This is a genomic window from Desulfovibrio sp. ZJ369, assembly GCF_011039085.1.
Classification (GTDB): Bacteria; Desulfobacterota; Desulfovibrionia; order Desulfovibrionales; family Desulfovibrionaceae; genus Desulfovibrio.
Genome location: NZ_JAAKEI010000003.1, coordinates 1 through 54,762 on the forward strand (window position 1 = coordinate 1; position 54,762 = coordinate 54,762).

General features: G+C 59.9%; 62 protein-coding genes, 1 tRNA gene and 1 other RNA gene (1 of these 64 only partly in view). 15 read left to right on the forward strand and 49 right to left on the reverse strand.

All coding sequences use genetic code 11. The annotated features are described in order from the left end of the window. Positions 1-197: hypothetical protein (locus tag G7Y51_RS01270; RefSeq protein ID WP_206214224.1), on the forward strand; the 197-nt coding region annotated here is incomplete at its 5' end. 40 nt (positions 198-237) lie between these two features. Here G7Y51_RS01270 and G7Y51_RS01275 read toward each other — a convergent pair. Then, positions 238-1,137 (reverse strand): phage antirepressor N-terminal domain-containing protein, encoded by a 900-nt coding sequence (locus G7Y51_RS01275; RefSeq protein ID WP_165174608.1) that lies wholly within the window; start codon positions 1,135-1,137, stop codon positions 238-240. Positions 1,138-1,453: 316 nt separating this feature from the next. Here G7Y51_RS01275 and G7Y51_RS01280 point away from each other — a divergent pair, with 316 nt between their 5' ends. From G7Y51_RS01280 to G7Y51_RS01310, 7 genes are all read left to right on the forward strand, one after another. Then, positions 1,454-1,735 (forward strand): BrnT family toxin, encoded by a 282-nt coding sequence (locus G7Y51_RS01280; protein WP_165069519.1) that lies wholly within the window; start codon positions 1,454-1,456, stop codon positions 1,733-1,735. Positions 1,736-1,737: 2 nt separating this feature from the next. Further along, complete coding sequence (locus G7Y51_RS01285) at positions 1,738-1,950, forward strand: BrnA antitoxin family protein (RefSeq protein ID WP_165069524.1); 213 nt, start codon at positions 1,738-1,740, stop codon at positions 1,948-1,950. 821 nt (positions 1,951-2,771) lie between these two features. After that, positions 2,772-4,241 carry a 30S ribosomal protein S1 gene (locus tag G7Y51_RS01290; RefSeq protein ID WP_165174609.1) on the forward strand — a complete coding sequence of 490 codons (1,470 nt, stop codon included), beginning with the start codon at positions 2,772-2,774 and terminating at the stop codon, positions 4,239-4,241. A 14-nt stretch (positions 4,242-4,255) separates the two neighbouring features. Further along, positions 4,256-5,695: a DegQ family serine endoprotease gene (locus G7Y51_RS01295; protein ID WP_165174610.1), complete on the forward strand. Its 1,440-nt coding sequence runs from the start codon at positions 4,256-4,258 to the stop codon at positions 5,693-5,695. A gap of 76 nt (positions 5,696-5,771) precedes the next feature. Then, positions 5,772-6,140 carry a helix-turn-helix domain-containing protein gene (locus G7Y51_RS01300; RefSeq protein ID WP_241160087.1) on the forward strand — a complete coding sequence of 123 codons (369 nt, stop codon included), beginning with the start codon at positions 5,772-5,774 and terminating at the stop codon, positions 6,138-6,140. A 76-nt stretch (positions 6,141-6,216) separates the two neighbouring features. Beyond that, a complete protein-coding gene (locus G7Y51_RS01305) occupies positions 6,217-7,347 on the forward strand; it encodes a permease (RefSeq protein WP_165174611.1) in 1,131 nt (376 codons plus the stop codon). Between the two features lie 17 nt (positions 7,348-7,364). After that, positions 7,365-7,682 carry a thioredoxin family protein gene (locus tag G7Y51_RS01310; RefSeq protein WP_165174612.1) on the forward strand — a complete coding sequence of 106 codons (318 nt, stop codon included), beginning with the start codon at positions 7,365-7,367 and terminating at the stop codon, positions 7,680-7,682. Positions 7,683-7,728: 46 nt separating this feature from the next. Here the strand turns inward: G7Y51_RS01310 and ssrA are convergent. The 7 genes from ssrA to rdgC all read right to left on the reverse strand — a co-directional run bounded on the left by ssrA (position 7,729) and on the right by rdgC (position 13,914). Further along, positions 7,729-8,108: a transfer-messenger RNA gene (ssrA, locus tag G7Y51_RS01315) on the reverse strand. 49 nt (positions 8,109-8,157) lie between these two features. Then, on the reverse strand, positions 8,158-8,694 hold the full coding sequence (locus G7Y51_RS01320) for a hypothetical protein (RefSeq protein ID WP_165174613.1): 537 nt from the start codon (positions 8,692-8,694) through the stop codon (positions 8,158-8,160). 327 nt (positions 8,695-9,021) lie between these two features. Further along, positions 9,022-10,617, reverse strand: coding sequence for an AAA family ATPase (locus G7Y51_RS01325; protein WP_165174614.1), 1,596 nt, complete (start codon positions 10,615-10,617; stop codon positions 9,022-9,024). Between the two features lie 136 nt (positions 10,618-10,753). Further along, on the reverse strand, positions 10,754-11,590 hold the full coding sequence (locus tag G7Y51_RS01330; protein ID WP_165069630.1) for an ABC transporter permease: 837 nt from the start codon (positions 11,588-11,590) through the stop codon (positions 10,754-10,756). Further along, the gene (locus G7Y51_RS01335) at positions 11,590-12,543 is read right to left on the reverse strand and encodes an ABC transporter permease (protein WP_165174735.1); all 954 of its coding nucleotides are present in this window, start codon (positions 12,541-12,543) and stop codon (positions 11,590-11,592) included. Before G7Y51_RS01335 ends, G7Y51_RS01330 begins: the two co-directional genes overlap by 1 nt. A gap of 95 nt (positions 12,544-12,638) precedes the next feature. Continuing rightward, positions 12,639-13,166 carry a hypothetical protein gene (locus tag G7Y51_RS01340; RefSeq protein WP_165174615.1) on the reverse strand — a complete coding sequence of 176 codons (528 nt, stop codon included), beginning with the start codon at positions 13,164-13,166 and terminating at the stop codon, positions 12,639-12,641. 124 nt (positions 13,167-13,290) lie between these two features. Further along, positions 13,291-13,914, reverse strand: a complete 624-nt coding sequence (gene rdgC / locus G7Y51_RS01345; RefSeq protein WP_165174616.1) for a recombination-associated protein RdgC — start codon at positions 13,912-13,914, stop codon at positions 13,291-13,293. 279 nt (positions 13,915-14,193) lie between these two features. Between rdgC and G7Y51_RS01350 the strand changes: the two genes are divergently transcribed. Continuing rightward, positions 14,194-15,063 carry a pseudouridine synthase gene (locus G7Y51_RS01350; RefSeq protein ID WP_346773688.1) on the forward strand — a complete coding sequence of 290 codons (870 nt, stop codon included), beginning with the start codon at positions 14,194-14,196 and terminating at the stop codon, positions 15,061-15,063. Positions 15,064-15,330: 267 nt separating this feature from the next. Here G7Y51_RS01350 and G7Y51_RS01355 read toward each other — a convergent pair whose 3' ends face one another. Continuing rightward, the gene (locus G7Y51_RS01355) at positions 15,331-16,977 is read right to left on the reverse strand and encodes a phosphoglucomutase (RefSeq protein WP_165174617.1); all 1,647 of its coding nucleotides are present in this window, start codon (positions 16,975-16,977) and stop codon (positions 15,331-15,333) included. 242 nt (positions 16,978-17,219) lie between these two features. Between G7Y51_RS01355 and rpmB the strand changes: the two genes are divergently transcribed. Both rpmB and G7Y51_RS01365 read left to right on the forward strand, forming a co-directional pair. Next, positions 17,220-17,429, forward strand: a complete 210-nt coding sequence (gene rpmB / locus G7Y51_RS01360) for a 50S ribosomal protein L28 (RefSeq protein WP_165069589.1) — start codon at positions 17,220-17,222, stop codon at positions 17,427-17,429. 168 nt (positions 17,430-17,597) lie between these two features. Then, on the forward strand, positions 17,598-18,569 hold the full coding sequence (locus G7Y51_RS01365) for a rhomboid family intramembrane serine protease (protein WP_165174618.1): 972 nt from the start codon (positions 17,598-17,600) through the stop codon (positions 18,567-18,569). A 187-nt stretch (positions 18,570-18,756) separates the two neighbouring features. Here the strand turns inward: G7Y51_RS01365 and G7Y51_RS01370 are convergent, their stop codons facing one another. Continuing rightward, complete coding sequence (locus tag G7Y51_RS01370; protein WP_165174619.1) at positions 18,757-20,091, reverse strand: UDP-glucose/GDP-mannose dehydrogenase family protein; 1,335 nt, start codon at positions 20,089-20,091, stop codon at positions 18,757-18,759. Positions 20,092-20,253: 162 nt separating this feature from the next. Here G7Y51_RS01370 and G7Y51_RS01375 point away from each other — a divergent pair, with 162 nt between their 5' ends. The 4 genes from G7Y51_RS01375 to G7Y51_RS01390 all read left to right on the forward strand — a co-directional run bounded on the left by G7Y51_RS01375 (position 20,254) and on the right by G7Y51_RS01390 (position 24,148). Continuing rightward, positions 20,254-20,625 (forward strand): holo-[acyl-carrier-protein] synthase, encoded by a 372-nt coding sequence (locus G7Y51_RS01375; protein WP_165174620.1) that lies wholly within the window; start codon positions 20,254-20,256, stop codon positions 20,623-20,625. Further along, positions 20,622-22,247, forward strand: coding sequence for an NAD(P)H-hydrate dehydratase (locus tag G7Y51_RS01380; RefSeq protein ID WP_346773689.1), 1,626 nt, complete (start codon positions 20,622-20,624; stop codon positions 22,245-22,247). The genes G7Y51_RS01375 and G7Y51_RS01380 overlap by 4 nt, the downstream gene beginning before the upstream one ends. Beyond that, the gene (tsaE, locus tag G7Y51_RS01385; RefSeq protein WP_165174621.1) at positions 22,235-22,720 is read left to right on the forward strand and encodes a tRNA (adenosine(37)-N6)-threonylcarbamoyltransferase complex ATPase subunit type 1 TsaE; all 486 of its coding nucleotides are present in this window, start codon (positions 22,235-22,237) and stop codon (positions 22,718-22,720) included. The genes G7Y51_RS01380 and tsaE overlap by 13 nt, the downstream gene beginning before the upstream one ends. Positions 22,721-22,924: 204 nt before the next feature. Beyond that, on the forward strand, positions 22,925-24,148 hold the full coding sequence (locus G7Y51_RS01390; protein WP_165174622.1) for an aspartate kinase: 1,224 nt from the start codon (positions 22,925-22,927) through the stop codon (positions 24,146-24,148). A gap of 446 nt (positions 24,149-24,594) precedes the next feature. Here G7Y51_RS01390 and G7Y51_RS01395 read toward each other — a convergent pair whose 3' ends face one another. From G7Y51_RS01395 to rpoN, 39 genes are all read right to left on the reverse strand, one after another. Next, positions 24,595-25,026: an ACT domain-containing protein gene (locus G7Y51_RS01395; RefSeq protein WP_165072984.1), complete on the reverse strand. Its 432-nt coding sequence runs from the start codon at positions 25,024-25,026 to the stop codon at positions 24,595-24,597. Between the two features lie 26 nt (positions 25,027-25,052). Further along, the gene (locus G7Y51_RS01400) at positions 25,053-25,262 is read right to left on the reverse strand and encodes a twin-arginine translocase TatA/TatE family subunit (protein WP_165174623.1); all 210 of its coding nucleotides are present in this window, start codon (positions 25,260-25,262) and stop codon (positions 25,053-25,055) included. Between the two features lie 373 nt (positions 25,263-25,635). Then, positions 25,636-26,019, reverse strand: a complete 384-nt coding sequence (locus G7Y51_RS01405; protein WP_165174624.1) for a type II toxin-antitoxin system HicB family antitoxin — start codon at positions 26,017-26,019, stop codon at positions 25,636-25,638. A 130-nt stretch (positions 26,020-26,149) separates the two neighbouring features. Further along, complete coding sequence (locus G7Y51_RS13525; protein ID WP_206214225.1) at positions 26,150-26,611, reverse strand: type II toxin-antitoxin system HicA family toxin; 462 nt, start codon at positions 26,609-26,611, stop codon at positions 26,150-26,152. 12 nt (positions 26,612-26,623) lie between these two features. Next, the gene (locus G7Y51_RS01415) at positions 26,624-28,960 is read right to left on the reverse strand and encodes a phage tail tape measure protein (RefSeq protein WP_165174625.1); all 2,337 of its coding nucleotides are present in this window, start codon (positions 28,958-28,960) and stop codon (positions 26,624-26,626) included. A 149-nt stretch (positions 28,961-29,109) separates the two neighbouring features. Continuing rightward, positions 29,110-29,409 carry a phage tail assembly protein gene (locus G7Y51_RS01420; RefSeq protein WP_165174626.1) on the reverse strand — a complete coding sequence of 100 codons (300 nt, stop codon included), beginning with the start codon at positions 29,407-29,409 and terminating at the stop codon, positions 29,110-29,112. A 1-nt stretch (position 29,410) separates the two neighbouring features. After that, on the reverse strand, positions 29,411-29,953 hold the full coding sequence (locus G7Y51_RS01425; RefSeq protein WP_165174627.1) for a phage major tail tube protein: 543 nt from the start codon (positions 29,951-29,953) through the stop codon (positions 29,411-29,413). Positions 29,954-29,955: 2 nt separating this feature from the next. Further along, positions 29,956-31,290: a phage tail sheath protein gene (locus G7Y51_RS01430; RefSeq protein ID WP_165174628.1), complete on the reverse strand. Its 1,335-nt coding sequence runs from the start codon at positions 31,288-31,290 to the stop codon at positions 29,956-29,958. A gap of 13 nt (positions 31,291-31,303) precedes the next feature. Further along, a complete protein-coding gene (locus G7Y51_RS01435; protein ID WP_165174629.1) occupies positions 31,304-31,828 on the reverse strand; it encodes a hypothetical protein in 525 nt (174 codons plus the stop codon). A 124-nt stretch (positions 31,829-31,952) separates the two neighbouring features. Continuing rightward, positions 31,953-32,582: a hypothetical protein gene (locus tag G7Y51_RS01440; RefSeq protein WP_165174630.1), complete on the reverse strand. Its 630-nt coding sequence runs from the start codon at positions 32,580-32,582 to the stop codon at positions 31,953-31,955. Further along, positions 32,579-32,905: a hypothetical protein gene (locus tag G7Y51_RS01445; RefSeq protein ID WP_165174631.1), complete on the reverse strand. Its 327-nt coding sequence runs from the start codon at positions 32,903-32,905 to the stop codon at positions 32,579-32,581. Before G7Y51_RS01445 ends, G7Y51_RS01440 begins: the two co-directional genes overlap by 4 nt. After that, the gene (locus tag G7Y51_RS01450) at positions 32,902-33,231 is read right to left on the reverse strand and encodes a hypothetical protein (protein WP_165174632.1); all 330 of its coding nucleotides are present in this window, start codon (positions 33,229-33,231) and stop codon (positions 32,902-32,904) included. Before G7Y51_RS01450 ends, G7Y51_RS01445 begins: the two co-directional genes overlap by 4 nt. Before the next feature lie 69 nt (positions 33,232-33,300). Continuing rightward, on the reverse strand, positions 33,301-33,498 hold the full coding sequence (locus tag G7Y51_RS01455) for a hypothetical protein (protein WP_165174633.1): 198 nt from the start codon (positions 33,496-33,498) through the stop codon (positions 33,301-33,303). A 4-nt stretch (positions 33,499-33,502) separates the two neighbouring features. Further along, the gene (locus G7Y51_RS01460) at positions 33,503-33,823 is read right to left on the reverse strand and encodes a hypothetical protein (RefSeq protein WP_165174634.1); all 321 of its coding nucleotides are present in this window, start codon (positions 33,821-33,823) and stop codon (positions 33,503-33,505) included. Between the two features lie 11 nt (positions 33,824-33,834). Beyond that, entirely contained in the window at positions 33,835-34,461 is a 627-nt protein-coding gene (locus G7Y51_RS01465) for a glycosyl hydrolase 108 family protein (RefSeq protein WP_165174635.1), read from the reverse strand. Between the two features lies 1 nt (position 34,462). Continuing rightward, entirely contained in the window at positions 34,463-35,491 is a 1,029-nt protein-coding gene (locus tag G7Y51_RS01470; RefSeq protein ID WP_241160088.1) for a major capsid protein, read from the reverse strand. A 3-nt stretch (positions 35,492-35,494) separates the two neighbouring features. Then, positions 35,495-35,902: a head decoration protein gene (locus tag G7Y51_RS01475; RefSeq protein ID WP_165174636.1), complete on the reverse strand. Its 408-nt coding sequence runs from the start codon at positions 35,900-35,902 to the stop codon at positions 35,495-35,497. 1 nt (position 35,903) lies between these two features. Next, entirely contained in the window at positions 35,904-37,190 is a 1,287-nt protein-coding gene (locus tag G7Y51_RS01480) for a S49 family peptidase (RefSeq protein ID WP_165174637.1), read from the reverse strand. Further along, positions 37,183-38,745 (reverse strand): phage portal protein, encoded by a 1,563-nt coding sequence (locus tag G7Y51_RS01485; RefSeq protein WP_165174638.1) that lies wholly within the window; start codon positions 38,743-38,745, stop codon positions 37,183-37,185. The genes G7Y51_RS01480 and G7Y51_RS01485 overlap by 8 nt, the downstream gene beginning before the upstream one ends. Further along, the gene (locus G7Y51_RS01490; RefSeq protein ID WP_165174639.1) at positions 38,742-38,972 is read right to left on the reverse strand and encodes a DUF6148 family protein; all 231 of its coding nucleotides are present in this window, start codon (positions 38,970-38,972) and stop codon (positions 38,742-38,744) included. Before G7Y51_RS01490 ends, G7Y51_RS01485 begins: the two co-directional genes overlap by 4 nt. Before the next feature lie 172 nt (positions 38,973-39,144). Continuing rightward, positions 39,145-39,465 carry a helix-turn-helix domain-containing protein gene (locus G7Y51_RS01495; RefSeq protein ID WP_165174640.1) on the reverse strand — a complete coding sequence of 107 codons (321 nt, stop codon included), beginning with the start codon at positions 39,463-39,465 and terminating at the stop codon, positions 39,145-39,147. Further along, the gene (locus tag G7Y51_RS01500; protein ID WP_165174641.1) at positions 39,446-39,721 is read right to left on the reverse strand and encodes a BrnT family toxin; all 276 of its coding nucleotides are present in this window, start codon (positions 39,719-39,721) and stop codon (positions 39,446-39,448) included. Before G7Y51_RS01500 ends, G7Y51_RS01495 begins: the two co-directional genes overlap by 20 nt. Before the next feature lie 2 nt (positions 39,722-39,723). Continuing rightward, on the reverse strand, positions 39,724-39,963 hold the full coding sequence (locus G7Y51_RS01505) for a helix-turn-helix domain-containing protein (protein WP_241160089.1): 240 nt from the start codon (positions 39,961-39,963) through the stop codon (positions 39,724-39,726). Between the two features lie 3 nt (positions 39,964-39,966). Next, entirely contained in the window at positions 39,967-42,015 is a 2,049-nt protein-coding gene (locus G7Y51_RS01510) for a terminase gpA endonuclease subunit (RefSeq protein WP_165174642.1), read from the reverse strand. Between the two features lie 13 nt (positions 42,016-42,028). Next, positions 42,029-42,763 carry a hypothetical protein gene (locus tag G7Y51_RS01515; protein WP_165174643.1) on the reverse strand — a complete coding sequence of 245 codons (735 nt, stop codon included), beginning with the start codon at positions 42,761-42,763 and terminating at the stop codon, positions 42,029-42,031. Between the two features lie 191 nt (positions 42,764-42,954). Next, positions 42,955-43,317 (reverse strand): DUF488 family protein, encoded by a 363-nt coding sequence (locus G7Y51_RS01520; protein ID WP_165174644.1) that lies wholly within the window; start codon positions 43,315-43,317, stop codon positions 42,955-42,957. A 13-nt stretch (positions 43,318-43,330) separates the two neighbouring features. Beyond that, positions 43,331-43,723, reverse strand: coding sequence for an iron receptor (locus G7Y51_RS01525; protein WP_241160090.1), 393 nt, complete (start codon positions 43,721-43,723; stop codon positions 43,331-43,333). Positions 43,724-43,832: 109 nt separating this feature from the next. After that, the gene (locus G7Y51_RS01530) at positions 43,833-44,090 is read right to left on the reverse strand and encodes an alanyl-tRNA synthetase (protein ID WP_165174646.1); all 258 of its coding nucleotides are present in this window, start codon (positions 44,088-44,090) and stop codon (positions 43,833-43,835) included. Between the two features lie 95 nt (positions 44,091-44,185). Further along, the gene (locus G7Y51_RS01535; protein WP_165174647.1) at positions 44,186-45,553 is read right to left on the reverse strand and encodes a hypothetical protein; all 1,368 of its coding nucleotides are present in this window, start codon (positions 45,551-45,553) and stop codon (positions 44,186-44,188) included. Beyond that, positions 45,550-46,338, reverse strand: coding sequence for a ParB N-terminal domain-containing protein (locus tag G7Y51_RS01540; RefSeq protein ID WP_165174648.1), 789 nt, complete (start codon positions 46,336-46,338; stop codon positions 45,550-45,552). The genes G7Y51_RS01535 and G7Y51_RS01540 overlap by 4 nt, the downstream gene beginning before the upstream one ends. A 2-nt stretch (positions 46,339-46,340) precedes the next feature. Continuing rightward, a complete protein-coding gene (locus G7Y51_RS01545) occupies positions 46,341-48,023 on the reverse strand; it encodes a primase-helicase zinc-binding domain-containing protein (RefSeq protein WP_241160091.1) in 1,683 nt (560 codons plus the stop codon). 215 nt (positions 48,024-48,238) lie between these two features. Beyond that, complete coding sequence (locus tag G7Y51_RS01550) at positions 48,239-49,861, reverse strand: phage/plasmid primase, P4 family (protein WP_165174649.1); 1,623 nt, start codon at positions 49,859-49,861, stop codon at positions 48,239-48,241. 370 nt (positions 49,862-50,231) lie between these two features. Further along, positions 50,232-50,308, reverse strand: a tRNA-Arg gene (locus G7Y51_RS01555). A 44-nt stretch (positions 50,309-50,352) separates the two neighbouring features. Then, a complete protein-coding gene (locus G7Y51_RS01560; RefSeq protein WP_346773690.1) occupies positions 50,353-51,036 on the reverse strand; it encodes a PTS sugar transporter subunit IIC in 684 nt (227 codons plus the stop codon). 6 nt (positions 51,037-51,042) lie between these two features. Continuing rightward, positions 51,043-51,501 carry a PTS sugar transporter subunit IIB gene (locus tag G7Y51_RS01565; protein ID WP_165174650.1) on the reverse strand — a complete coding sequence of 153 codons (459 nt, stop codon included), beginning with the start codon at positions 51,499-51,501 and terminating at the stop codon, positions 51,043-51,045. Positions 51,502-51,503: 2 nt separating this feature from the next. Further along, positions 51,504-51,947 (reverse strand): PTS sugar transporter subunit IIA, encoded by a 444-nt coding sequence (locus G7Y51_RS01570; protein WP_165174651.1) that lies wholly within the window; start codon positions 51,945-51,947, stop codon positions 51,504-51,506. Between the two features lie 34 nt (positions 51,948-51,981). Further along, positions 51,982-52,914, reverse strand: a complete 933-nt coding sequence (rapZ, locus tag G7Y51_RS01575; RefSeq protein WP_165174653.1) for an RNase adapter RapZ — start codon at positions 52,912-52,914, stop codon at positions 51,982-51,984. A 66-nt stretch (positions 52,915-52,980) separates the two neighbouring features. Then, on the reverse strand, positions 52,981-53,520 hold the full coding sequence (raiA, locus tag G7Y51_RS01580; RefSeq protein ID WP_165174654.1) for a ribosome-associated translation inhibitor RaiA: 540 nt from the start codon (positions 53,518-53,520) through the stop codon (positions 52,981-52,983). A gap of 35 nt (positions 53,521-53,555) precedes the next feature. Next, on the reverse strand, positions 53,556-54,762 hold the 3' portion of the coding sequence (gene rpoN, locus G7Y51_RS01585; protein ID WP_165174655.1) for an RNA polymerase factor sigma-54. It continues 221 nt past the right edge of the window; only the last 1,207 of its 1,428 coding nucleotides appear in the window; the start codon falls outside the window, past its right edge — the gene reads right to left on this strand; the stop codon is at positions 53,556-53,558.

Here is a 54,762-nt window from a genome sequence, read left to right on the forward strand (position 1 = left end):
GCGACCCGGCAGGGCGGCGGGAGGCCATACGCGAGATTGCCCGGTGGAATGAAAAGATGAAAGACGAAGGCAAACCGCACATGCTGATCTCGTTCAAGGATGTCATGCGGCGCGTGAAGGCCAGAAGACGGCAGAACCGGGTAAGCGGCAAGCAAAAGGAAAAGGGAGCCCGCCAGGCTGAAATCTGGGGCATTTGAGCGGGAAGGGCCGGAGCATGGAAGCTCCAGCCCTTTTCGTTTAGCCGTGAATCAGCTTTTCCGCTTCCATGAAGGCGCGGAACATGTGCTCAATGGCGATCATATTGTGATTGATGGACATGAAGAACGCATCGACGGATTGCCCGAGCGATTCTGAGAAGGCGCGCTGGACTTCACCAAGGTTCTGCCCGTTCCCGTGGGAAAGGCCCATTTGCATGACGGCCTTCAAGTCCACGCTTGCCTTGAAAAGACTGCCACGCAGGTTCAAGATTTCCGCCATGCAGGATGCGCCCGCTTCTGCGAGGGGTGGATAGCCGGCAGGGAGGGCCTTGGGCTTGGGGTTTTCCAACGTCTGCCGCACGATTTCCATCTTCGTGAGATATGCAATGGCCTCGCTCATGCGCGATTGTGGCAACTGGCAGTAGCGGGCAATGCGAAAATGGTTGTTGAAGCGGCTCCAGATCTGGGGGAACAGCCCTTTGGGCCGCGTATCGGCCGGGATGGATTCCACCCGCGCCTTGACCAGCGCCCGAAGGGTGCATTGCTGGTCGGGCGTGAGTGGGGCATCGGAATTTTGGGTGGAACGTTCCGCCCGGCCCTTCATCCAGTAATTCCAGAGTACGTCGTCGCTCTCGGCCTGATAGAGCTCAATCTTGGCCCGAAGCTCGGGGCGCACCTTCTTGGAGTTGATGCTGTTCAGCCAAGCAGGGAGTTTGCGCACGGGCATGGACAACATTTCGCGTTCGATGCCGTCTTGGGCAACCGTAGAGATCATCTCTACAGTCCAACGCTCCTTGTTGGCCTTGAGCTTTACCGCTTGGCCGCCCCAGTCAAGCCCCATGTTTTCGACAATGGGGCGCATGGGCGTGAAAGGTTGGTTTTGGTAGTCGATACAAAAGATGGTGTCACCGTGAAAGGTGACGGGGGAAAGCTGGCACATACGGCCTCCGTTTGGTTTTCTCATTCCCTTTGCGTTGCCCAAAGAGAAAGACCGGGAGCTGAGAACCGCCAAACGAACGGCAGGGGCATTACTGCTACCCTACTCCCGGCCAATATGTGCGTGAATATATCACGCCATAGGGCACGAAAAAAGCCATTGACAAACGGAATGGCGACCGTCGTTTGGGGAGTTTCTCAGGCTCCGTGCGGCCACCACGCCACAAAACGCGGGAAATGTCAACCACTTTTTTCGAGAGAAAATACTTGATAAAAATTTATATTGTAAATATATTTTATTTACGAAAGGAGAGAAAAGCATGAAATTTGTCTGGGACGCCCAAAAAGCTGCCATAAACAAACGTAAGCACGGGGTCTCCTTTGAGGAAGCACAGACTGTCTTTCAAGACTGTGACGCATTGAGAATTTTCGACCCTGATCATTCGGAGGATGAAGACAGATTTTTGCTCCTCGGTCTGAGTTCGGTTCTCCGTTTGCTGGTAGTCTGTCACTGTTATCGTGAAAACGATGAAAAAATCAGGATTATTTCGGCACGGAAGGCATCAAAATCCGAATTGACAACGTATGAACGGAGGAAATAGCCATGCGGGATGAATACGACTTTTCCAATGGTATCAAAAACCCTTATATTAAGCCGCAAAAAACAACGGTAACCATCCGACTTGACACGACAGTGGTTGAGTATTTCAAAGGTTTGTCGGAGCAGATAAACATACCTTATCAGACATTGATCAATGCTTACCTCGCCGATTGCGCGGCGAAGCAACGGAAGCCCGTGTTAAGTTGGGGGGAATAGCGATGCCGGGTGTTCACAACCGCCAAACAGGAACGGCTTTTGAGCGGGAAGGGCCGGAGCATGGAAAAGCTGCGTATCTCTTGGGGGGTAGTAAAAAGGGGGAACTGATGGGGTAACAAAGTTTTTTTATGTTTATTTTATATAATAAATTTACCATGATATAGAAAAAGTTTTCAAGCCTCCCTTGCTACCAGAATGTAATCCCATCCGGGTTTCTATAACCCCGAAAGCCTTGAGAACAGGGGTTTTCGGGGTTCTTTGCTTTCTCGTGGCACCCGGTCCCAGGAACAGGCCACAAAGGTCAGGGAGCTCTTTTACTTTGCAGCCCCTTGGAACGCGCAATGCCCGGCATGGCTTTTTCCGTCCCCTGAGACGCTCGCGTAAGGGCATGATCTTTCTGTCTTTTCTTGTGAAGAAGAAACCCATGAGCCTGTCAGAAAGCCATAGCCAGAGCGTTCAGCTCATTTCATGAGCAAAACCTCTACTGCCGCGGGCTGCGCGCCGGGCACGAAAAACAGCACAGTTGCGCCACTGTGCCCTGTACCGCATACTTTTCAGGGGACGCGCACGCTCACTGGCCCCGGTCTTTGCCGAGGGTCTTTTGTATGCGCCGTCTTTGCCGTCATCCGCGCTGCTCGAAAATTATTCACCTGTATAAAAGTTATACATCTTTCCATGCCCTGAGGCACGCGCACCTCGCTGAAAGTGCCGTTGCCTGATCCGGGCCGGGAAAAGGGGCCGCGCCTTCATTGTTTTTTACGGGCATCCGGTATATGATTGTCCGCTTGGAGCACAAAGCCCAAGTTTGAAGGAGCGGGAATATGACCGAGGAAAAAATAGAGACCCCAGCGCCGGAAGACGCTATAGAAGATTTTGCCGCCCTGCTGGCGGCCCACAGCGCATCGTCCGAGCGTTTGCAGCCGGGCCAGAAAGTCAGCGGCACGGTGATTGCCGTCACCGGCGAAAGCGTCTTTGTGGACGTGGGCATCAAGGTTGACGGGATCATGGAGCGCAAGGACATTCTGGATGCCCAAGGCCAGGAAAGCGTCGGCCCGGGCGACAGCGTGGAAGCCTGGGTCATTGGCGTTTCCCCGCAGGAGATCCGCCTTTCCCGCTCCATGAGCGGCAGTGGCGTGGCCGCTCTGGAAGAGGCCCGGGACGCCGGGCTGCCGGTGGACGGCCGGGTAACCGCCGTGTGCAAAGGCGGCTACAGCGTAGAGGTCCTCGGCAAAACGGCTTTTTGCCCGGGCAGTCAGATGGATGGCGCGGCCCTGGGCGATGCGGACTCCCTGGTGGGGCGCACCCTGCAGTTTTTGATCATCCGCGTGGAGAACAGGGGCCGCAATGTCGTGGTCTCACGCCGCGCCCTGCTGGAGCGTGAACGCCTTGAGCAGCTTGAGGTCCTTCTTGAACGTCTGAAAGTCAACGACACTGTGGAAGGCCGCATTTCCCGCCTGGCGTCCTTTGGCGCATTCATGGAACTGGCCCCGGCAGTGGAAGGCATGATCCATCTTTCCGAGCTTTCCTGGTCGCGCGTGGGCGCGGCGGATGAAGTCGTTTCGCCCGGGGATGTGGTCAGAGCCAAGGTTCTGGCGATCAGCAAGAACGACAAGGGGCAGGTGCGGATTTCCCTTTCGCGCAAGCAGGCCCAGGGCGATCCCTGGCTGGAGGCGCCGGAGCGGCTCAAGGCCGGAACCGTGGTGCAGGGCAAGGTTATGCGCCTGGCCCCGTTCGGCGCATTTGTGGAACTGCTGCCCGGCGTTGAAGGCCTGATTCATATTTCCGAAATGTCCTGGGGCAAGCGGATCAACAAACCCGAGGAAGTGCTCAACGTGGGCGAAACCGTTTCCGTGAAAATCAAGGACGTGAACGCGGACGCCCGCCGTATCAGCCTGAGCCTGCGCGACGCCGAAGGCGATCCCTGGCAGGACGCGGCCCAGCGCTTTGCCGTGGGCGCGACAGTCAGCGGCACTGTGGAAAGCCGTACCCAATATGGTTTGTTTGTATCCCTGGCGCCGGGCATCACCGGGCTTTTGCCCGCAGGCGTCATGAAAAACGCCAGGAATGCAGGGCAGTACGGCAAGCTTGACAAAGGCGACGCCGTCACCTTGGTTGTACAAAATATAGACAGCGCGGCGCGGCGCATCAGCCTTGCGCCCGAGGGCACGGAAGCCGCGGCCATGGCCGACGACAAAGCCTGGAAGCAGCATGCTTCATCCAAAGCGGCATCCGGCGACGCGGGTTTGGGCATTATGGCACAGGCCTTGCAAAATGCTATGAAAAAAAAGTAACGAGGAGCGTTTCCATGACAATACAGAAATACCTTGCCGCTGCTTTGGCCGTGATCTTTCTTGCGGCAGGGCAACTCGCCCAGGCGGCAGGGCTGCCCGATTTTACCGAGCTGGCGGCCAAAAGCGGCCCGGCGGTCGTCAATATCGGCACCGAGCGGAAAAGCTCAGGGGGCGGCCCCGAAGACTTCTTCGGGGAGATGTTCCGCAACATGCCTCCCGGCTTTGAAAAATTTTTTGAACAGTTCGGCGGCAGCAAGGGCCGTGGCGGCAAACGGCCGCAGATGAAGCAGAAATCCCTGGGTTCGGGTTTTCTTGTCTCCGCGGACGGCTATATCGTCACCAATAATCATGTGGTGGCCGACGCCGACGTCATTCATGTCACCCTGGATGAAAGCAACGGCAAAAGTGAAACCTTGAAGGCCACGCTGATTGGTTCGGATGAGGAAACCGATCTGGCCCTCTTGAAAGTGGAAACGAAAAAACCTCTGCCGTTTCTTGTGTTCGGCGATTCCGACGCGCTCAAGGTAGGCGAATGGCTGCTGGCCATCGGCAACCCATTCGGCCTGGATCATACCGTGACCGCGGGCATTCTGTCGGCCATGAACCGCGATATCCGTTCCGGCCCGTTTGACAATTTTCTGCAGACCGACGCCTCCATCAACCCGGGCAACAGCGGCGGACCGCTGCTGAACATGGCCGGGCAGGTCGTGGGCATCAATACGGCGATTATCGCCAGCGGCCAGGGCATCGGCTTCGCCATCCCCAGCAATATGGCCGCCAAAATCATTGATCAGATCAAAAGCGGCAAAAAGATCAGCCGCGGCTGGATCGGCGTCAGCATTCAGGATGTGGACGAAAATACCGCCAAAGCCCTGGGGCTTGCTGAACCCAAGGGCGCGCTGGTGGGCAACGTCATGGAAAACGAGCCTGCCGCCAAAGGCGGCGTGAAAGACGGCGATGTGATTATCGCCGTGGACAAGAAAGACATCGAAGACGCTTCGGCCCTGCTGCGCGCCATTGCGGACAAAGCCCCGGGCAGCCCCGCGGTGCTGACTGTCTGGCGCGACGGCAAGAACTATGATCTTACAGTGACGCTCGGCGAGCGCAAATCTTCCCAACTTGCGGACAGCCGCCCCGGAAAAGGGCAGAAGCAGCGCAATGAAGGGCTTCTCGGCCTGGCGGTGCGGCCTTTGAACAAGGACGAACGCCGCGAGCTGCGGCTCAACAAGGGCGAAGGTCTGCTGATCGTGGACGTGACCCCCGACAAGCCTGCCGCTGAAGCTGATCTGCGCCCCGGCGACGTGATTCTGAAAGCCAATCTGAAGCCCGTGAACAGCGTGGAAGAGCTTTCCAGAATCGTCAACGAGGAAGGCGTCAAACGCGGGGCAATCATGCTCCAGATCGAACGCCGCGGCGACGTGTATTTCCGTACCGTGCCTTTGCCGCAAAAATAAGCCTTTTACCGTTTTGCATACAAGGGGGCTTCGGCCCCCTTTTTTTGTTGCAGCATAGCTTGACATACATCAAATAATGTTGAATTATCAATCTATGCAAAGCAAGCAGGCGAGTAAAATTTTTGAGGCGCTCTCCTCCGATGTGCGATTGGACCTGTTCCGACTGTTGGTGAAGAATGCTCCTGAAGGTCTTGTGCAGGGGGATATTGCCCGGCAGCTCGCTATTCCCCCGACCAACCTTTCTTTTCATCTGAAGGCCATTGTGCAAAGCGGGTTGGTGGACGTGGAAAGAGAAGGCCGCTTTATGCGTTACAAGGCCAATATACCGCTGATGCTGCAAATCGTGGGCTATCTGACGGAAGAGTGCTGTTCGGGTAATCCGGAAGCCTGTCGCCGCTTCAGGCAAGCCAGCCCCGTAAAGGACGGCATACTGCCGAAACGCTAGGCCAGGGGCATGAGGATTTTTTTTACGAAAACATTTCAACTAATCAACATTTATTGCTCTATAGGATGAGGTCGCCATGTCTGCCACTCCCAAAACTCCGGGCTGCTGTTGTGCGTGCGCTTCACAGCCCACGGCCCCGATTGAAAACCCGAAAGGCTGGAACGGCAAATATTTTGCGACTGTCGCGGGTCTGGCCGCGCTCTGGTGGCTTGTCTATTCCTCTGTTTTGCCGGCTTCGCACTGGCTGGTATTCAAGGTACTCGGCCTTGACCCGGATTCGCATTGGGGCTTGTCTTTGGAGTTTTTCCTGTACGACACGGTGAAAATACTCCTGCTGCTGGTGGCCCTGATCTACGGCATTGCATGGATTCGCGCCTCGCTCAATGTCGAGCGGGTCAGGGATTTTCTGGCGGGCAAGCGGCGCGGCCTCGGCTATTTCCTGGGCGCGACTTTCGGCGCGGTCACGCCGTTCTGTTCCTGTTCCAGTATTCCGCTGTTTCTTGGATTCACTACGGCGCGTATTCCCATCGGCATTACCATGTCCTTTCTGATAACCTCGCCGCTGATCAATGAAATTGCGGTTGTATTGCTGTGGGGGCTGCTCGGCTGGAAATTCACGCTGATGTATGTGCTGGTCGGCATGGCGGCAGGCATCATCGGGGGTTTTGTCATGGACGGCCTTAACGCAGGCCGTTGGTTGCAGCCGTTTATCCTTGAAACGCTGGAGAAAGCTCCGGCGTACCATTTTATCAATGAAGCAGGAGGGGGACAGAAACTGACCATACGCCAACGGCATTCCTTCGCTTACAGCGAGACTGCTTCCATTTGTAAGCGGGTCTGGAAGTGGGTGATCATGGGCGTGGGTATCGGCGCGGCACTGCACGGTTTCGTGCCGGATAACTGGTTTGCGGATAATCTTGGATCCGGGGAATGGTGGTCGGTTCCGGCGGCGGTACTGGTGGCTATCCCGTTGTATTCCAACGTCACCGGCATTATTCCGATTATGGAAAGCCTTTTGACGAAGGGGCTGCCCATTGGCACGACTCTGGCTTTTTGCATGAGCGCAGTTGCGGCGAGCATACCGGAAGTTATGATGCTCCGGCAGATTATGACCATCAAGCTGCAAGCGACGTTCATAGGCTATTTGTGGGTGATCTTCACAGTACTGGGCTGGCTGTTCAACATCCTTGGCCCGTATATGGTTTAATCAACTGGAGAAAGACAATGGAAATCAAAATATTCGGCCCTGGCTGCGCCCGTTGCACGGAAACGGAAAATCTGGTGAAAGAAATAGCTGCGACCAAAGGCGGAAATATCACAGTGCAAAAAGTATCTGACCTTAAAGAAATGATGGCGGCGGGCATCATGTCTACCCCGGCCATAGCTGTTGACGGCGTGGTGAAATCCAGCGGCAGGGTTCCCGGCAAAGAAGAAATTGCGGCCTGGATTGACAGCGCTTCCGGCGCGGCTGCTGCAGGCACAACCGGTGCTTGCTGCTGCGGCAAGACAACGCCGGAGAAAGAAATCCCGAAAGTCCGCTGAATAGCTTGACTTTCGGGATTCAAATGGCTGTTGCCGGATGAACTGATGGTGGAGGCGGGGGGAATTGAACCCCCGTCCGCGAACATTCCACGCGAAGCATCTACAGGCTTAGGTCAGAATTATATCTCGTTGTATCGGTAGCCCCGGACCAGGCGCGCTACAACAAGCCCGCCGGTAACATCTCACGAAAAACCCCGGCGAGCGCCGGTTTTCGCCAGCCTGATGCATGTCGCCGACCGGGATTATCAGGCGTGGTCCCGATCAGCGCGACCGGCTTTGCGGTCAGTGCTTATCTGTTTTTAGGCAGCGTAAGCGTAGTCGTAATCGTTGTTGGCAATTACTGCTGTTGCCGCTTTTTTACGAGGCCAGCGGCGCCTCGGCCTGCCACTCCGGTTTCTACGTCCCCGTCGAAACCAGTGCGCCCCCTTATTGGGAATACTGCATATAGTAAACAGTTTATGCGGGATTGGCAAGCTCAACGCACATAGAAATGCGAGAGGGAACCCTTGAGGCACATATGGTAACGCCCGAAAAGCGGGTTTTCCGGCGAGCTTTCCGGGCTCTTCAGAGCTTCATGAGCCTGCCGCGCCACTTCCACGCCGCGAGAGAGCAAAGCCAGACGGGCCAGCTCCTGAAAGCGGCGTTGCAATACAGGGGCGCCGGCAATGAGCTCGCATAATTTTTCGGCATCGCCGTCTTCGCCTTCCACCACCAGCCGGCCTTCCGGCGAAAGGTACAGATGCAGCCGGGTTTCACCTTTCAGTGTGTCCGCGGCCATCTGATTGTTAAGAATTTCCATGAAGGATTCCTGCAAACAGTCCAGGCGGGCTTCCAGGGCATCTGAAAGCTCCTGCCCATTGCGCGACAGCATGCGCAGCATGAGGGCCGCGTCGTCCGCAAGCTCCGACAGCGCGGCCGTTTCCGGATCGGGAACGGCAATGCCGTGAATCGCCTGAACGCCGGTTTGCATGTGGACCATACTGGCGAGCTGATTGTGGCTGTCGGTATTCACAGGATCCTCCACTCACGTTTGCGTCGTTTCAATCCCAAGCGCGTACAAAACCACGGTCATTTTTTCCGTGAGGCGCGTTGCCCTGACGTAAGCAAAATGGATGCCAGAAGCAGCGCCGGCAGGCTCTTGTTTGAAAAAGTCTAGAAAATATTCAGATATTTTGCAAAGTTGGAAAGGCAGGGGGGCACTGAGCCGGAAAAAACGGAAATTGTAACGCGACCGTCAAGAGACGGACTCGGCGGCGCAAAAAGCCTGCTCCCCCTTCGCATGGGCAAAAATTGCCTTGAAAACACGGGGAAGAGCGGCGGTGCGGGAGAAAAGGAAAAATCAATCAGCCAAAGAGCGCGCCAGGGCTTCGCCCTGAGCCCCGCCCCCGGCCATGCGGGCAAGTTCGGCGTAGCGCGCGGGCCCGTCAAGCGGCGTGCACAGCGTAAAGGTCGCGGCCTCTTTGACGACCTTGCTGATCTGAAAATGCTTCTGCGCCCGCGCGGCCAGTTGCGGCCAATGGGTGATCAGGAGCATCTGGCGCTTTTTGGCCAGAGCATAGAGTTTTTCGGCCAGCTTGTTCAGCGTGAGCCCGCCCACGCCGGCATCCACTTCGTCAAAAATATATGTGGCGCTCTCCGCGCTGGGCTGCACACTGGTAAGCGCCAGCAGAAAACGCGAAAGCTCGCCGCCCGATGCAATCCGATCCAGCGGCTGCGGAGGCTGCCCCGGATTGGGAGCCCAGAGAATGCGCACCTTCTCGTCGTTGATGCCCGGCCAGAGCTCATGCGCGACAAAGTCCGGAATAACCCGGACCTGTTCGGAAAACCCCAAGCCGCGCAATTCATTCTCAAGGTTCTGGGCAAAGGCGGCCGCGGATTCACGGCGCAAAGGCCTGATCCGTGCCGTGACTGCCGCGAGTTTTTCCGCCAGGGCGGATTCTTCTTTGGCGAGGCGCGAAAGATCCAGGCCGCAGACATCCAGAAAGGAAAGATTCTCGGTGATTTCCTCGCGCAAGGAGAGTATTTCCGACAGGCTGCGGCGCAGTTTTCGTTTGAGCTGAGCCAGGGCAAAAAGGCGCGCCTCGATCTTGTCCATGTCCAGTTCTTCATCCGGCAGGGGCGGGCGGCGCAGATGGTTGCTCAGATGCGAAAGCTGCTCCCGCAGGGCGGACACGGCTTCGGCGTCAGGGGTGAGCGCCGGGTCGTCGCGGCTCATGGCATGGATGAGCTTTTCAAAACTGCCCAGAAGATCCAGAAGGCCCACATTGTCGCCGCCGTGCAGCAATTCCAGCGCGTTTTCATAATTTTCGCGCAGATGCTCCACTGAGCGGGACTTGGCGCGCAATTCTTCAAGTTGTTCTTCCTCTCCTTCTTCAGGTGATACTTTATCTATTTCCTGCTGCTGCATTTCAAGCAGATCCCGCCGCTCCGCGAGACCGGCCTGTTTTTCCTGCAACGCCTCGCGCCTGGCTGCAAGTTCATGCAAGCGATCGAGCAGGTCGTCGCGCTCCCGCAAAAGTTCCGGGCAGGGCAGGGCGCTTTCCATCAAGCGGGCCTGAAAAGCGGGCTGCAAAAGCTGTTGCTGCCCGTGCTGGCTGGTATGCGTGATCAGGCGCGCGCGCAATTCCCTGAGGCTTTCCTGCGAGCGCAATTCGTCGTTGATGTAGAGTCTGCTGCGCCCGGTCTCCGCCAAAAGCTCGCGGCGCAGCACCAGATCCTGTTCCTTGAGGGTGAAAAGCGCTTCCACCTGGGCGCGTTGCGCGCCGGGGCGCACCATATCCGCCGTCAGCCTCTCGCCCAGCAGAAAACCCAAAGCTTTCAGGACGAAACTTTTCCCGGCCCCGGTTTCCCCGGTCAGCACATTCATGCCCGGCGAAAAATCCAGTTCCATGTCTTCAATGAGGGCCAGATTGCGGATGCGTAGATATTCCAGCATATTTTCAACAACTTATCGTAATAAAATCGACGCTGCCAACAATACGCAACACGCGCCGCGGGCCCGGCTTGCGTCCGCCGCGCCCCCCGCGCACCGGAAAAAATAGCAAAATCGACGCGTCAAGGCAAAGCCGGGTTTATTGCCTGAGCCTCGGGTCCAGCATGTCGCGCAGGCTTTCGCCCAGAAGATTATAGCCGAGCACGGTCACCAAAATGGCCAGACCCGGATAAAAGGAAAGCCAGGGCGCGGTTTCAATGGCCGCCTTGCCTTCCATGAGCATATTGCCCCAACTGGCCGTGGGCGGCTGCACGCCAAGCCCCAGAAAGCTCAGGCTCGATTCGACCAGAATGGCTCCGGCCACGCCCAGCGTGGCCGTGATCAGCACCGGCGCAAGGGCATTGGGCAGAATATGCCGCAATAAAATACGCCGGGTGGGGCTGCCGGCCAGGCGCGCCGCGGCCACGAATTCCCGCTCGCGCAGGCTCAGCGTGTCGGCGCGCACCAGCCGCGTCACGCCCATCCAGGAGGTCAGGCCGATGACTATCATGATGTTGGTCAGATCCGGCTCCAAAAAGGCAATCACCGCAAGAATCAGAAAAAAGGAAGGGAAGCAGAGCATGATGTCCACCACGCGCATGGTGGCCTCATCTACCCAGCGCCTGAAATAACCGCTGATCAATCCCAAACAGGTGCCGATGCTGATGGAGATGCCCACAGCCACAAAGCCCACCCAGAGCGAAACCCGCCCGCCGTAGAGCAGGCGCGAAAGAACATCCCGGCCCAGGCGATCCGTGCCCAGCCAGAAGCGGGAGGAGGGCGGCGCGAAGATTTCGTTCAGATGCTGTTGCGCAGGATCGTACGGCGCCAGCACCGGAGCAAACAGCGCCAGCAACGACACGCCCAGCACGATGAACAGGCCCAGCGCAAGCATAAGGTGGCGGGTCAGCAGTTTTTTCACGACGCGGGGGAGCATCAGTTTTTCTCCCTGGCGGAGCGGATGCGCGGATCCGCCAGCCCGTAGCAGACATCGGCCAGCACATTGCCCGCCAGCGTCAGCACAGCGCCCAAAACCAGATTGCCCATGATCATGGTATAATCGCGGGCCATGACTGCGGTGTAAAACAATTGCCCAAGGCCGGGCAGGGCGAAAATGGACTCAATAATCACGCTGCCGCCGATAAGACCTGGCACGGAAAGGCCGAGCAGGGTGATGACCGGCAAAAGCGCGTTGGGCAAGGCATGTCGCCAGATAATCGCGCCGGGGGAAAGCCCTTTGGCCCGCGCTGTCAGGATATAGTCCTGGCGCAGCACTTCCAGCATGCAGGCCCGCATATAGCGCGACATGCCCGCCAGACCGCCCACGGTATACACCAGAATGGGCAAAGCCAGATGCCGGGCCAGATCGCAGAATTTGCCCCAGGGGCTCAAGGAGGCATAATCCATGGAGGTCAGGCCCGAAATGGGCAGCCATTGAAGATCAATGCCGAAAAACATCATCAGGAGCAGCGCGAGCCAGAAAGAGGGCATGGCAAAGCCCAGAAAAACCAGCACCGTGACCGTGCGGTCCAGCAGGGAGTTCTGCCTGCTGGCCGAGAGGATACCCACCGGGATGGCGATCAGCAGGGTCAGAACCAGGGCCGTCACGTTCATGCCCACCGTAAGAGGCAGGCGCTCCAGAATTTTCGTCAATACCGGCCGGGCGTCGGCGGACATGGAGTTGCCGAAGTCAAAATGCAGCAAGCGCGTGAGCCAGTCCCAATACTGCACATACAAAGGCCGATCCAGGCCATAGAGAGCCTCAAGTCGCTGGCGCGCGGCTTCGCCCGCCAAAGGATTAAGGGTTGTTTCCAGATCTGTGGGCGATCCCGGGGCCAGATGGATGACCCAGAAAGAGATCAGGGTAATGCCCCAAAGCACCAGAAGCATCCAGAGCGTTTTTCCGGCGACGTTCAGGGCAATGCCCGCAAGGCGCGAGCGGCGGCGGGGGGTCAGGAAGGGCAGGGGGCTCATACGGACACATGTCACTCGGTACGGGTCATCCATTGACGCATATCAGCCACTTCCTTTGGCCAGTCCGCGGAAAGGCGCAAGTGCAGAAAGCGGGCGTACAACGCGTCCAGCAGACCGGTACACACTTCCATCAGATAAAATTTTTCCAGCAGCAGGGCATCGGGATCCTCGTCGCTGTCGCTCTTGTCAAGCTTGGGAGTTTTGAGGCTGTTCAGGCTGAAATCCTCGGCCTTGAGGGAGAGCTGAAAGGCAAGTTCATCTTTTTCCAGGCGAATCAGAGCCCGGCTGACCTTTTTGCCTGTGCCGAGCCCGAAGCGCGCTTCGCGCAAGGGCGAAAGCGAGCCGGAAACCGAAGCCGTCTCCCTGGCTTCGCCTTCCCCGCCCTGAACCACAATGCGTTGCTCCATGGAAACGGAAAAAGGCGCGCCCTGGCTGTCTGTAAACGCGCCCGGAGCCGTATCGCTCTGATACCAGAGCCAGGTCAGAAATTCCTGACCCAAAATAGCATCTGTGGACTCGCCGGGATAGGGCATATTCATGAAATGAAGCACTCCTTGCGGTCTGGCGCGCGCTTTTTCAGGGCAATCCGGATCCCCCCGCGCACCACGGGCAATCCGGTCCGGCCGCAGTAGAGCGTTTTGCTACTGAAATTAGCTGAACGCTCTAACTCAGTGGCGCGAACTGTGTGGCTTCCAGTTGATCCAGACGGATCAGGCTTTCTTCATCCAGCAGGGACGCCGCCAGATTATAGGGAGTCAACAGCTCCAGATGCAGCCCGAAGGTTTTCAAAAATTCTTCCAGGAACATGTCAATCATCTTCCCCTGGGTGGAAGCGAACCAGACTTCATTTTTATCCGTGGCCCACAGCACATTGAATTCGCCCGGCACCGGCAGAAAACGCTGGCGCAGACGCAGAAGAACCTGTTCCTTGAGTTCTTTTTTTCGCTCGCGGGAAATAAATGTCTTGTTTTGCTCGCGCATGCGTTCTTTTTCCTGCCGCAGCGCCAGGGCCAGATGTTTTTTCACCACGCCGGCGGGAATGCGCCGCATATCCAGACGCAGGGAAAAGACAAGATACGCGCCTTTCTGGGGCGGAGCCGAGGCCCAATCCGTATCCAGCATGTCCTCAAAGGACGTCCAGCCCTGGGATTGCATTTCCGGAATCTCGTCTATGTCCCGGAAAGCAAACTGCTTCAGCTTGTCGGGAACTTGCGGCCAGAGTTCCGCGGGCACGGGATCCAGAATCCGAAAGCGGCTGAAACTGCATGTGCTGTTGGCAAAGCCCATGAAAACTCCTTGGAAATAATGGCGCCTTCACAGAGGTGTTGTACGTCAGAGCCGCGCAATCTGGCAAGCCCCGGCCAAGGGCAAGCGCATGCGGCGCGCGTGCTTTGTGAGCCCCGAAAGAGAGGGCGGCGAGGTGCTCCCCCGCAGTATTCGGGGATCAAATAAATGTCCCATAATGATAATTATGTAAAATTTTATGTGCGTGGGAATCCGCTGCCGTGGCTCTTGACGCGCCCTCGCTCTTTCTTCACCATATTTCTTCGGTCCAGGGAGGCTGCCATGCCCGAAAAACATACGCCCCAAAAATCATCGCGCCCGTTGCGCCGACACCAGCGCGCCGGTCGGCCCTCAGGCCAGGCCGCCCAGCCTGCAAACCGCGCTTCCCAGGCTCAGCGTCTGGAAACGCCGCCGCAGGACGTTGCGGGAATCCGCCTGAACAAAACCATTGCGCAGGCCGGTTATTGCTCGCGCCGCAAGGCCGATGAACTGATCTTTTCCGGCCGGGTTCTTGTCAATGGTCAGGTCGAGCAAAACCCCGCCCGTCATGTGCTGCCTGACGACGCTGTGCTTGTGGACGGGCGCGCTCTTTCAGCGGCGCAGGAATTTTGCTATCTCATATTGCACAAGCCCGTGCAAACCGTCTGCACGGTACGCGATCCTGAAGGCCGCTCCACGGTCATGGATTATCTGCCCCCTGCCCTGCGGCATCTGCGTCTCTACCCCGTGGGCCGCCTGGACTATTTTTCCGAAGGGCTGCTTTTGTTGACTAATGACGGCGAGCTGGCCCAGCGCCTCACCCACCCGCGCCACCACCAGCCCAAACGGTATGAAGTGCTGGTGCGGGGATCGGCCGATGCCGCGGCGCTTGAGGCCATGCGCCACGGCATGCGCCTGGCCGAAGGCGAAGATCTGCTGCCCGTGGAGGTGGAAAAAAAGGAAACTCAGGGCGGCGACAGCCTGCTGCGGATGGTGCTGCGCCAGGGCGTCAACCGGCAGATCCGGCGGATGTGCCGCGATCTGGGTCTGACTATTCTGCGTCTGCGGCGGGTTGGCCAGGGGCCGTTGACTCTGGGGGATCTCAAGCCGGGCACGGCACGAGAGCTGACGGATACGGAAGTGACGGCTCTGAAAAAAAGCGTGGCGCTGTGAAGGGTTCGCAGCATCCTTTACCAGAGGTTTTTTCTCTCACAGAGCATGGTACCTTTATCATGCTCCAGGGTTTCTCTCTGAATTGAGGAATTTTGTCCTTTCGCAAAAAGCGCAGCCTGACAAAGCTTGAGAGGCAAGCGTCAGCCGCAAGGCGGCACAGCCGCCAACGGCTGACGCGCGCGGCGGGCATGGCTGCCGAGCACGCCTGCGGCTAAAGCAAGAACCAACGCAGAGACAGCCCTCAGGGAATGCAGCTGACCAGCAAGCTTACTCGCCGCCCAGCAATCGTTCCAGAAAGGCAATGGCGTCCTTTTGCACGGCGCACAAATGCTGCTCGCCCTTGAAGCTCTCCGTATAAACCTTGCAGATGGGCTCCGTGCCCGACGGCCGTACTGCAAACCAGCCGTCCTCGCTGATAACCTTAACGCCGCCGATGGGCGCGTCATTGCCGGGCGCGCGCGTCAGGACTCCGGTTACAGGCGAACCGCCCAGGGTTTTCAGGTCAACGCTTTCCGGGGTTATCCCCTTGAGCAGTGTGCGAATGCGTTCGTCTGCCGGGGCATCCAGACGCTGATAGACAGGCGCGCCGAGCCGCTCGGTCAACTTTTGGTAAACTTCACTGGGCGAAGCCTGCTCTACGGCCATAATCTCGGCAGCCAGCAGGCACATCAAGGGGCCGTCCTTGTCCGTGCTCCAGGGGCTGCCGTCAAAGCAAAGAAACGAAGCGCCCGCGCTTTCTTCGCAGCCCATGCCGCAACGCCCGTTCAGCAGATAGGGAACAAACCACTTGAAGCCCACCGGCACTTCCACAACCGGGCGGGAAAGCTCCCTGCCGACTCTGTCCAGCATGGCGCTGGTCACAAGGGTCTTGCCGATGCCGCAATCCGCGGGCCATTGGTCGCGCGACCGGAACAAATGCCAGGCGGCCACGGTCAGATAATGGTTGGGATTCATCAGCTCCTGGCGAGTCACAATGCCGTGACGATCCGAGTCGGGATCGCAGGCAAAGGACAAATCGAAACTTTCACGCATGGTCAAAAGGCGGCTCATGGCGTAGGGCGACGAACAGTCCATGCGGATTTTGCCGTCCTTGTCGCAGGGGACAAAGCGGAATGTGGGGTCAACTTCTTTGTTGACCACAGTGAGATCGAGCTTATACGCCTCGGCAATGGGTTCCCACAAAGAGAGGCTGGCCCCGCCCAGGGGATCCACGCCGAGTTTAAGCCCGGAGGCCGCAATAGCCGCCAGATTCAGAACCTTGGGCAGGTCTTCCACATAGGCGCGGGTAAAGTCGTATTCTTCCACCAGCGAGGAGCTCAAGGCGGCGCGCAAATGCATGAGCTGCACCCCGTGGTTGCCGCTTTCAAGGTACTCATTGGCTTTTGCCTCAATCCAGCCGGTCACGGCTGTCTCGGCCGGGCCGCCGTGGGGGGGATTGTACTTGAAGCCGCCGTCGCGGGGCGGATTGTGCGAAGGGGTAATCACGATGCCGTCAGCCAGGCCTTTTTCGCGCCGCGCATTCCAACGCAAAATGGCATGGGAAATGGCGGGCGTGGCTGTAAATGCCCCGCCCGCGGCAATGCGCACAGTCACATTGTTGGCCGCCAGCACTTCCAGGGCGGAACGAAAGGCGGCTTCGGAAAGCGCATGCGTGTCTCCGCCCAAAAAAAGCGGCCCGTCAATGCTGTTGGCTTTGCGATAATCGCAGACAGCCTGGGTAATGGCGTAAATATGCTCTTCGTTAAAGGTATGCAGCACCGAAGAGCCGCGATGCCCGGACGTGCCGAAGGCCACCCGCTGGGCGGCCACCGCGGGATTGGGAAATTCGGTGTAATACGCGCTGATCAGCGCGGGAATGTGTTCCAGCTTGTCGGGAGCGGGCAAATGCCCTGCGTCAGTGTGAACAACTGCCATGCGTACCTCCAGCGTAGATGCTCCAGTATATGCCGGAACCGGGCGCGGCGCAATCATGAGGGCCTGCTTCTGAAGCGGTTTTCTTTAGCCGCTCCCAGAAAAAAACTTGCTTTTTCACAAGGCATCGGCTATATGAACCTTTCGCGCGGTTACGCCCTCAAGCAAATCGGTACTACACGACGCCGGGCCACGGTTTTGCCGCATTTGAACTGAACTGTTTTTTGCATATACGGAGGACAAGCATGAGCAAGGAATGCGATTTCTGCGGCAAAAAGCCCCAGGTCGGCAATCTCGTGAGCCATTCCAATATCAAGACAAAACGCCGTTTCAATCCTAACCTGCAACGCGTGCGCCATCAGTTCCCGGACGGCAGCGTGCGCACGCTTGTCGTGTGCACCCGTTGCCTGCGTTCCGGCGTGGTGACCAAGCCCGTGGTCCGCAAGCAGGGCTAAAAAATTTATTGCTGCCAGGCAAGCCCCGCCAGCGCGCTGTCGGGGCTTTTTTTGTGCCGCCTGCCCTGGGGTTTTGCCGTTGGGCGCAGCCTTGAGTTCGGCACATCTTTGCGCGACGTGGCGGCAACATGGGGATCAGGCATTTTTGATCATCAACCGAGGCTACTGATGCGCGGCGTCCAACCGCAAGCTTTTCGGCGGCGTGCTCAACGCTGGGTAGTGCGGCGCAGGCCTCGTGCTCTGCCGTCGTTCTGGCGCAACATTACGGGCCCCGGCGGCATCAAAGATTATGTGCAGCGTCGCGACTGGCAACTGGTGCTGAACGCCTGCGGCATCCCCTATGTGTTGAACACGTTCCGCAAGCGTGAGTATATCTATGTGCCTCCCCTCCTGGAGCACTATGCGCTCACAGAGCTGCGCGGCTTTGAAGCCGAGCTGGCACAGGATCGAACGCCGCAGCCTTTGCCCGTGCATGCGCACAGCGTTGTGGCGATCCTTTTTTTACTGCCGCTGATCCTTTGGCACGGCTGGCGCTTCGGGTGGTGGGCTGCGCCGGATTTTTTGCCGCCGCCGAACACCTGGCTTGGCGCGGGCGTACTGGACAACGTGCTTTTGCGCGTTTACGGGCAGGCTTACAGACTGGTCACGGCATTGACCCTGCACGCGAGTCTGCCCCACCTTTGGGGCAATGTGGCCGTGGGCGCGCTGTTTCTGCCCTTGCTGGCCCGTGTGGCGGGGGTGGGCCGCGCCCTCTTGCTGACAATGCTCGGCGGGATACTGGGCAACGCGCTGGCGGCATTGCTGCGGCCCCGATCCACGCTGAGCATCGGCTTTTCCACGGCCCTTTTCGCAACGGTGGGAATTCTGGCGGGCTTTATGGCCTGCCAGCAGAATCAGCGGCGCAAAGCCATGCTGCCGGTGGCCGCCGGAGCGGCCCTGCTGGCCATGCTGGGCACGGAAGGGGAAAACACCGACTACGCGGCGCATGTGTGCGGCCTGTTGTGCGGTCTGGCTTTGGGAATCTGCGAGGCCTGGCGGCTGCGGCGCGGCTGGCCCGCGCTGCCGCAGACAGTGGCGGCCCTGCTGGCGCTGGCAGTGCCGATTCTGGCCTGGTATTGGGCTTTTGCGGTTCGGGGCTGAGGCAAGAAAACTGCCCCGGCCCCGATATGGATTCTAGAGCATTTTGCTTTTGAAATTATTCAATTTCAAAAGCGGCGCTGCCATCATTTCGCCTGAAAAGCGTGGTTTTCAGGCTCATTCGGCGCGGGCGCCAGCTAACGCTGTCGCCAGAGCGGTTTAGCTAATTTCATTAGCAAACCGCTCTGAATCAGGCGGCCGGGCGGCCGATGCAGAAGTAGGCAAAGCCCCACTCCGCCATAAATGCAGGAGAATATAAATTGCGCCCGTCAAAGAGCAAGGGGGCCGTGAGCAGTGTTTTCACGCGCTCGAAATCCGGATTGCGGAACTGGTTCCACTCCGTCACCACGAGCAGGGCTTGCGCGCCCTTGCAGACGGCATATTGATCGTCCAGTATTTCCACCAGCGGATTGCCCTGGAAAACCCTCCGGGCATTGGCCCCGGCAACGGGATCAAAAGCGCGGATGCGCATGCCCGCGTCCGTAAGGGCCTTGACGATGCTGATGGAAGCGGCTTCGCGCATGTCGTCGGTATTGGCTTTGAAAGCCAGGCCCCAGAGAGCCAGCGTCTTGCCTTTGACCCCGCCCTGCGGCGCGAAGTATTCTTGAATACGCTCAGCCATATGCAGTTTCTGGCGGGCATTGACGGCCTCCACCGCAGTGAGCAGCAGAGGGGCGGCCCCCGCCTTTTCCGCAGTGTGGATCAACGCCTTGACATCTTTGGGGAAGCACGATCCCCCATAGCCCACGCCGGGGTAAATGAACTGGTAGCCGATACGCGAATCCGAGCCGATGCCGGCGCGCACGTCGCGCACGTCGGCTCCCACCCGCTCGCAAATGGCGGCAATTTCGTTGATAAAGGAAATCTTGGTGGCCAACATGCAATTTGCGGCGTATTTGGCCATTTCCGCGCTGCGAACGCCCATGACAATCAGCTTTTCGCGCGTGCGGGCAAAGGGCGCGTAAAGTTCGCGCATGACCGCGGCCGCGCGCTCTGAATCCGTGCCCAGAACCACGCGATCCGGCTTCATGAAATCCGCTATGGCATCGCCCTCTTTGAGAAATTCGGGATTGGAAACCACGTCCACATGCAAATCTAGGCCGCGCGCTGCCAGTTCCTTTTCAATCAGCGCGCGCACCTTGTCGGCCGTGCCGACCGGCACAGTGGACTTGTCCACCACGATCAGATCCTTTTGCATGTGCCGTCCGATTTCAGAGGCGACCTGCCGCACATAACTCAAATCGCAGGAGCCGTCAGGCTGGGGGGGAGTGCCCACGCAGATAAAGGCGCAGTCGGCATCGGCAATGCCCTGCTCAAGACTGGTAGTGAAGCGCAGTCGGCCGTCGGCGCGGCTGCGCCGCACCATGGGCTCAAGGCCTGGCTCGAAAATATGCACGGAACCGGCATTAAGTTTATCGACCACGGCCGGATTGACGTCCACGCAGGTTACGGTGTTGCCCATTTCCGCAAAGCAGGCCGCGCTGACCAGGCCCACATAGCCTGTCCCGATAATGCACAGTTTCATGAATGATGCTCCCCTGCGTTCCCGGCAGCCGGGCGCGCTTGACGTACCGGCCGGGAACGGGTCAGAATAGGTGTAGTGAATGTATCAGTATAAACGAAATTTCAGCGGCGGGCAAGCGTCAGACTACGGTCGGGCGCTTGGGTCTTCGGCAGCGGAGCGGCTATGATTGTGGGCTTGGGCATAGATATGACGGAACTGGCGCGCCTTGAGGCCATCTACCGAAAATTCGGCCTCCGGTTCCTGGAAAAAATCCTGACTCCCGCTGAACTGGCGGCTTTGCCCGCGCATCCTATCTCCTACCTGGCCGGGCGATTTTCGGCCAAAGAGGCGGCGGTCAAGGCATTGGGCACAGGCTTCAGCAACGGGATCGGGCCGCGCCAGATCGAAGTCGGTCACGATGCGCAGGGAGCTCCGCAATTACGCCTGCTGGCTGAGGCCGAAAACCGCGCGCGCCAGTTGGGCGTCAAACGCTGTCACCTTTCCATCAGCCACGAGCGTTTCGCGGCTGTGGCCGTGGTGGTTCTGGAGGCATGATGCGCACTGCGGCCGATTTTTTCGACATGCTGCCCGCCCTGCCCCTGCCCGCCGAGATGCGCCGCTGGGATGAGGCTTCCGTGACCCTGGGGCTGCCGGACGTCATGCTCATGGAAAATGCCGCGCGATCCGCCTTGGCGGCGCTGCGGGAACATATCCCGGATCTTGCCGGTCACAAGATCTGGCTGTTCATGGGCAGCGGCAACAACGGCGGGGATGCGGCCTGTCTCGCCCGTCACCTGCTGGACGCAGGCGCCCGCCCGCTGGTCTGGCACACCAGGCCGTTGAAAAGCTATGCAGGCGCAACAGCCAGGCACATCCGCATGGCCAGGGCCACAGGCGTGCCCTTTGCTTTTTTGCGCCGCCCGGATCTGCCGGACTGGAAGGCAGCGCCGGAAATTATTGTGGACGGGCTGTTGGGGACCGGCTTCAACGGTGATTTGCGGCCGGATTTGGCGGAACTTGTCCAGCGCCTCAATGCTCTGGACCCGCCCCGCTTTGTGCTGGCCCTGGATATTCCCTCAGGGCTCGACGGCGTTACCGGCAGACCTTGCCCCATAGCCGTGCGCGCGACCGCCACAGTCAGCTTTGCGGCGGCCAAGCCCGGGCTGATTCTGCCCTGGGCGCGCGCCTGGACCGGCACGCTGCATGTCCGCGCCATCGGCATTCCGGCCGTGGTGCGCAAAACTTGTCCTTGCAGCGCGTATTTGCTGGACGGGCGCAGTCTGGCGGCTCTGCCCTCTCCCGCGGCGGAAAGTTATAAAAACAGTTTCGGCCATGTCCTTGTGCTGGGCGGCGCGCCCGGTCTCGGCGGCGCGGCCCATCTGGCGTCCAGAGCTGCCCTGCGCGCCGGAGCGGGTCTGGTCACAGCGGCTGCGCCCGCCGCCTCCGTGACCGAGATCAAAAACGGCTGGCCGGAAATCATGACCCTGGCATTGGGAGAGCCGGATCAGTGTCACTGGCCTTCGGAAATTCCCGAGACGCTGGGCCATCTGCTGGAACGCTGCGGCGCGTTGGTCGTGGGCCCCGGCATGGGCCGGGGCAAGGAGGCCGCCGCCTTTCTGGCCTCTGTGCTGGCCCTGGACAACCGCCCTCCCGCCGTGTTCGACGCCGACGCACTGATCCTGCTCGCCCGTGAACCGGCGCTACTGCGCAAGATCAACGAGCGCGACATTCTGACGCCGCATCCCGGCGAAGCCGCGGCCCTGCTGCAATGCGCCGCGCCGGTCGTGCAAGCGGACAGGTTCGCGGCTCTGGCCGCGCTCTGCCGCGGCTGCCTGGGCACGGTCGTGCTCAAAGGCGCGGGCACACTGGCAGGGCAAGGGCAAGGCCCGCTGCTGGCAAGCCCCTATGACGTGCCCCAATTGGCAGTGGGCGGATCGGGCGATGTGCTTGCCGGTTGTCTTGGCGGTCTCCTGGCAGCCTGTCAGGCGGGCTGGCAGACCAGCCTGCCCGTAGCCGGCATGGGCGTGGCGTTGCACGCCCTGGCCGGGCGGGCCTGCGCAAGGCGCTATCCCGCGCGGGGCAATACGGCCGGGGAAGTGGCGGATGCCCTGCCCCATGTGCGGGCGCGCCTTGCCCTTGCCACACCGGATCAGGAGATTTTGCCGTGGCCGTCTTGAAACTGGCAGGGCTTGAGGATACGACCCGCATCGGGCAGTGGCTGGCCCAAAGCCTGCCCGCCTGCCCTGCTCTGCGGGCTCTTTTGCTTCGCGGCCCTCTGGGCAGCGGCAAAACCACCCTGACCCGCGCACTGGTCGAGGCTCTGCCCGGCGGGGCTTTGGCGGAAGTGGCAAGCCCCTCGTTTACCGTTTGCAACCATTATCCCACCTCGCCGCCTGTGCTGCATTGCGATCTCTACCGCAGCGGCTCCTTGCTGCCGGACGAGCTTGTGGAAGGGCTGGACGATCCCGCTGTTCTGACCATTGTGGAATGGGCCGAATATCTGCCTGAGGCTGAACTGCCGGAAGAATATCTGGACATATCCTTTGAGTCGTGCGAAGAAAGCAGACTGTTGCTTATGCAGGCCCACGGCCACAGCGCAACGGCTCTTCTGGGCAGTCTGCGCGCCGTCTGGCCGGAGAGCGAGGCGTAAGTTCGGCCTTTCGCGACGACCTCGCACTGCTGCGCCGTGGCGAAATCCGGCCACGCGTTTGCCGTGACAGCCGGGCAAAAGGCGATTTTTACGCTCACGGCCCGCGCTAACATTTTTGAGCGTTTTGCGGCCGTCTCATGTCTTGATGCGCAGGTTAAGCGGCCTGCCTGCACGGTGAAGGATCGTGGACACATGGATACAGGCATGAAGATACTTGTACAAAAGTTCGGCGGCACTTCAGTGGCAACCCTGGAGTGCATGAAAAAAGTGCGTGAAAAAGTCCTGAATGGCTTGCAACGTGGCAACAAGGTGATTGCCGTGCTTTCGGCCAGGGCCGGGGATACCAACAGACTGCTGGCGCTTGCGGAAGCCTGGTCGGACACCCCTGACAAGGCGGAGTGCGACATGCTGGTTTCCACCGGCGAGCAGGTCTCCATCAGCCTTTTCACCATGCTGCTCAAAGATGCGGGCATCCGCGCCCGTTCCCTGCTGGGCAGTCAGATTCCAATCACCACGGACGACGATTTCGGCCGGGCGCGTATTCTGGACATTGACAGCAAGGCGCTGCGCCAGTACCTGGAGCACTACGACGTTCTGGTGGTGGCGGGTTTTCAGGGCTGCACGAAAAACGGCCGGGTCACGACCCTGGGCCGCGGCGGTTCCGATACCTCGGCAGTGGCCTTGGCCGCGGCTCTCGGTTCCGTGGAATGCGAAATTTACACGGACGTGGACGGCGTTTATACCACTGACCCCAATATTTGCTCCACGGCCCGCAAGATGGATCGCGTCGCCTATGAGGAAATGCTGGAAATGGCGAGCATGGGGGCCAAGGTTCTGCATATCCGCTCTGTGGAATTTGCCAAAAAATACAAGGTCCCTGTGCATGTGCGTTCCACGTTCAGCGACGATCCCGGCACTCTTGTCACTCAGGAGGATTCCAGCATGGAAGCTGTGCTTGTTTCCGGCATTGCCTACGATAAAGATCAAGCCCGCGTAACCCTGCGGGATCTGCCCGATGTGCCGGGAGTTGCGGCGGCGGTGTTCGGCCCGCTTTCGGAAAAAGGCGTTCTGGTGGATATGATCGTCCAGAACACCAGCCTTGACGGGCATACCGACATTACCTTCACCATCACGCGCAAGGATCTGCCCCAGACGCTTGAGATCATGACGGAAGTAGCCCGGAAAACAGGGGCCTCGGAAGTGATGCACGACGTCAGCGTAGCCAAAGTTTCCGCCATCGGCGTAGGCATGCGCAATCATTCCGGCGTTGCGGCCCGCGCTTTTGCCGCACTGACCCAGGAAGGCATCAATATTCTGATGATCAGCACTTCTGAAATCAAAATAACCATTTTGATCCAGGAAAAATATGTGGAGCTGGCCGTGCGCATCCTGCACGATACCTTCGGCCTTGACTGGGATATCGGCTAGAGCAGATTAGCTTTAAATTTTTCCATACCCACAAGATTCAAACCAGCCCTGGGCATCATCCTGTGGGATCATGCTCAGGGCTTTTGCTACTACCGCATAAAGCTCTTCATGGGTACGGGCCTTCAGGCCTCTTAATAGTTGTGTTTATCGTTTGTCGCTCTAAAAGTCATACACTCCGTTGGCGACATAGCCGTCGTACAGATAAGGCCGGCAGAGCTGTGATACGCTCCTTAAAAGCGCAGTTTGGCGAAGTTGAAAGGCAGGCGTCAGCCTCGCGGTAGCGGCATACTGAATAACCACAACAATTTTTTGCGACAAAGCTCGCTGCAAGCCACATACTATCCTTATCCGTACGGCTCGCCGAGCTCGCCTGCGGGTAAAGCAAGAATCAATTCAGAGAATGCCCTCAGGGCGTTGCGCCGTCATAAACCCCACCGGGCGGGAAATCAGTAGGAGCAGAGACGGTCAGCCGGAATTATGGTGAAATTGTTTGCTTTGAGCAGTTCCACAGCCTGATCGACTTTGTCGAAACGGAAAATCATCACCGCGCTTTCCTGATCGCGCTGCACAAAAGCGTACATATACTCCACATTCACGCCGTTGCGGGACACCAGTTGCAGCACCGCATCAAGCCCGCCCGGCACGTCGGACACTTCCACGGCCACCACGCTGGTGCGCCCAAGGGTAAAACCCTTTTCCTTGAGTACGTTTTTGGCTTTTTCGTGATCGCAGACGATCATACGCAAAATGCCGAAGTCGGACGTATCGGCCAGAGAAAGCGCCCGGATATTGATGCCGGCTTCAGCCAGAGTGTGCGTGACTTCGGCGAGGCGACCGGCCCTGTTTTCAAGAAAAACGGACAATTGTTCTGCTTTCATGCTGGATCCTTTAACAGGCAATGCGTTCAGGCTTTGTTTGGATCATCCTTGGAAGATGCGTCGTTCTTCTTTTCCTTGGGGGTAATGTCTATTTCGTCCGGTTCGGAAGAGGCGCGGCGAAAGTTGCGGATGGCCCGGCCGAGACCTCCCCCTATTTCCGGCAGCTTGTTGGCGCCGAAAATAAGCAGCACCACGACCAGGATAAGCAATAATTCCTGCATGCCAATGCCGAACATGCGGCAAGCCTCCGTTGGATGTTGGGCTCTGAAGCCGATCTACTGCAAACAGCATAAGCCGCGTCAGGCGCAAGGTCAAGGTGTGTCGGCATATACGCCAGGGCAGAGGCGTCTTATGCGGCAGCGTCGCCCGAAGCCGCAGGCTGCGTGGGAGCGAAGCGCGGCTCCGCCGTCGAAGCGGCTCTTGGCAGCGTTTATGATACCATAAAAAATTGAGAGTATTAACAATATGATGTAAATGTGTTATCTCCCTACGGTATATCGAAGCGGAAAAATTCTGGGAAAACAACGGTATCGCTGCAAGAATTGTGGATTTCAATTTACTCGCACCACTCCACGCGGCCGCCCGGCATTGGATATGTGAACCAACAACTCACACATACGCCAGCGCGGCCTTGGCCAGATAGGCGGATCGGGTCAGGCCGCGCGCTTTGGCCGCCCTGTCGATGCGGTTGCGGACATAACGCGGGAGCGTGATATTGACCGGAACGGCCTTTTTGTCCAGAAAATCAAAGTTCACGTCCAGCAGCACCACGGCTCCACCTGCCGCATCCTCGGAGGCGAGAATGCTTTCCAGCGGCGAAGGATCGGGAAGCACATCCACTTCCTCGCCCTCGTAAAAGGTTTCGATGGCATCCTGAACATTGGCCAGAGCCTCGTCCAGCGTCGAGCCGCCGGAAAAGACGCCGGGAAAATCGGGAACAATCAGGCCGTAGTCCGTGCCTGTATCCTTGTGGACAATAACGGGATAACGCATATTCTCTCCGGAGAGTATTAACCAACGAATGTTTTGTGGGCAGGAAACCCGCATAAAAGCTGACCTGTTGGGGCTGTGAACATCAGCTGGTTAATACCCTCTCTCTCCGAAACCCCGAGCCGTTTCCGGCTCAGGGCAGTTTGATGCCGGTCTGCCTGGCAATGGCTTTGAGGGTTCCCAAGGGTATCTCGCCCTTGTGCCGGTGAACAACAGTTTTTCTTCCATCCGGGTGAACCAGTTTGTCGTGATTGGTGCCGCCCTGGTTGACGAAGCCCGCGGCTTCCAGCTTTTTGATGAGTTCCCGTGCGTTCATGATTCTTATACGCACTATGCGCATGTCTGTCAAGAAAAAATACGCATTATGCGCATAAAAGCAATCAACAAGCCTATCCTCCACCGGCGTCGCGGTGCGGGTGACGCTGGCCTTTCTCCGATTTTGTCCCTTGCCACTTCTCCAGACTTTCTTTAGAGCATTTTCACTTTGAAAATGCTCTACTGACGCGAAAGCGGCAGCCGCCGCAACGCGGCGTACATTCAGGCGAAAATCGCGTTTTTCGCCTGAATGCCACCTTTGACTTTCATAAAAAGTCAAAGATAATCTACTCTAGATCAAAAGACGCCCCGTTTGCGGGGCGAGCCTTCTTTCCGGCTCTGGCGACAGCGTTAGCTGTCGCCAGAGCCGGCGGTAGCCGTTAGCAAGCTTTGCTTGCTTGCGCCAGCCGTTTCGTTTGAGGCTGAACGTCAGGTTGAAGTTTTGCGCCGCGCCGCTTGCGCCGGGTATGGCCGGATTCCATTCTTTGGGCGCGGCGGGCAGAAGCGGCGCGGCCACGGTCGAGGGTTCCACGGCTGTGCGCGACGTTTTGGCCCCGGCAATCTTTGCATCCGCCGTGGCGTCGGCCTCATCCACGATGCCGAGCCATTCGCCCACGGCCCGCAGTTTATCCACCACCCAGGACACTTTGTCCCCGATCCAGGTAAATGCGGCGTCAAAGGCCGCGCGCACCGGCTCGCAGGTGTTGTAGAGGTAGACCAGCCCGGCGATCAGCCCGGCCACGCCCTTGACCACCCAGCCTATGGGGTTGTTGGAGAGCGCCGCGTTGAGCAGCCATGTTCCGGCGGCGGCCATTTTCGCGCCAACGGCCATGATTTTTGTGCCCGCCGCCGCAGCGACGGCCACAGTGCGGTGCCAGGCCAGTGCCGTATTTGTAGCGATGACCGAGGGCCGGAAGGAATGCAGCGCCCCTCTGGCAATGGTCCAGCCGTCGGAAATCATTGTGGCCGCGTACACCCCGGCCAGTGCTCCCACTTTCAGCCCCACCAGGGCGATGCCCGTGAACATCACCGCCTTGGTCACGAGCGGGAAACGCTCGGCCAGAGCGGTAATCGGCTTGACCACGGCCACGGCTGTGTTGGCCGCTGTGGCCAGGGGCGGCAGAAGCACGCTGCCCACGGTGATGCCCAGGATGCCGACCGAACTTTTCAGACGATCAAGAGCCCCTCGCGTGGTTTTGGAACGGGTCTCGAACTCCCTGAGCTGCGAGCCGACGGCTTCTTTGGAGTTGGCAAGCGCAAAGGCTTTTGCCAGCTTCGCGGGGTCATTGACCAGGGGCGCGATGGAAGCGGCGGTAGCCGTTAGCAAGCTTTGCTTGCTTACGGATAGCGACAGCGGTTGCGTTGGCTGGCTGCCGCAGTAACCAGTTGCTGTCTTCATCCGTAGCTTCCTTCGTCGCAACGGCTGAAGCAAGGATTCCAGACCGAAAATATCCTTGGCGATGCCCGCCTGTTCCGCCTCCGGCAGTGTGCGCATGGCCTCGAACACGGTCATGATCGTGTTCTCCGCCTCGGGGCCGCCCTTTTTCATGCCTTCGGCCAGCGCCCTGACGTTGCGGATGCCGATTCTGGCAAAGGCGTCCTTCTGCGTTTTGGACATGGCGTCGCCCTGGGCCATTGCCAGCAGGAAGGACTTCATGGCTGTGGCCGCCACTTCCGGGCTTTCGGACGTGGAGACGAACGCCCCGGCCAGGCCGACGATGCTTTTTGCGGACAGCCCGGCGGTGACGCCCACCGCGCCGACGCGGGAAATGACTTCGGACGTTTTGGCGGCCGTGGCGTTGGTTTTGGAGGCCAGATAGTTCATGGCGTCGCCCATCGCCCTGGTCTGTTCGGCGTTGAGGCCCATGCGCGACTGGAATATGGCGAGGCGTTCCCCGGCCTCCTCCGCGGAAATGCCGTAGGCCACGGCCATTTCCGCCGCGTCGCTCAGGAACTGCTTGAGCATGGCGGGATCAAGGTTGCCCTGCGCGTCATTGGCGACGCCGGATTCGGCGGCGGACGCGGCAATGGCCGTCATGCCGCCGGCGCTGATGCCGGAGCGCCGCGCCACAGCGAAAATATCCTGCTGGACTTGCTTTTCCTGCTCCGTGCTGGCAAAGTTGGCGACTTTTTTCAGATCGGCGAAGCTGCTTTCGTAGTCGATAGCCAGCTTGACCGGCGCGGCCACGGTCATGGCCACGCCCACAGTGCCCAGTACCTGCCCCTGCAATTCTTTTCGCTTGGCCTGATTGGCCTGGAGGCGCTGTTGCCGGGACAAGGCGGCCTGGGTGCGCTGAATGCGTTGGGCAAGCTGTTCCTGGGCCCGGCCCGCGCTTTCCACGGCAAGGCCATAGTCGGCAACCTCCTTTTTGGCATTTTTGTAAGAAATCGTCGCCGTGCGCACGGCCGCCCGCATTTTCGCACTGGAATCCGCCGCGTATTTCGCCTGTACGGCTCTCAATTTGTCGCTGGCCGTCTGCATCCGCGTCACGGCCGTGTTCTGTTTGTTCAGCTCGCTCAAGTCGGTTTTCAACCCGCGCACGCGGGAAGACACCGTGCTGAATGCCGATGTCACCGTGCGGCTGAGTTGCGCTCCGATGCTGAAGTTGACGCCCACAGTCCCGGCCATGTGCCCTCGCTTATGCGCGATGGATTTCCCGTTCAAACGCGGCGGCTTCCTCCAGCCACTCGCACGCCTCTTGCCACGTCATGCTCCTGATGGTCCGCAGGCCCCAGCGCGTCATGCGGGAGAGGGCGAGCGCCAGCCGGAGAATCTGCTTACGATTTGGGTACGGCCCGAAATCGCACATACTGGTCTTGCAGCCTCGCGTAGTCCGTCGCGTCCAGCAGGCGCATTTCCGACGGTTTCAGGCCGCAGAGAATGCCGATCAGCGCCAGTTCGGAGGCCACGTCGTCAGGCGCTTTGGGCTCGTGATCCAGCAGATCGCCCATGTTCGGGCGGCGCATGATCACTTCCTCAAGCCGGCGGTCGGCGAGCTGCACGGGATAGTTCAGGGGCACGACCGCGCTGCGGGAGGCGTCCGGTTCCACGTTCAAAGGCTTGAAGTCGGGTTTCATGCTAGTAATCCTTGCCGAGGTTGGCGCGAACCCTGGCGAGGTAGTCCACGCCAAGGACGCTGAAGAGGTAGTTGAACTTGTCCACTTCGGCCATTTCCTGGCCGTTCTGCCAGAGCTTGAGGTAGTAGACTTCAAGCTCGGTTTCCGGCTCCATTTTTTTGCCCGGCTCCATCTTGCCGATGCCCACCTTTTTGGGCGGGCACCTGATGACGACTTTCACCGGCTGATGCTCGTAAATGCCGCTGCCCGCGTCATACGCCTGCACCGAGGCGTAGATTTCGAGCTGATGCGCTTCGGGCGCGAGCAGACTGGTGGCTGTGGGGTTGCAGGTGTTCCACTTGATTTTGACGGTCATGGACTTCATGTGCCCCACCACTGGCGCGTCCACTTCGCCCGCAATGCCCAGGCCCGCGATGGATTCGCTCATGAACTCGAAATCCGGCATTTCAATGCTGCCCACGCCGAGCATCCCGACGCCATCCTTGTAAATGGCCGCGTCGGTCAGCAGGGCCGGGATCAGATTGGTGGAAGGAAGCTGACTCATATTCACACCGCGCTTTCAAAGAGGGTTTCCAGATAGGCCGGGTCGTATTCCAGGGTGAACACGATTTCCCGCGCCGCCGTGGGCGGCGTGACGTGGACGTGGAAGCGGACCTTGCCGGCCATGAGGTCGGTACTGCTGTTGTCCCTGGCCTCGAAGGTCACCCGCCCGCCCAGGATGAACTCGCGGGCCACAAGGCCGTTGAGCCAGATGTTGCATGTGTCGCAGATGGAGGAAATCAGGCGGCGGCGCAGCGGGTTGCTGACCTTCTGCCAGGCCGTGAGCACCAGCGTGTTGCCGATCCAGTTGAACATGCGCCGGATGGGGATGCTGGCGTCCTTCACGTCCGTGACGCCGGGATAACAGGCGGTCTGATCCCCCCAGGCCACCATGCCGCCGACCATGTTCAGGCCGGTGACAATGCCGTTGCCGTTGAGGTTGGCCGCTTCCAGCGGGGTCAGAGCCAGTTCCTCGCAGTTGTGCGTCAGGCCCTGGCAGAGCATCCGCCTGTTGGAGGGCGACCAGAAGGGGATGCCGTCGTTTTCCGCGTCCCGCCGGGCCATGACGGCGGCCAGATGCGTGGAGCCGTATTCCGGCGCGTTGTCATAGACGGGCGTGCCAAAGAAGAGCAGCAGATTTTCGTCGGTCAGGTTGTTGTCATTGACCCAGGCCGGGGCATCTTCGGGACGGGCAATGCCGCCGGGCAGGTCGGCCACGCCCACGGCCCGGAAATGGCCGCTGATATTCTCGCAGGCCGCGCCGATGGCAATGGCCACGGCCGGGTTGGAGGAAAAGCCCGGCGCAAGGATCAGCCCCGGCACCTTGCGGAACAGGGGGAAAACCCTGTCCACCAGAGCAAGGCCGGTGCTTTTGCCGGATTCGTTCACGCCGCCGATGATGTCCTTCCCCGCTACGGGGACGCGACCATCCGAACCGGCAAGGCCGGATTCGGGCGTCCCCTCCGCTGTCTGCCCGTTACCGCTCGCGCCTGCGTCGTCCGCGGATTCTCCGGGCCGGAGATGCCGGGCCGGATCGAACACGTTGATGCAGACCACCGGGGCCACGTTGTAGCGCCCGATGAAGACGTTGACGAACTCGGTCAGGGTATAATTATGCGCGGCTTCGCCGTCTTTCAGGCCGCCGAACTGGGCCACAAAATCCTCCACCGTGTAAATCAGGCGGGGCTCGTTGACCGGCGCGGGCGGGCCGCCCTTTGCAGCGTCGGGCAGGTTGTGGACAGGGGCCGTGCCAATGACCACCGGCAGGGCGGAATCCACTTCCACCGGGGTCACGAGGCTGGTGGGCGCCTCATCGAAAAAAGCGCCGTGGCGGTAGCTCATGGCGATGCTCCTTTTATTCCAGCCCCTTCATGCGCCAGTGTGTCATGACTGTCGCCTGAAGATACGGGCGGGGTTGCGTGTCGGTTTTTTCCCAGGGGAACAGGCGGCCCTTTTCGTCCGGCGTCAGGCGGTAACGACCGTCCAGCGGCGCTTTCAGGCAGGGGGCCAGACTTTGCCGGATGCGGGAGAGCAGCAGGGCCATGTCCGTTTCCGCTCCCTCGGCGTCTCCTTCCTCGCCGCAGTACACGCCGCAAATCAGGGCCACGGTCATGGCGTCCTCTCCGCTGTCCGTCTGGCCGGACAGGGGAATCAGCACCACGCAGGGGAAGGGCTCGCCGGGCTTTTCCGCGTCGCCGGGGCGGCGTTTTTTCGGGGGCAGGTCGCCGATGAAGACCTGCGCCGGGAAGCCGTCGGCAGACGCGGCGCGGGCGGCGGGGGCCGGAGCGGAAAAAGAAACAGGGCCGCGCCGATCCAGACGCAAATCCGCGAGGTCGGCCAGCAGCCGGGCTTTGAGCGCGGGCAAGAAAAAAGGACTCATGGCCGGAACTCCCCGCCGCCAGGGACGGCGGCGCGCCGCGCAGCGCGAGCGAAACGAAAACCGCGCTTTTCGTGAGCGAGAGGCCATCCCGCACAGGACGTGCGGGGGGCCGTCATCTGGGGACTCATACGGCCCGTCCTTTGAGGATATTGTCCACGGCGCGGGTCAATTCCTGATGGAAAATCCGCATGGCCGTATTGCGGGCCGTTTCCTCCACCTGCGGCGCGACCGCGTGGTACTGGATGGGCGGGGCGTAGGCCAGAAACACATCGTCATGGCCGGTCTGCACATGATCGGGATTGCGGCGGTACATGACGCGCAGCTTGCCTCCGGAGGTCCTGGCCAGGAAAGGCGTGCTGCCCGTGCCGTCGCTGCCCGTGGGCGTGCCGTAGCTGTGGAACTGCTTGCCGTCCCTCCGCAGGCGGTAGGTGAAGCCGGGCCACTCTTTGGAGCGCACGCCGAGCCGGGCCGTCCGCTCGCGGGGTTCCAGCTCGTAATCGTCCAGAAACAGCGACTTGGAGAACACTTTGAACTGCGCGCTGTCGCCCCGGTTCCGCACGGCCTTTACCGCCCGGCGCACGAATCTGTTGCCCACGGTGATGTCGCGTTCCAGCACGCCGATAACGTCCGTCCGAACCTTGGGGGCCGTCGCCATGAGCGCCGCCTTGACCGCGCGGGCAAGATTGTGTTGCACGCCGTCAAGCCGGGCCAGGGCTTCATCAATAACCCGCGGATCAAACTGAATTTCGATCATGCCACATTCCGGTACAGTTTGAGGTTCAGCAATCCTGCCTGCGTGTTGGCGGAGCGCACGATCCACGCCCGGTCATTGACGATGAGTTCCTGCCCCGGTTCCGGTGTCGGGATGACACCTTCGGCCAGGGTGATTTCCGCATGGACGGCGTTCACGCCCCAGGTGTCGCCGGGACTGTCGTACAGGTGTTCGCCGCCAGGCTGTGCCGACCAGTCGCAGACGGCCGGAGTTTTCACATCCTCAATGCTGATCTCTTCCGCAAATTCGTCCGGGTTCAGGAAGACGTTGCGCGCATCTCGGACAAGCTGTTGCCGGAGCGTCATTTCGTCCCCCGCAGCAGGGTCTTGATGTCGGCCCGGATTTCGGCAAGGGAAGAGCGCGTCTCTTCCGCGACGCCTTCCAGCTTGGCAAGCCGCCGCTCCTGATCGTCCGTGCGCCTGCCCAATTCGGACACGGCCTGCTCGTGCCGGTTGAAGTCGCGGTCAAGCGCCTGTTCGTGCCGCTGCATCTGTGATTCCAGATGGGACACGCGCTCTTCCAGCCGCGCCGTCATGACCATGCTGGTGGTCGCGGCCGAGCCGATGCCCACCAGCACCGGCACAAGCAGAGGCAGAACAAGAGTCTGCACAAATCGTAATGTCGCGTTCATAAAGCCTCCGCCCGCTCTATCCACAGCAGCAGCTCCGCCGCTTCCTCGTGCGGGATGCAGATATACCGCTCAGTCACCACCGCCCCCGGCGTCCTCGGGGCCGGTGGAAGCGTCTTTGTTCCGCCGGTCAGTGCCGCCGAACTTGCGCAGCCACTCAGAGCCAGGATCAGCGCGCACAGCAGCCACGCGCTTTTGAGTTTTACGTTCACGCCACCACTCCAGCAGAGCCACGATCACCCGGATAAGCGCCTGCGCCCAGGAGGGCATACGCCTACAGCTTTGCCGCTTTGGCAGCGGCGTCGTCGGCGTTTTTGGCCTTGCCCGCGTTGAAGCCCAGGGCGTTGACCACCACATACAACAGGCGCAGCAGGGGATTGGCCGTCTCCGCCGGGCGCGGCCAGATGGCGGACACGGCGGCGCAGAGGGTCACGACAAACGTCACCCATCCCTCCCAACGTTCCGGCAGCCAGCCGAGAATGGTCGCGGCCATGTCGGCGCCCTCGGGCGGACTGAGCGCATCGCCTGCCGGAGCAAGGCAGGGAAGAAAGACGGCGACCAGAGCCAAGACAAGAAAAGGCAGTGTTTTTTTCATGACAGTCTCCGTTAGTGGGCCTCCGTGGGGCAACAGGTGCGCGTCAGCCAGCCGTCCATGAACTTGCGGTGCTCGAAGTTTTTGGAGCCCAGGCCGACGTAATGCGCGAGCTGGAGGCCGTTGAGCGCGTGAACAAACACAGCGGCGCTGACGCGCCCGGAAAGCAGTTTTGCCATTGCGGAGAGGGACTTGGGGCCGAGGCAGCCGTCTTCGGCGAGGTCGGGGAAAATCCGTTCTTCCCCGCGCGGCCCTCTGCGCCGGTTGAAAGCATTGCACAAGCGTTGCACATAACGCCCGGAGCCGCCCCGGCCCAGATTCACGGCCTGCTCGAACAGCTCGTCGGCCACAATCTGCGGGAATTGCCCCAGACGCATCCGCTCCCACCACTCCACGCGGTACCAGTCCCTCACCAGATCGGCGAGGCCGGGCAGCGCGGCCAGATGCCGGGAAAAGGCCCGCGCGCCACGGCTGTGGCTGCTGTGGGATTTGGCCGCGTCGATGAGCGGCCAGCCGCGCCAGTCCGGAAAAAAGTTGCGGGCAATGCCGGCATAGGTTTCGCCGCCCGCGTCGCCGGGCACGTCGCACCAGCCGCCTTCAAACTCCTTGAGCGGCGCGTAGGCTATGAGGAAATCGGCCATGCTACTTCTCCACCACTTGGCCGAAGGAGGCGGTCAGTTCCACCAGGGCTTCGGGATAGGTGCAGATGGCGAGCGGGTTGGACTGCACTTCCAGATCATAGCCGCGGCCCTTGGGCTTCGCGTCCATGCGGGCATAAAACTCGTTGCCGTAGGTGTTGGCCGTCTCAATCCAGTTGGCCGGGGCGTTGTACTGCATGAAAATATCCAGACCCACGGGATAAAAGTGGGCTTTGGTCGGCTCCACCATCCGTCTGCCGCCCACGACTTCCGAGGCTTCGATCCAGGTGACGCCGCCGTAGGTGAAGCCGCGCCTGCGGTAATCGTCCCGCCCGAAGTTGTCCTGATTCGCGGCCCACAGGTCATAGGCTTTGCGCACCAGTTCGTGACTGGTGAGCATGTCGTAAAAGTCCGAGCCCACCAGAGCCTCAAAGCGCGTGGCCGGGGCGCCGCCGAGTTTTTCTTCGGCATGGCGCTTGGCGTCGAGAACGGCCTTCTTGATGGGATTGAATTTTGTTGTGTTGGACGGAAAGACCAGATTGATTTTCTTCTGCTTCACACCAAACACCTGAAACAGATCGTGCAGCACGGTCGTGCCGTCCGCGTCGTAGATCACGCCCTGCGCCGCGCCCAGGCGGTGAAACTCCACGGTCATGGACAGGGAGTTCTTGAGGTCCTGCATTTTGTTGTTGATGACATACTCCTTGGTGATCGGCTCGGTGGTCCCGAAGCCGCGCACATCCTGGAGATCGTCGGCGCTCACATTGTCGGACAGCGGCAGATGGGCGGTCTGAAGGACGCGGGTGGTGCGCGTGCTGCCGCGCCCGTGCATTTCCTGGGGCGGATCGCGGCGATCCTGATTGCTGACCAGCACGAGGCGGCCCTGCTTGATGTCCAGAGCGACGTTTGTGGTCCTGACGCTGCGTTGCGTGAACAGGGGGCGCAGTCGTTGCGGCATGAGCGGGAGCTTGTTGACCGCCTCGGTCAGCTCCACCGGCGTGTAAAGGTCGGGGGATGTAAGCATCTGCGACATGATTTACTCCTTGGGCACGATGCCCAGGGCCGCGAGTTGGCCGAGGGCGGTTTTCTTCTGGTCCTCGGACACGGAGGGGAGCCAGTCGAGGTTATCAACCGCCACGCAGCAACCGCGCCGGAGCACGGTGCAGGGCTGCGCTTCCTCACTGGCCGGGATTTTTTTGGAGATGAGCACGGCCACGGCTTTGTTGGCACAGACGGCCGGTACAGCCTCCACGGCGGGCGTCAGCTCGGTCATGTAGGGCACATAGCGGCCCGCCGCGTCGAGCGCGAGGACCGCGCCGAGTTGCAGAGGAGCAGACAGAGGGGCCAGCTCGCCGGACTCACGGCACCAGCTCATGCTCAGTTCTTCCAGCACGATGTCCGACAACGAACGGGGGGCGTCTTCGCCGCAGGAGTTCAGAGACATGTTACATCATCCTTTGCGCGGCGGCGCGGCGTTCCGCGTCGGCCACCAGCGCGCTTTTGGAGCTTTTCCGAACGTCCGCGCCGGAGGGCAGCGGGCCTCCGGTCACGGAGGCAATGGCCTCAAGCATCTGTTTGCGGGCGTCGGACTCACTTGTGTTGTCGGCTGGCGACGTTTCCGCCTTCTCCCTGCCGAGCAGCGGGGCCAGAGCGGCCAACTGCGCGGGCGTGACCCCGGCTTTGGCAAGCTGCTCCACCTTGGCCGTCACTTCCTCGCCCGCAACGGCCCGTATGAGGGTCATGACCTGCGCCCTTGCCTCGTCTGCGGCTTTGGCGGCTTGCGCCTCGCCCTCGGCCTTGCCCTCGGCGCGGGCGCTTGCCTGGATTTCGGCCAGAAGCTCCGGGGCATCTTTTGCCAGGACTTCCCTTGTGATCTGGGACATTCCCTTTTCCTCCGCTAAAAGATTGATTGCTTCCTCCTCGTCACGGACAATCCGGCTGACAAGGCCCAGCGGTTGTGCCTGGGATGCAACAATGAGCTGGGCTTCTGCCCAGGCTGATTCCGGGGTTTCGAGCGACAGCCGCTCGCGGACATCCTGCCTGAAGATGTCGTGCAGGGTATCGAGCTGCCCCTGGAAATACGCTCGTTCTTCTTCGGAGAGCGGCTTGCCCTCGCGGCCAGCGGCCTTGAATCGACCGCTGCTGATATATTCGAGCTTGACGCCCATATTGGCGTAAAACTCCGACCAGTCGCTCACGCACATGATGACGCCGATGGAGCCGACCAGCGCGGTAGCAGGCGCATAGATGCGCCCGCACGCCGAGGCAAGCCAGAAGGCCGCACTGGCGCACAGGCCATTGGCATAGGCGGCAAGGGGCTTCTGTCGGGCAGCCTCGGCAAGAAAGTCGGCAAGCTCCTTGGTGCCTTGCACCACACCGCCGGGCGAATCTATGGACAGCAGGATGGAACGGACGTCTGTATCTGCCAGGGCCATCTTGACGGCCTCGCGGATGGCGTCATGGCCAAGCATCAGAATATCGTCCGAGAACCTGCTAAGGAGGCTCGTGCTGTCGAGTGGCGCTCCGATGGAAATGACAGCCACGCCGTTCACCACGCGCAGAAGGCGCTCGCTGACGGAGCGCGCAGCATCCTCATGGGGAGGCTGGGAGAGAGCTTCCGGCGATTTGCGCTGTTCCAGCTCGCTTTGCAGGGCCGCGAACAGCGTGGGGGCATATTCTCTGGCAATCGCCCAGGTTTCGTGAGACCGGGCAAGCTCGACGACCTTACTCATTCTCGCCGCCCTCCGCAGAATCCTTGGCCTTGCCCGTAACGCGCTTCGTGCCCTGTTGCGGCAGCAGGCTCCCGAGCATCGCCCGCTCCTCCTGCATCTGCGGCAGCGCGTCCGCAAAATCGCCGCCGCGTTCGGCCCAGGCTTCGCCGTAGGTGGTCAGGTGGTTTTTCAGGGCCATGATGGTGGCCTGGATTTCCTTCACCGGGTCGATGCTGCCCCGCGCCGGGCCGACCCAGGTCGCGCTGCACCAGAACTCCCGGCCTTCGTAGAAGCCGGGGGCCGGGCGCAGGCTGTCGATGTCGTCCGCAAGGCCGAGGAAGTTGCGCAGGTACGCTTCCTCCAGCGCCATTTCCCAGACGGGTTGCGTGTAGAGCCGGGCGAACCAGCGCCGGTAAAACAGGTACAGCTTCCATGCCTCGTTCAGCGCCGCGCGCATGGAGCTATAGTTGGTTTTGGAAAAGTCTTTCGCCAGCGATTCGTAGGGGATGCCGAGCATGGCCGCCAGGGCGCGGAGCACGATTTCGACAAAGGGCGGGAAATTGGCCGAGGGCCGCTTGTTTTCCAGCACATAGGGCTTTTCGTTGGGATTGCCGAAAACCACCGTGCCCGGCGCGATGTCCATGCTCCGCTCCGTCGGCCTCTGTTCCTCTTCCATGCCGTAGGCTTCCCGCACTTCCGGAGGCAGGTCGGCGGTTCCGTTTTCCAGCCCGATGAACACCGGGAAGCTGGCCGCGATGACCTGGGCGAACAGCTCGGAATCCAGCGCGTCATTGAGGTTGCGGAACAGCTTCATGCCGTTGGCCAGCGCGGAAACGCCCCTGACCTGTTCCTCCTCTTCATAACGGAAGAGGTGAAAGACGTTGGGCCGGTGGCCGATGAAGGCCGGGCGGCGGATGAAGGAATCGGAAAAAAGCTGCTGCTGATCCACAGGAATCAGCGAAGGCGGCGGACAGGCCAGCCAGTAGGCCACGGGCCTGCCGTAGCCGGTGAACTCGATGCCGTCCCTGATGTGCAGATCCAGCGTTTTGTCCGCCGGCGTGCACAGGCGCGTGGGGTTCATATCCTGGATGGCGAGGCTGAAGGCGCGCCCGTTTTCAGGGGGGAGCATCACGGGCAGGTGCAGCATCTCCCCCAGACGCAGGATGGAGCTGATGCCCAGGTATTGCAGGTCTTCAAAATGGGCGATGCCGCGCGCGTGGGCCTGTTGCGACCAGGAGGAAAAGGCCCATTCCATCTTTTCCCCGATGGCCACGGCCTCTTCACGGGAAATGCCGAGCAGCTTGTGCGGGATGGAGGATTTGGGCACCAGGCCCGTGCCCACGGCATTATCCGCGATGGTGCGCAGGCCGGATTTCGCGGCCCAGTCGTTGGCCGCGAGATCCGCCGCGCGGCGCTGTGTGGTCAGGCGTTCGCGGATTTGTGCGTCCCTGTTGACCAGCCGCGAGGGATGCCAGTTGGCGATGGTGCCGCGGTACGCCCCGGCGTCACGCGAGGGGCCGGAGACGTGGCGGCCCGTGTTGAGCGGCTGACCGTACTGATTCAGGAGGGCGGTCATAACGGCCTCCTGATCCGCGCACGGACGAAGACGGGGCCTTTGCCGCCGCGATCAAGCGCGGCCAGTTCATTTTCAAGAAAGGAAAGCTGATTGCGGATTTCGGGCAGATCGTAGCGCGTCAGGGCGCGGCCCTGAATCGTGTACGACTTGCCGGTGGAAGCCGCCCGATAGGCGGCCTTCCAGTCGGCAAGCAGGGAGAGGAGTTCTTCGCGGGACCAGATGGACATGCCATGCAATTAGCACGGCAGAAATTGCGTGTCCGGGAATAACGGGAACAACGGGAACAAATGCACCTATATGCACAAAAAATTTTCGAGGGGCATCAAAATGTCGGCGTTGTCGGCGTCGACGCTTGGCAGAGGGCTTGCCGGTTCATACTGCCAAGCTGGCAGCACCGCCTTATTGCTCCAGAAGCTTCATTACTTCGGGACTGCGGGACAATATCTTGAGGAGGGCGCGAGCCGACCCCGCCGGGCGGCGTTTTCCCTGTTCCCAGTTGCGCAGAGTGGCAAGCGGGACATTAATTCGCTTGGAAAATTCTTCCTGTGTCAGGAAAAGACTTTTGCGGATATTCCGAATATGAAGCGCCGTATCCTGTACGGCTTCCATATCATCTTCCGCTTTTTGTTTTGTAATTTCTTCATCGGTTGTGGCGTCTATTTTTGCAAAATTAGCGCGCCCTCCACCTGGACTGTTTATTTCAACCCTGACTATACTCATATTTTTTTACCTCTCTGGAATTTGCTTTGCGTGCTGAGATGATTCTGATAGTCTCTCCTCGCAGGGTATAAACCACACAAAAAAGACGATCCTCTATTTTTCCAAAGGTAATATAACGTGCTTCCCCATAGTCTGCTCGTAAATCCTGTACCGTTATACGGTATGGATCAAAAAAAACATTCGCAGCAAAACGAAAATCAAAGCCACGTTGCAGATAACAGGCATCGCTTTTTTTATCGTCCCATTCAAATTGCATATTTAAAAATAATCCTTTGGCTTACTTTTGTCAAACTTTTCTGCTACAGGCTGAATAAGCTTGCGGCAGTCTTTTTCCCATATCCACAATCCACGCCTGCTGCCTGCCAATCTGTACGCGGGCAGGATGCCGGAATAAACCAGGTTGTAAAATTGCCGCTTACTGCAACCGAGCATGGCGCATGCCTGCCGCCAGTTAAGCTTGCAGCCCTTGTCCAGGGAAGGGCTTTGTTCGTCAGCCACAGCTCACCTCCTGATATGCGCCAGCCGGTCGGCGATGGACAGGCCGCCGCGCCGGCGTTCCATGGACGTTTTCGGCGTGGTCCGGGGCGCGGGCTCCGGCCGCTGCCGGTGTCGGATGTTGAGGATAAAGGCCAGGGCGAGGGCCATTGTCTCACAGTCCCAATAATGGTTGGGCTTGCCGTGCGGGTTGACCCACGCCTGTTTTTCGTCGTCCCAGACTTCGGCGCACAGTTCGCGGGCGTATTGCTCCAAAATGCCGCCCGCGTTGTCGTGCAGGTGGAACGCGCCGGGATCGTCCGGGGCGATGGACAGCTTGTGCGCGAGGTCTGACTTGAAAAAGGTCGTGTCGCAGCGCCAGAGGTTCAGGCCGCCGGGGATTTTGACCTTGTTGCCCCGCGCGTCGGGGAAGTATTCCTGCGGGGCCGGAGTGTAGGGCTGGGACAGGGAGCGCACCCCCTGCCATGGGTACACGCGCCCGCGATGCCGAATCGCCCAGGAGTAGACTTCGCGCGTGCGGCCGCCCATCGCGTCGATCATGCAGGCCCGGACCTTGTATTTCAGGCCGTCCGGGGTCGTGTATTCGGAGTTCCACAAAATCTCGTTGAGCGCCGAGAACGAGGGCGCGGCCCCGCACTGGATAAGCCAGCTCTCTTCCGTATCGCCGTAGCCGAAGGCCCGGATAATGTAGCGGAAATAGCCTTTTTGCTCGTTCACGCCCTGGGTGTCCACGCCGGCCAGCAGGCACGCGACGCGCTCCTTCCCTTCCACCGGGCCGGGCGCGGCTCCGCGCGGGCGGTCGTCGCACAGGGCCAGGATGGAATCTTCGGAGCGGACGACATGCTCCTCCCGCCACGGCTCGGCTTTGTACTGGTTTTGCAGATTCTTGAGATCATCCAGCTTGCCGGATTCCCTGTATTTGAGGGCGGCGGAGGCCACTTCCGACAGACTGACGAAATAGGACAGCCAGGCCGGAATATGGAAACCGATTTTCACCGGTTTGCGCGCCGCAAGGTGCGCGGCGAGATCCAGGCCGCTGGAACGCTCGCGCCACTCGCCCCTGCGCACGGCGCGGTCGCTGTCGTCCCACACCGCTCCGCAGTGTTCGCAGGGATAACAGGCGAGGCGGCGGGTCAAAACCTCTTCCGCCGTCGGCTCCATCTCCGTGCCCTTGTCCGGCCAGTCGATGCGCTCGAAATCCATGAGCTGCGCCATGCCGCAGTGCGGGCAGCGCACCCAGTAGTCGAAGCGCGCCCCGGCCTCACGGGTGAGCGCCGTCCAGATCGGGCCGTCCTCCGTGGTCGGCGTGCTGATCTTGATGATGTGCCGACGGCTGCGCCATGTCGTTGTCCGTTTTTCTGCCAGTACTTCGGACGTGGCCTCGTTCTTCGGGTTCTTGTATTTGTCGAGCTCGTCCAAAACAAGCGTGCGGATGGGCTTGTTGCCCAGGCGGGAGACCGAGCCGGACCACGCCAGATAAATGGGCATATGGGTCAGGTTGACGCGCAGGGAAGACGCATCGTCACCGTAGCCCGTCATGTATTCGCGCAGGCGAGGCGACGCCTCAATCATGGGGATGATGCGGTCCTTGGCGTTCTCGCGGGCCGTGATTTCATCGGGGAACACATACATGACCGGGCCGGGGCTGCGGTCGATGCACCAGCCCACGAAATTGTGGCCGCACTCCGAGCCGCCGGTCTGTGGGCTTTTGCAGATGATCACGGTTTCCACGCCCGGCGTTCCGGCGGCGTCCATGATGCCCGTGAGATAGGGCGTGAAGAGGTTTTTCCACTTGCCCGGTATGCTGGACATTTCCACGATGCGGTATTTTTCCGCCCACTGGCTGACCGGGACAGGTTTGCGATGGCGCATGATTTTGCGCTCGCCTCGGGAAAAGTGAAAGGAGACGGGGCCATTGCCCGCCGCGATATGGGCGGCGACTTCGGCGGCCACGACAGGCGAGAGCCAGCGCGGCACGGACGCTGTGAGCGTCACGCGCCGCACCGGCCCGGTTTGGGGGACGGCACACAGTTCAAACTGGCCTGTCCGGATCATCGGGGCTCCTGTCTCATGCTTCGGCATCCTCCGGTTCGGAAGCTTCGGATTGTCCCGCTTCAAATATCACCTCGAACTCCATTTCCCGGCTGTACTCGTTCAGGGCTTCGTCAAGCATGGTTTCCAGCTTTTCCACCAGCGCGGCCCCTTTCTTCGGATTGCCGTCCACCGTGGCCACAAGATCGAGGTGCTGCGCCTCAAAGGCGGTTTTCAGGCCCGAAGCCAGCGTCACGGCCCGCGCGGCCAGCTCCAGATGCACCTGATCCTTGAGGATGTAGCGGCCCTTCTTGACTTGGAGGTCGAACTCCTCCTTGTCCGCCACAGCCCTGATGCGTCGGATTTCTTCCTCTTCCTTGCGGCGCTGGCGGTCGGCGGCCTTTTCCGCCACGGCGTCCGGTGTGCCGGCCATGGGCAGGCTCGCCATGTAGCGGTCCACGTCCCGCTGCTTGAACGTGCCGTCCGGCTGTTTTTTCAGGCGGCCTTTCTTGATGTCGTCAAACAGCTTGGTTTTGCCGAGCTTGCGCCCGTTTTCGCCCACATAGGCCAGGACGGCCCGCCAGTCCCTGAGATTCGTTGTTGCCTGCATGGCGCTCTCCAGCATTCTGGAGGCGCGATCCAGCGCGGCGAGGTTCGCCTGTGAAGGGTCGTCAAGGGCGGCGCGCTTGGCGTTTTCCTTGGCGGTCAGGAGCACCTGCACGTCCGTGCTGGCGCTCCTGGCAAGCAGTTCCTCCACGTTCTTGTCCGGCATGTTTACTCCGGCAAACCCGCGTCCGGCGTCGGAACGCGGGGTTCAATCCCGGCCACGGCTCCCGCTCATGGCTCCCTCCGTTGATTTTCGATAACGGAGGGAATAAGCTCACAAATGGCGCTTGGTGGGCTTACCCCCTCCAAGTCCAGGGGGCGGCGGATGTTTGAGATCCGTTGCCCCCACCCGCGTTTTTAGAGCAGCGACGCCTGTTCAGGCGCTTTGCTGCCCCATTCGGGCACGTCCCAATTCAGCTTTTCCTTGATGTACGCGGCCAGCACACGGCGGTGGCACTCGTTCGGATCGGCTTCGTAGCAGCAGAGGATAGGATCGGGCGTTTCCCGTTCGATTTCCTGCAAGTAGAGCCTCAGGCTGGATTCCGTGGGGAAACGGTTTTCCAGATCGCGGCGGTAGGCTGCCGCCCAATCCTCGGCCCTGGGGTTGGACGGAGCGAGCTTGGGCGCGCGCGGCCCTGACCAGTAACGCGGTGGCCACTTGGCAATACTGACCTTGCGGCCCTGCGGGGCCTTGCTGCTGAAAAACGATGTCTGAATCACGTTTCTGTCTCCTTTAAAAGGGCACTTCGTCCACTTCGATTTGCTGCGCGGGCGTCTCGATTTCTCCAAGGCGCTCCGCAAGTAGTTGTTCATAAAAATGTTCTTCCACCGGACCTCGCGGGGTGTAGGCCAGGAGAAAATCGACGAGGTCGGACGTGCTCTCGAAACCATACCGCTCGGCCACGATGTCCAGAGGACTGATGGTGGGGTCATGCGTCAACAGGTTCGGCATACGGTGATTGATTTCCCTGATGGTTTCCTTGCCGTGGTCATACAGCGCCGAGTCGATCCTGATCCGATCCCACCAGATGTCGTCATAGAGCTTGTAGTGTTCGCGGGTCATTTCACGGGCCATTTCCCGGCACTCTTTTTTGATGGCCCGCAACGTCTTTTTGTCGATGTCCACGGCTGGCTCCTTGACTTTTGCTGTCTGCGGAGCCAAGCTGACCTTGCATGATGGTGGTCGGATTGGCTCCGCCGCTATCTGGGGCGGCAAGTGGCATTGCCGCCCCTTTTCAGTTGTTCGATATGCCGGGCAGGACGAACTGTCCCTTTTGGATGCTCGCTGAAAGCCGCGGCATTCCCGGCAGGACAAACTGATTGCCAATCCCCCGGTGCCAGATGGTGCGCGGTCGGCTGTCCTGCCAGACGAGCCGCAGAGCGATGGCGAAATACAGTTGCGCGTTGCCGCCGAATTTTTGCGCTCCCTGCCGGGCCAGTGCCCAGGCTTCGTTCATGAGGCGTGCGAGAAATGCACGGCGCGAAGTTTTCATGGCAGTGCTCTTTTTTGATATAAGTTGTTGATTTCGCATAAGAAAACACTACCATAAATTTCTCCTGCGTACAGTAAAAAATGCTGAAAAATCGCCTAGTTGTGAAATTTTTTCAGCCATTCGGCATAGGCTTCCGCCATGCTCCATTTGCCCAGTCTGCCGTAATAGTTGAGCCGGTAGCCGCCATGCTCCGAGCCGTCGAGCCGCTTGTGCAGCTTGTAGATGCCACGGTATTTCATGCTGACCGGATGCCGGGAAAAGGCGGTGGTTATGGCCCATGTCCAGTCTTCCGGTATTTTTTCCTCAAGCAGTCGTTTCACTTCATGCGACTGGATGAACATCAGCACCAGCTTGGAGAGGCGGGGTTCGGCCTCGCTCGGCACAGCCAGGTCGGACTGCTGATAGATTTGCCGGCCCGGCTCCGGCAGCGCCCATTCCGCATGGCCCTTGCCCAGCTTGAAGTCAGCCTTGCCGATGATTTTTCTGTCCAGGCAAAAGGCCACGGAGAGCACAAGGCTGACCAGAATGTAATCCACCCGCGCGGCCATGAACAATTCGTTCAGGCGCACTGTCTGATCGTGGGAGAGCAGCATGATTCCCGGTTCTTCCTTTCCGGTCAGACGCTTGTCGCTCGGGAAGATGGGGCCGGGGGAACGCGAAGTCAGAAAGCTGCGGGTGACGATGGTCTTTCTGCTGTGCCCGGCATAGGCATAGGTGATGCTTTTGCGGCCCTTGTGGACGACGGCCACGGGATCGCCCAGGAGTTTTTCAATTTCCGGCAGGGGGCGCTCCATGATGATCATCCACTGGCGGAACGCCGTAATCTGCTCGTAAATCTCCACGTCCTTAAAGCTGATTTCCGTATAGTCCGGAGCGGCCCATGCAGCCGCAGCCGCGAGCATCCGTTCCTGGTTGATATAGTCCTTGCTGCCGAAGGTGGGCGGCGCGATGAACACGGCATGATCCGGGTCGTGCTCACGAAGGAAGGCAGCGGCGTCCTGGGGAACATAGCCGAAGCCGTCACCCCGCTTCAGGTGGGCGCGGTAGGCTTCCAGCTTGGTCAGCGTCTTTTCCATGAGCCGGGGCCAGTCATGCCGGTAGTTCGCCAGGACGCGCCGATGCCAGGCATTTTTGTTCTGCCAGACCTGGCGCAAATCCAGCATGATGCTCACCGACGCGGCCAGATGGGCGGGGTCTGACAGGTCAAGAAAGCCGCGCAGATGCTCCGGGCAGTCCTCGCGTTCCGTCACATGCAGATGCTCCCCGGCCAGATATGCGCCCAGGGCGGACGTGTAGAGCGTGATGTCGCAGCCGGTGATCCGCCCCTGACAGCCGCCGGAGCGCAGCGCCGCCCCCACCGTGAAATTGCCCGCGCAGGGCAGGAGCACCGGAACGCAGATTTCATCGGCATACGCGGCCAGCACCTTGCGCAGCGGCCCGGCGATGGAACCAAGGAAGCTCATTGCGCGGCCTCCTTTTCTGTCGGCGTGGCGGCTTCCGCAGCCTGCTTTTCAAGGTAGTCCGCTGCAATCTCCATCAACCGCGTCATGGCCAGCGAGCTGTCGCGGATTTTCTCGGCGTTTTTCACGTCCGCGACGATGCGCATGAACTCGTCATACTGCCCCGCCGTGCCGATGTGGACGGCAGAGGATTTTTTCGCCGCGTCGGCCAGCATATCCAGTATTTCCGAAAGCTGCTCCTTCTCCCCGTCCGTGAACATGAATGTGACCATGTGCGCCGGCACCTGCGGAGTGGCAAAGCTCACCAGCTCAACGTCGCCGAGTTCCTTGAGGGATTCGCTGTCCAGACCGCTGTAGAGCTTGTCCTGCACCGATTCGATCTGTGCCCACAGATTGGCAAGGATGCTCTGATCATCCTCGCCCACCAGAGCGTTGTGCGAGAGCTGGATGGCGATGCGGCGGCTCTTGTCCAGTTCCTCGGTAATGACCAGCACGAGGATATGCGGGATGCCTGCCTCAATGCTGGCCTGTACCCGGTGATTGCCCGACAGCACTTCCAGCCGGCCGTCGTCGTGGCGGTAGCAGAGCGGGACCGACGAGAGGCGTTTGTCCGCCGCGATATTGTCCCGGAGCTGACGGAAGGTTTCCCGCTTGAAGAAGCGGGCGTTGTCTTTCAGGAGCGTCAGCGAGGCCGGAGCTGCGATCATCAGGCGCATACCGTCCCCGAACATTTCCCGGCTGATGGCCGCCAGTTCCTCATTGCGTTGTGCGAACGTGTTTTCACTCATGGCTACCCCCAGATATGCAGCAGGTTTTGTGAGGTGATTTTCAGTGCCGGGTGATCGGACATCCACCGCCAGAGCACGGGCGAGCCGTTCTGGAATTGCCAGAACGCCTCGAAGCGTTCGGAATTTTTGCGGCACCAAGTATAATCTCGTTCCCACGAAAAGCCCGTGCTGTCGCCGTTTTCGTCGCGGAACTTGACAAAGGTGATGGGAGCGCCCCGCCACAGCAGATAGGCGCGGGCCACGTCCAGAGGCAGCAGGTCAAGCGGCATGTCGGCGGGCAGAGCGGCCCGCAGGCGGCAGAGTTCGTCCGGCGTGAAGCCGTCTTCCGTGGCCCAGGCCCAGGTCGAAAGCGTTGCGCCCTGTTGTTCCCTGGCATGTATCTGCGGGGAAAGGCCCGCAGGGCCGCTTCCTTTTTCGGAGGCCGTAATTTCGGGCTCCGCCCCTCCCCCCACTTTCAACTGACCAGCGGCAGAAGTGTCCAACTGCCCATTTTGATAAACATCTTGCGTGGTTATCTCGTGTTGTGATACCATACCCTCGTGGGGTGCCGATTCCTTGTCCGGCAGGGAAAGGGACGGGGGCAGGGCAGCGGATACCCACTCGCGGATGTCCACGCCAAGCGTGCAGGCGTCGCCGGGGTCCTTGCCTTCCGGCGTGGGCCAGCGCAGGGAGGCGGGATAGGTCTTTTCCCAAAACTCCACGCCATCCGCGCCGGGGCCGTCGTAGTCCAGGGCGATGCAGACGCGCACGGCCTCGCGGAGCCGGTCATGGGCGGCGGCATCCGGCTTGCCGCGGTTGGTGCGCACGGCCAGCGCGCCGACCACGCCGCCTGTGACGTGGTGGATAAGCATGGCGTCCAGTTCCGCCTCGGTCACAAAATAGGCGGCCAGCGGGCCGGGACGCGAGGAGCGGAGCAGCAGCGGGGCTTTGCAGGAGCCTTCCAGTTCCAGATACTTGGGAGCGCGCTCGGTCAGATCTTCCTTGTGACGGCGGATGCGCAGATTCAAGACACGCCCGTCAGAGGCGAACGTGGGAATGACAATGCCGCGCGGGATGAAAATCTTTGTGCGCTCCTTGCCGTCCGCGCCGGTTTTGGGTTCCAGCCCCAGGGCGGAGCGGGCGCGGTAGCGGCCGGGATACCTGGCGCTTTCGGCCGGCAGGTAGCCAATGCGGTAGTGTCTGACGGCCTCCTCTGTGATCCCGCGCGACGCCAGCCAGCGCAGGGCTTGAGGCTGTTCCCGGATGCTCTCTTCCGCTTCTGCCAACAGCCTGGCGGCATAGGCGGACCACATTTCAGAGGGTTCGGGCCATTGGCGCGGGGTCCAGGCCGGAGCGGCAGCGACGCGACGGGGTTCCGCCGGAGCCCGACGGCGGCGATGCAAGGGCCGCCCGCCCTCAATGCCCAGTTCGGCCAGCGCGGCCTTGAAGTCCAGGCCGTCAATTTTCATCAGATAGGCGATGGTGTCACCGCTGGCCCCGCACTGGCGACATGACCAGATGCCCGTAATGTTGTGGGTGGCACAGATTTCTCCCAGACTCTCGGCGCGATCCGGCCAGATCATGAAGCGGTCGGACTTGCCCGGTTCCCCGCCGCACAGGGGGCAGGGTCCGTTCCAGCCGTTCCCCTGACGTTTTACCGCCGAGCCAAAACGGGATTGATAGAGATTGAGCATATCTGTCCGCATCTGTCCGTTTCCTTTTTTTCTTATCTACTTATTTTATTTGTTTTTTTATGAATATGGACAGGTGGACAGATACGCGGCATAGTCCATGCGCACCTGTGCGCCTGCGCCTGTTGCGCGTGGAAACATGCCTGGAACCTGTCCATCTGTCCGTTTTCTACTTTCTTCCATAATTTCATATCCTTATGCCTCCTGCATGGCGGACAGATGCGGACAGATCACTTGTCAGCCCGGTAATCGGCCAGAGCGTTTTCTCCCTCGGCGTTCAGGCGGATGCCAAGCCGCCAGGAGCCATTGCTGCGCTTGCAGGGGATGTCTTTCTTGTTCAGCATTTCCGAGAACTTCTTGGCAGAAATGCTGAAACGCTTATCCCGGTTCCGCGCGTACCAGATGCAAAAGGCCTCGTGCAGATCGGTTGAGGAAATGCGGGTTTTGTAGGCGTCGGGGTTGTCCTGGTGGGGCTCCTGCTCGCACCACTCGCCGATGAAAAGGCCGACATCATCCCAGGAGGCGCGTTTCTCCCTGGTCCACTCCCGCACCTTGTCCGGGATTTTCAGGCCGTCGCGCAGGTACTCCATGCTCCCCCGCACCATGCGGGCCAGCACGCCCTTGGCCTCGGCCTGGATTTTCTCATCAAGATTTTTGTCCGCCGGGCGCTCGTAAGGCTGCTCCGGGTTCTCCACGAACGAGAGCGGCCACTTGAGCAGAATGGCACGCGACCAGAAGGCCGCGTCATCGGCCTTGGCCTTGGGCAGTTCGTTGGTGGTCATGATGGGCAGGTGCGTTTGCAGCCAGGTCGTCTGCAACTTGTCTTGCAGCCCCCGCGCCGTGATGTACCCGCCGCCGGTGAGTTTTTTCAGCTTGGCCAGGGCGAATCGCTGGCCCTCCTCGGCCTCGTTGATCCAGGCGATGCACATACCGCGCAGGGACAGCACGTCGGGTGAGGGGGCCGAGCTGTTGCGGGTTTGCTGCATCTGGAGAAACATCTCCACCTGCACGTCGCCGGAGAGCGTCTGGCCGAGGACGTGCGTCACCAGCTTGATGAGCGTGTCCTTGCCGTTGCGGCCATGCTCCCCCCAGAAGATGGTAAAGATGTGATCCCGGCGCTCGGTGATGAGGCCGTAGCCGAGCAGACGCCAGATGAAATCCACAAGCTCCTGATCGCCGTCCATTGACGACAGCAAAAACGTGTTCGTCTCCGGGCAGGGGTCGTCCTTCTCCAGAAGCGCGGGGTCATACTCCGTGACGATGGCGTTGAGAATGTATTCCTCGGAGCGGCCCGGCCGGAGTTCGCCGGTACGCAGGTCAATCACGCCATTGGGGCAAGCTTTGACGTAATGCTGTTTGTCGATGTGCTTGGGCAGCACCACCAGGGGATCGCGGATGCGGCGCACCATCTGGAGGAGTTTTTCCTGGCCGCTGGTATCGCGGAGCAGATTGACGCGACGCAGGGCGGCGTCAGCGAGGCTCTGGATTTTGGGCTTGTCCTCCTTGTCGGCTTCGTCGGCCTCCGCCTGTTTGTGCTCCGCGAGCCGGAGATACAGTTCGCACACATCTTCAATGCGTTGGAACGCGGTGTCGTAATCGTCTTCGATCCAATGATGGCCGCCCCATATGAGGAAGCGTTCCCAGTATTTGACATAAATGACGGTTCCCCGGTGCAGACGGCAATACAGCTTGGCATCGCCGACACGGTTCTCGTTGAGATAGCCGATCAATTCGTCGTCGGAGATTTCGAGCTGCTTCACGGCGACGGGCTTCGCTTTCGCGGCCCGGGCTTCCGCTTCCGCCTGACGCCGCCGTTCAACCTTGTCTTTGAGGTTCCTATTTTTATCTTTCATTTTCTATAATCCATTGATTTATATAGATAAAAATAGAAAAGAACGGGCAAACGGCATTCCGTTTTTCCGCCCTTTCCGTTCCGCAGTTCGCGGCCAGAGCCTGAGGTGTGTGCCCCGTTGCGCAGAATTTCAGCCAGGAAGGACCCGCGAGCAGAGGGAGAAGAGCGTTTGGCATCAAGCACGGAACGGTCCGCGATGGACTATTCTGGCCGGGCTGTTTTTTTATGTGGGGGGAACGGGGGGTGTGCCCCTGCTTGTGGAAGGCTGGTAGAGATAGGTGGGCACCATATGGGCACCACAAAACGAAATGAGCCCTCAAAACGAAAACAGGACGCCACATACTATTGCATGTAACGTCCTGAAATATTTCTGGTGCGCCCGGCAGGAATCGAACCTGCGGCCTACAGCTTAGGAGGCTATCGCTCTATCCGACTGAGCTACGAGCGCGTGGACTCACTTGTAGATGCTCTTGCAGGCCGTGTCAAGGAGACTCACAGCAGACCGTGCTGTCGGGCCCACAGCAGCAGCGCAAGTGCTCCCAAGCCCATGAGCAGCACGCCATAGGCCTGCCGGGTACGCAATGAGAGTATGGCGCCCATCAGCGAAGCGGCGAACACCATGGGCCAGGTCAGAAAAGGCAGGGACGGCGCGGCCTGCCAGGCATGGAGCACCGAACACAGGCTGAAAATAAGGCTGTAGCATACGGCATAGAGCAGGAATTGGCCAAAGGCCCTGAGCAGCGTGGCCCGCAAAATGGCCTGCCCGGGGGAAAGGCCGCATCCGTCGCCCTGACGCCAGGCTTCCAGCCTGTCCACCAAAGGATTCTGGACGACGCGCTGCCGGACTTCAAGGAAACTTCCCGCATAGGCAGCCGACATGACCAGGATCAAAGGCAAAAGCAACGGGCCGGGCTGATTCCAGCCGAAATGCGCGGCCAATGGAAAGAGCAGCAAAAAAGCGAGGCCGCTGTAAGGAGGAACCACGCTGCCCAGCTCCAGCACATCCAGCCAGAGCAGCTCCAGGGTGATGCCCAAGGCCAGGGCCAACGCCCAGTCTGAGGTGCAGAAACCCGCAAGGAGAGCCAGGGATATGGGCCGGTCAATAATGCCTACAATGCAGGATGAGCGCGCCGCGCCCGCGAGGACAAAAAAAAAGCGTAGGGAAGCCCGGAGAATACAAGCTCAGAGAAGCTGATCATAGGATCCTCGCACGGTTTCCGTAGGCACGCAACGAAAGTCAAGTTGCACCAGATGCTGCCGCATGAAGCGCAGATCCTCCCTGTCCTGCGCGGAAAGGGCCACATGGGGCAGAAGCTGCAATTTGTCGGGCCCATAGTGCAGATTGCCCAGATTAAGCACCTGCATGGCTATGCCGTCGTCACAGGCTCGCCGTGCGTCCTGGCAGTTGGCAAAAAGCACGAAACTGTCCTCACCGCAGGCGTCCAGCGTCGCCGTCAGCAGCCGGAGGGGGATAAAATGCGTGCGCACGCGCTGCGGCACGGCCAATTCCACAATCTGTTGACGCAATGTGTCCGCGGCCAATTCATTATTGGCCACCACCAGATGCCTGGCTCCGGTATAGGGCAGCCAGGCCTCAATGATCTGGCCGTGGACCAGACGATTATCCACACGAAACCACATTATTATTCGCCCGATTTATCGCGGGCCCTGTTGCGCAGCATGCTGCCTGCCACAACAATGCCCTTGGCGCCGGCCTCGCCGGCGAGCTGCGCAAGTTCTTCGAGCTCTTTGTCGCGTGAAGTGAAAACTTTAAGCAGCATGGGCAAATTGACGCCGGTCACCACTTCCACATGATGATTTCCCAACAGGGAAAGCGCCAGATTGGTCGGCGTTCCGCCGAACATGTCTGTGAGAATGATCACGCCCGCGCCCTTGTCCAGACGTTGGGCCGCGTCATCCAGACGGCGCACGGTTTCCGAAACCTCATGCGCCACATCAACGCTGATCGAACTGCAGTCGCTCAGCGGTCCCAATATAAATTCGGCAGTGCGCAGCATGGCCGAGCCGTAATCAGCATGGGATACAATAATAATCCCAACCTGCGCCGCCTTTTTTTCATCCGTCATGGCAATCCTCGTAAAGCAAAGCCTGCCAGTTTTTTCAGCCGAGTTCAAGGTGGCGGTGCTCCAGCGTAGCGGGATAATCCGCCTGGCGCAACGCCTGCAGAATTTCTTCAGCCATGGCCACGGAGCGATGCCGCCCGCCTGTGCAGCCCACGGCTATGGCGACCCGGTAGCGCCCTTCGGCTTCCATCAGGGGCAGTATGAAAAAAAGCAGATCGAGCAGTTTGCCCTTGAATTCCTGTGCGGCGGGCGAAGCCAGAACATGATCCGCAACGGCTTTGTCCTTGCCGCAAAGGGGGCGCAAGCTTTCAACAAAATAGGGATTAGGCAGAAAGCGCAGGTCAAAGACAAAATCAGCCTCACGCGGCACGCCGTATTTGAAGCCGAATGAGATGACATTCACGCGGATGGCCCGCAAGTTGCCCTTATTGCCGCTCCAGCGTTTTTGAATTGCCCTGCGCAGATCATGGATGGAGAAACGCGAGGTGTCAATGACCAGATCAGCCATTTCCCGCAGCGGGCGTAAGCTGCTGCGTTCCGCGGAAAGCGCCGCTTCCAGCCCCATGCCCTCCCGTTCAAGCGGATGGGGACGGCGGGTGGTGGCGTAGCGGCGCATAAGTTCCTGGGCATCGGCTTCCAGAAAAAGCAACAGCGGCCGGATGCCCTTGGCGGTCATGGCGCTCAGGGCTTCATTGATTTCATCCAGAAAATCGTTCTGGCGCATATCCATGCCCAGGGCAATGCCCTTAAAATGGCTCATGGACGGGCGTTCCATCATGTCGACCATTTCCGGCGCCAGGCTGGCGGGCAGGCCGTCTACGGAAAAGTAGCGCAAATCCTCAAACACCCGCAAAGCCGTGCTCTTGCCCGCTCCGGAAAGGCCGGTGACGATGCAGGCCTGCACCGGCGCCTGTGCCGGGGCGCTGGTTTCAGGGGAATCGGGGGCGGCGTGCGGGGCAGATGTGCTCATGACAATGCTCGCCCTGTCGGAACGATCTTTGTAACAAGAATCGTTCCGACAGGAAATTATGTATACTTACAATACCGGATCTATCAAAGCATAGCCGGCTGTGCGCCTGCGATAGACCACATTCACGCGGTTGTTTTCCGCATTAAGAAAAACCAGAAATTCTCCGCCAATGGAGTCCAATTGCATAATCGCCTCATCAAGATGCATCGGCTTGGGCGCGAAGCGATCCGTGCCCACCACCGTCTGCGATTCCTCAGGCTGCGCGTCAAGATTATATGTAAAAACATCCACGTCGGCATTGCGAGCCGTGCGGCGCTGCTCCTTGACCCGCGAAACCTGGCGCTTGATTTGCGCTTCTATCTTGTCCGTCACAAGATCAATGGCCGCGTACATGTCCGTGGTTTGTTCCGTGGCTTTGATATGCAGACCTTCGCCGCTGACGGTCACCTCGCAGCGATGGCGAAACTTGTCCACCGTCAGAACCACGCTCACGTCCAGACCCGCGGACTTTCCGAAAAAACGGCCCAGCTTTTCCATACGGCGACGGGCATACTTCTTGAGATGATCGGAGGCCTCGAAATTCTTGAAGGCAAAAGAGATATTCATGTACTCCTCCTTGGATGGCAACGCACAACGCGAAATCAGAAGTGCTCCTTGCGCTTGGATGACGAGGGAATATCAAGCGCAGTGCGGTATTTGGCCACTGTACGCCGGGCAATGTTGACCTTCAGGTGTTCCTTGAGCATTTCGCCGATGCGCTCGTCGCTCAGGGGGGCCTTGGCGTCCTCCTCGGCGATGAATTTCTTGATCAGGGCTTTGACGCTTTCGGAACCTACATGGCTGCCGTCGTCCAATGCAAGGCCACTGTTGAAAAAGAACTTCAATTCAAAGATCCCGTGCGGCGTGGCCACATATTTATTGGTGGTAATGCGGCTGACCGTGGATTCGTGCATGCCGATGTCATCGGCAATGTCTTTGAGAATCAACGGGGCCAGTTTTGTGACGCCGTCTTCAAAAAAAGCCTGCTGATGGCGCACGATGCTCTCCATCACCTTATAAAGCGTGCGCTGGCGCTGGTAAAGGCTTTTGATCAACCAGGAAGCCGAGCGCATTTTTTCCGTGCAATACTCTTTTTCCTTCTCCGACGCCGCGTCCATGTCCATCCGGGACAAGGAAGAAAGCTGCAACTGCGGCAGGCCGTCCTCATTGAGCAGAATCACGAATTCGTCGCCCATCTTGTAGACAAAGACGTCCGGGCTCACAAAGGTGGGCTCGCCGCCGCCGAAACTGGCTCCGGGCAAAGGATCAAGACTCTGGATGATCTCCAGGTATTCCTTGAGTTCCTCCATGTCCAACTTGAACTTGCGCAGCAGGGGCTTGTAGCGTTTGGCCTCAAGATCCTCAAGGTGCGACTGCACCAGCTCCAGCAAAACAGGATCGCGGTCATAATGCAGATTTTTGAGCTGCACCAGGAGGCACTCGCGCGCGTCGCGCGCGGCCACGCCCACGGGATCGAACAGTTGCACGCGCTGGAGCACCGTCTGGACTTCTTCGGGGCTGGACCTGGTCAGCGCGGCGATTTCCTCCAGCGTAGCCTGCAGGTAGCCGGAAGAAGAGAGGTTGCCGATGATCGCCTCGCCGATCTCTTTTTGGCGCTCGCTCAGCGTGGAAAGGCGCAACTGCCAGAGCAAATGGCCTTCAAGCGTGGGTTTTGCGGCATACCGGGCTTCCAGCGGCGAAATTTCCTCGGCGCTTTCGGATTCGCGCGACTGCGCAAGGCGGGGAGTGCTGGCAAATTCGCCGAGATAGTCCTCCCAGTCCGCGTCACGAGCCAGCTCCTTGTCGTAA

Coding starts and splice junctions, on each gene's coding strand:
- G7Y51_RS01275 (WP_165174608.1), bottom strand. CDS start 1,137: ATGTGCCAGCTTTCCCCCGTCACCTTTCACGGTGACACCATCTTTTGT.
- G7Y51_RS01280 (WP_165069519.1), top strand. CDS start 1,454: ATGAAATTTGTCTGGGACGCCCAAAAAGCTGCCATAAACAAACGTAAG.
- G7Y51_RS01285 (WP_165069524.1), top strand. CDS start 1,738: ATGCGGGATGAATACGACTTTTCCAATGGTATCAAAAACCCTTATATT.
- G7Y51_RS01290 (WP_165174609.1), top strand. CDS start 2,772: ATGACCGAGGAAAAAATAGAGACCCCAGCGCCGGAAGACGCTATAGAA.
- G7Y51_RS01295 (WP_165174610.1), top strand. CDS start 4,256: ATGACAATACAGAAATACCTTGCCGCTGCTTTGGCCGTGATCTTTCTT.
- G7Y51_RS01300 (WP_241160087.1), top strand. CDS start 5,772: ATGTTGAATTATCAATCTATGCAAAGCAAGCAGGCGAGTAAAATTTTT.
- G7Y51_RS01305 (WP_165174611.1), top strand. CDS start 6,217: ATGTCTGCCACTCCCAAAACTCCGGGCTGCTGTTGTGCGTGCGCTTCA.
- G7Y51_RS01310 (WP_165174612.1), top strand. CDS start 7,365: ATGGAAATCAAAATATTCGGCCCTGGCTGCGCCCGTTGCACGGAAACG.
- G7Y51_RS01325 (WP_165174614.1), bottom strand. CDS start 10,617: ATGCTGGAATATCTACGCATCCGCAATCTGGCCCTCATTGAAGACATG.
- G7Y51_RS01330 (WP_165069630.1), bottom strand. CDS start 11,590: ATGCTCCCCCGCGTCGTGAAAAAACTGCTGACCCGCCACCTTATGCTT.
- G7Y51_RS01335 (WP_165174735.1), bottom strand. CDS start 12,543: ATGCTTCTGGTGCTTTGGGGCATTACCCTGATCTCTTTCTGGGTCATC.
- G7Y51_RS01340 (WP_165174615.1), bottom strand. CDS start 13,166: ATGAATATGCCCTATCCCGGCGAGTCCACAGATGCTATTTTGGGTCAG.
- rdgC (WP_165174616.1), bottom strand. CDS start 13,914: ATGGGCTTTGCCAACAGCACATGCAGTTTCAGCCGCTTTCGGATTCTG.
- G7Y51_RS01350 (WP_346773688.1), top strand. CDS start 14,194: ATGCCCGAAAAACATACGCCCCAAAAATCATCGCGCCCGTTGCGCCGA.
- G7Y51_RS01355 (WP_165174617.1), bottom strand. CDS start 16,977: ATGGCAGTTGTTCACACTGACGCAGGGCATTTGCCCGCTCCCGACAAG.
- rpmB (WP_165069589.1), top strand. CDS start 17,220: ATGAGCAAGGAATGCGATTTCTGCGGCAAAAAGCCCCAGGTCGGCAAT.
- G7Y51_RS01365 (WP_165174618.1), top strand. CDS start 17,598: ATGCGCGGCGTCCAACCGCAAGCTTTTCGGCGGCGTGCTCAACGCTGG.
- G7Y51_RS01370 (WP_165174619.1), bottom strand. CDS start 20,091: ATGAAACTGTGCATTATCGGGACAGGCTATGTGGGCCTGGTCAGCGCG.
- G7Y51_RS01375 (WP_165174620.1), top strand. CDS start 20,254: ATGATTGTGGGCTTGGGCATAGATATGACGGAACTGGCGCGCCTTGAG.
- G7Y51_RS01380 (WP_346773689.1), top strand. CDS start 20,622: ATGATGCGCACTGCGGCCGATTTTTTCGACATGCTGCCCGCCCTGCCC.
- G7Y51_RS01390 (WP_165174622.1), top strand. CDS start 22,925: ATGAAGATACTTGTACAAAAGTTCGGCGGCACTTCAGTGGCAACCCTG.
- G7Y51_RS01395 (WP_165072984.1), bottom strand. CDS start 25,026: ATGAAAGCAGAACAATTGTCCGTTTTTCTTGAAAACAGGGCCGGTCGC.
- G7Y51_RS01400 (WP_165174623.1), bottom strand. CDS start 25,262: ATGTTCGGCATTGGCATGCAGGAATTATTGCTTATCCTGGTCGTGGTG.
- G7Y51_RS01405 (WP_165174624.1), bottom strand. CDS start 26,019: ATGCGTTATCCCGTTATTGTCCACAAGGATACAGGCACGGACTACGGC.
- G7Y51_RS01415 (WP_165174625.1), bottom strand. CDS start 28,960: ATGGCCGGGACTGTGGGCGTCAACTTCAGCATCGGAGCGCAACTCAGC.
- G7Y51_RS01420 (WP_165174626.1), bottom strand. CDS start 29,409: ATGAAACCCGACTTCAAGCCTTTGAACGTGGAACCGGACGCCTCCCGC.
- G7Y51_RS01425 (WP_165174627.1), bottom strand. CDS start 29,953: ATGAGTCAGCTTCCTTCCACCAATCTGATCCCGGCCCTGCTGACCGAC.
- G7Y51_RS01430 (WP_165174628.1), bottom strand. CDS start 31,290: ATGAGCTACCGCCACGGCGCTTTTTTCGATGAGGCGCCCACCAGCCTC.
- G7Y51_RS01435 (WP_165174629.1), bottom strand. CDS start 31,828: ATGAGTCCTTTTTTCTTGCCCGCGCTCAAAGCCCGGCTGCTGGCCGAC.
- G7Y51_RS01440 (WP_165174630.1), bottom strand. CDS start 32,582: ATGATCGAAATTCAGTTTGATCCGCGGGTTATTGATGAAGCCCTGGCC.
- G7Y51_RS01445 (WP_165174631.1), bottom strand. CDS start 32,905: ATGACGCTCCGGCAACAGCTTGTCCGAGATGCGCGCAACGTCTTCCTG.
- G7Y51_RS01450 (WP_165174632.1), bottom strand. CDS start 33,231: ATGAACGCGACATTACGATTTGTGCAGACTCTTGTTCTGCCTCTGCTT.
- G7Y51_RS01455 (WP_165174633.1), bottom strand. CDS start 33,498: ATGCCCTCCTGGGCGCAGGCGCTTATCCGGGTGATCGTGGCTCTGCTG.
- G7Y51_RS01460 (WP_165174634.1), bottom strand. CDS start 33,823: ATGAAAAAAACACTGCCTTTTCTTGTCTTGGCTCTGGTCGCCGTCTTT.
- G7Y51_RS01465 (WP_165174635.1), bottom strand. CDS start 34,461: ATGGCCGATTTCCTCATAGCCTACGCGCCGCTCAAGGAGTTTGAAGGC.
- G7Y51_RS01470 (WP_241160088.1), bottom strand. CDS start 35,491: ATGTCGCAGATGCTTACATCCCCCGACCTTTACACGCCGGTGGAGCTG.
- G7Y51_RS01475 (WP_165174636.1), bottom strand. CDS start 35,902: ATGTCTCTGAACTCCTGCGGCGAAGACGCCCCCCGTTCGTTGTCGGAC.
- G7Y51_RS01480 (WP_165174637.1), bottom strand. CDS start 37,190: ATGAGTAAGGTCGTCGAGCTTGCCCGGTCTCACGAAACCTGGGCGATT.
- G7Y51_RS01485 (WP_165174638.1), bottom strand. CDS start 38,745: ATGACCGCCCTCCTGAATCAGTACGGTCAGCCGCTCAACACGGGCCGC.
- G7Y51_RS01490 (WP_165174639.1), bottom strand. CDS start 38,972: ATGTCCATCTGGTCCCGCGAAGAACTCCTCTCCCTGCTTGCCGACTGG.
- G7Y51_RS01495 (WP_165174640.1), bottom strand. CDS start 39,465: ATGAGTATAGTCAGGGTTGAAATAAACAGTCCAGGTGGAGGGCGCGCT.
- G7Y51_RS01500 (WP_165174641.1), bottom strand. CDS start 39,721: ATGCAATTTGAATGGGACGATAAAAAAAGCGATGCCTGTTATCTGCAA.
- G7Y51_RS01510 (WP_165174642.1), bottom strand. CDS start 42,015: ATGATCCGGACAGGCCAGTTTGAACTGTGTGCCGTCCCCCAAACCGGG.
- G7Y51_RS01515 (WP_165174643.1), bottom strand. CDS start 42,763: ATGCCGGACAAGAACGTGGAGGAACTGCTTGCCAGGAGCGCCAGCACG.
- G7Y51_RS01530 (WP_165174646.1), bottom strand. CDS start 44,090: ATGAAAACTTCGCGCCGTGCATTTCTCGCACGCCTCATGAACGAAGCC.
- G7Y51_RS01535 (WP_165174647.1), bottom strand. CDS start 45,553: ATGAGCTTCCTTGGTTCCATCGCCGGGCCGCTGCGCAAGGTGCTGGCC.
- G7Y51_RS01540 (WP_165174648.1), bottom strand. CDS start 46,338: ATGAGTGAAAACACGTTCGCACAACGCAATGAGGAACTGGCGGCCATC.
- G7Y51_RS01545 (WP_241160091.1), bottom strand. CDS start 48,023: ATGCGGACAGATATGCTCAATCTCTATCAATCCCGTTTTGGCTCGGCG.
- G7Y51_RS01550 (WP_165174649.1), bottom strand. CDS start 49,861: ATGAAAGATAAAAATAGGAACCTCAAAGACAAGGTTGAACGGCGGCGT.
- G7Y51_RS01565 (WP_165174650.1), bottom strand. CDS start 51,501: ATGTGGTTTCGTGTGGATAATCGTCTGGTCCACGGCCAGATCATTGAG.
- G7Y51_RS01570 (WP_165174651.1), bottom strand. CDS start 51,947: ATGACGGATGAAAAAAAGGCGGCGCAGGTTGGGATTATTATTGTATCC.
- rapZ (WP_165174653.1), bottom strand. CDS start 52,914: ATGAGCACATCTGCCCCGCACGCCGCCCCCGATTCCCCTGAAACCAGC.
- raiA (WP_165174654.1), bottom strand. CDS start 53,520: ATGAATATCTCTTTTGCCTTCAAGAATTTCGAGGCCTCCGATCATCTC.